Origin of the sequence: Sphingomonas sp. NY01 (assembly GCF_038809135.1) — a bacterium.
Taxonomy (GTDB): domain Bacteria; phylum Pseudomonadota; class Alphaproteobacteria; order Sphingomonadales; family Sphingomonadaceae; genus Sphingomonas; species Sphingomonas carotinifaciens.
This window is the reverse complement of record NZ_CP101722.1, coordinates 2,093,881-2,137,500: the sequence shown is the minus strand read 5'-3', so window position 1 is coordinate 2,137,500 and position 43,620 is coordinate 2,093,881. Positions and strand designations below refer to the sequence as shown.

The following is a 43,620-nucleotide window of genomic DNA, read 5'->3' as shown; positions in this document are numbered from 1 at the left end:
ATAAGCTGCGGTGAGGTGTGAGCAACCTTTGACCCGCAGATTTCCGAATGGGGAAACCCACCTATCCGTTTAATCAGCTGAGCCGCTCGGCGGTGCGCTTCATGCGTGTCGTCGTGGGGCCTAGGTGGTTAGGCGGTTCAGGTATCTTGAGACTGAATTCATAGGTTTCGAGAAGCGAACCCGGTGAACTGAAACATCTCAGTAGCCGGAGGAAAAGACATCAACCGAGATTCCGTTAGTAGTGGCGAGCGAAGGCGGACCAGGCCAGTGCCTGAATTTCAACTAGCAGAAGCGTTTGGAAAGACGCGCCATAGCGGGTGACAGCCCCGTATGCGAAAGTGAGAATTCAGGACTCGAGTAGGGCGGGACACGTGAAATCCTGTCTGAACATGGGGGGACCACCCTCCAAGCCTAAATACTCGTACATGACCGATAGCGAACTAGTACCGTGAGGGAAAGGTGAAAAGCACCCCGATGAGGGGAGTGAAACAGTACCTGAAACGGATTGCCTACAAGCAGTTGGAGGGCCCTTTGAGGCCTGACAGCGTACCTCTTGCATAATGGGTCTGTGACTTAATGTTTCAAGCAAGCTTAAGCCGATAGGTGTAGGCGCAGCGAAAGCGAGTCTGAATAGGGCGCTTTAGTTTGAAGTATTAGACCCGAAACCCGGCGATCTAGGCATGACCAGGATGAAGGTGCGGTAACACGCACTGGAGGTCCGAACCGATTAACGTTGAAAAGTTACCGGATGAGTTGTGTTTAGGGGTGAAAGGCCAATCAAGCCGGGAAATAGCTGGTTCTCCGCGAAAACTATTGAGGTAGTGCCTCGAGCGGACACCATAGGGGGTAGAGCACTGGATGGTTGCGGGGGTCGCGAGATCTACCAACACTAACCAAACTCCGAATACCTATGAGTGATACTCGGGAGACAGACGGCGGGTGCTAAGGTCCGTCGTCAAAAGGGAAACAGCCCTGACCTACAGCTAAGGTCCCCAAGTCACGTCTAAGTGGGAAAGCATGTGGAAATCCCAAAACAACCAGGAGGTTGGCTTAGAAGCAGCCATCCTTTAAAGAAAGCGTAACAGCTCACTGGTCTAAACAAGGGTTTCTGCGGCGAAGATGTAACGGGGCTCAAGACGTGCACCGAAGCTTAGGGTGTGTACTTTTGTACACGCGGTAGCGGAGCGTTCCGTAGGCCTGTGAAGCGATCTGGTAATGGGTCGTGGAGGTATCGGAAGTGCGAATGCAGACATGAGTAGCGATAAAGAGGGTGAGATGCCCTCTCGCCGAAAGACCAAGGGTTCCTGCGCAAGGCTAATCCGCGCAGGGTGAGCCGGCCCCTAAGACGAGCCCGAAGGGGGTAGTCGATGGGAACCACGTTAATATTCGTGGGCCTGGTGGTGTGTGACGGATGGTGTGTGTTGTACGGCCTTAACGGATTGGCCGTGCTTCGAAACTGTCCCGGGAAATAGCCCCACCGTATAGACCGTACCCGAAACCGACACAGGTGGTCAGGTAGAGTATACCAAGGCGCTTGAGAGAAGTGTCCTGAAGGAACTCGGCAAATTGCCTCCGTACCTTCGGAAGAAGGAGGCCCCACATGAGCGCAAGCTTTTGTGGGGGCACAGGCCAGGGGGTAGCGACTGTTTAGCAAAAACACAGGGCTCTGCTAAGTCGGCTTCAAGACGACGTATAGGGCCTGACGCCTGCCCGGTGCCTGAAGGTTAAGTGGAGGAGTGCAAGCTCTGAAATGAAGCCCAGGTAAACGGCGGCCGTAACTATAACGGTCCTAAGGTAGCGAAATTCCTTGTCGGGTAAGTTCCGACCTGCACGAATGGCGTAACGACTTCCCCACTGTCTCCAGGACATGCTCAGCGAAATTGAATTCTCCGTGAAGATGCGGAGTACCCGCGGTTAGACGGAAAGACCCCGTGCACCTTTACTGCAGCTTCAGAGTGGCAGTGGACAAGAACTGTGTAGCATAGGTGGGAGGCTTTGAAGCATCGGCGCCAGCTGATGTGGAGCCATAGGTGAAATACCACCCTGTTGTTGTCTACTGTCTAACCTCGTACCGTGAAACCGGTACAGGGACCCTCTGTGGCGGGTAGTTTGACTGGGGCGGTCGCCTCCTAAAGAGTAACGGAGGCGCGCGAAGGTTGGCTCAGGCCGGTTGGAAACCGGCTGTTAGAGTGCAATGGCATAAGCCAGCCTGACTGCGAGACTGACAAGTCGAGCAGAGACGAAAGTCGGTCATAGTGATCCGGTGGTCCCTCGTGGAAGGGCCATCGCTCAACGGATAAAAGGTACGCCGGGGATAACAGGCTGATAACCCCCAAGAGCTCATATCGACGGGGTTGTTTGGCACCTCGATGTCGGCTCATCACATCCTGGGGCTGGAGCAGGTCCCAAGGGTTTGGCTGTTCGCCAATTAAAGTGGTACGTGAGCTGGGTTCAGAACGTCGCGAGACAGTTTGGTCCCTATCTGCCGTGGGCGTCGAAATTTGAGAGGAGTTGACCCTAGTACGAGAGGACCGGGTTGAACGTACCTCTGGTGTACCTGTCGTCGTGCCAACGGCGCAGCAGGGTAGCTATGTACGGACGGGATAACCGCTGAAAGCATCTAAGCGGGAAGCCTCCCTCGAGATAAGATTTCATCAAGAGCGGTCGAAGACCACGACCTCGATAGGCCGGATGTGGAAGTGCGGTAACGCATGGAGCTAACCGGTCCTAATTGCTCTGGTCGCGCTTGAGAGCTCCACACCCCCACCATCAGCCCTGGGCTAGATGAACGGGTGGATGGAAATAACTCTCAGCCAGATAAAACCTCCAAGGTGCATCGATTTTAACCCAACACAACCGCATGCTCGCAGGCTCCATTGCCTGGTGGCCATAGCGTCGGTGTCCCACCCGATCCCATCCCGAACTCGGCCGTGAAACCCGACCGCGCCAATGGTACTATCGCTCAAGCGATGGAAGAGTAGGTCGTCGCCAGGCATTGAAGCCCGCGAACATGCACACAAAGAACCCATTCACATCCCTCTTGCGCCGCACACAGCGCAAGAACAAAACCTCACCACCGCGGGGTGGAGCAGCCCGGTAGCTCGTCAGGCTCATAACCTGAAGGTCACAGGTTCAAATCCTGTCCCCGCAACCAAAAATTACACGTAATTATTCAATTATATCAGCTAGTTAGTTACGCCGGATGGACTCCGACGCGTTTGCAGCGTTCATCCTGCAAACCCAAAATCAATGACTTAGCCGACAGGTTCGTATCAACACGATACCAAACCGTCGGGACTTCATGGGTTGCCCTGACACCAGCATGCGACGTCGTGGCACCCTCTAAGACCTCGAAACCGGCGTTTGTGGCCCGCGTGGTTGCCATTTGGGGTATCGGTGCTGCTGGACGCGACTATCGGCGTCAATCGATCGGGTCGTCGGGGCCCGAGGCAACATCGGCCGTTGCGAGCGCTGAGGCGCGTCAGTTGATCCAAAAAGGGGCTCAGCCTCTGCAATGACGCGGAACAGCAAATCGTTCTACAGCTGCTTGCGACCGAGATGAACGGGTGTCCGCTTTCGGAAACCGGATAGAGTGAGGTGAATGACCGATTTTGGGTCTGCTCAGACCTCAGTGCGTTCGGCCAGTTCCAAAGCATCCTCGACGTCGACACCCAAGTAGCGAACAGTGCTGTCGATCTTGGCATGGCCGAGAAGAATCTGAACGGCTCGGAGGTTGCCGGTCGCCTTATAGATGATCGATGCTTTCGTACGCCGAAGCGAGTGGGTTCCGTAATCTTGAGCCGGGAGGCCGATGCCGATTACCCACTCGTGTACGAGGCGGGCATATTGCCGGGTGCTCATGTGGGCCATGTAGTCGTTACGGCTCGGGAAGACGAAGTCGTTCAGTGTTCCGCCACGAAGTTCCAGCCATGCCCGCATCGTCTTACGTGCCGTGTCCATCAGCTCGAACTGGACCGGCCGTCTGGTCTTCTGCTGAACCACGACAGCGCGGTCACGGACGCGCCCGCCAGAAACTACATCGCCGATCCGTACCCTAACCACGTCACAGCCGCGCAGCTTGCTGTCAATGGCGAAGTCGAACAGCGCTCGGTCACGCAGTCGTCTATGCTGGTCGAGCCAAAAACGAATGGCCCAGACCTGTTGCTGTTTTAGCGCGCGCTTCGCACCGATTAGCCGGCCTTCGTTCCAAGGTCGAAGTTCGCGGAAGGCAGGATCCATCGACGAGTGACCCATTGATCATCTCCACCGGGCCAAACTGCCAAGCGAGCATACGAAGGCGCGGTAAACCGACGGTTTAGAGATGTGGTTAATTGACCCGCGGTCGCCCTGAACGAGTGACCGGTTTCCGTTTCCGCTTCGCGATCGGTAAATAACCGAACCTGGGTCTAGCAAGCTTGGGCGTGATCCTCTGAATTGATCTTGCTTTTGCCGCACTTGGGATGATTGAAGGCGATAACTGCCCAACGTCCTTGAATCTCGGCCCGTCCAGAAATGATCCCGTTCTTTCGGGATTGGCCGGCGCCGATGTTTTCCGATCCGGCGACTCTCGCGAACGGGCAAGTCGGAGCCACAGCATGCTGCAGGCGTTAGGCCGCGTGGTCGATTCACGTCCACCTATCATCGGTGCGTAGGAACCCTGCTGCCGCGGCCTAACGTGCCTTGAGGGACGCCCCGGTCACTCGGATCGATTGGCGCGCCTTCACCTGGAACGTGCGAACCGCGCCCTCCAACCGGATCTTGGCCGTGCCGGTGTGCGTCGGCGTGATTGTCGCCGCGACCAGCTTTCCACCGGACCAGGACAGCGAAACCGTATACCCGCCGCGGGCGCGCAAGCCCGTGACTGTACCCGAGGGCCAGGCATCCGGCAGTGCAGGCAGCAATGTGATCTCGTCGTGGGTACTGCTCACCAACATCTCGATGATGGCCGCTGCGCCCCCGAAGTTGCCGTCGATTTGAAACGGCGGATGGGCGTCGAACATGTTCGGATAGGTGCGCTTAGGGCCAAGTAGAAATCTGAGGATGTGATGGGCGCGATTGCCGTCTCCCAGTCGTGCCCAGAGCGCGATCCGCCAAGCGGTCGCCCAACCGGTCGCCTCGTCGCCGCGAATATCGAGTGATCGACGCGCTGCGTCGGCCAGCGCCGGTGTTGTGATACTTCCGATTTGCTGGCTTGGGTAGACGCCGTAAAGATGGCTGACATGCCGGTGATGGAGGTCATTCGCGCCTGCGTCCCAGTCGGCTTGCCATTCCTGCAGCTGACCCTGCTCGCCGATCTTGTAAGGCGCCAGCCGCTCCCGTGTCACGAGGAACTGGCGCGCGAGCTCGGCGTCCGTGCCGAGGATCGCAGCTGCCTTGACCGCCTGGTCAAACAGGTCGCGCAGTATCGCCATGTCCATCGTCGGACCCGCGCATATCGAAGAGCCATGTCCGTGGTTGTTCTCGGGTGACATGGAAGGGTTCGTGACCAGGAAGCCTGTCCCCGGATCCTGCTGCAACGTGTCGACGAAGAATAATGCGGCATCGCGGATCAGCGGATAGACCGACGCGAGATAGGCCGCGTCGCGACCGTAATCGTAATGGTCCCACAGATGCGTGCACAGCCATGCGCCGCCGGTTGGCCACATGCCGAAAGCAGGTCCGTCGATCGGCGCGGTCGCCCGCCACAGATCCGTGTTGTGATGGCAGACCCAGCCGCGTGCGCCGTACATGACACGTGCCGTACGCGTGCCCGTGACAGCGAGGTCGCGTACCATAGCGATGAGCGGCTCGACGCATTCGGCGAGATTGGTCGGCTCTGCCGGCCAGTAATTCATCTCCGTGTTGATGTTGATCGTGTATTTGCCGCCCCATGGCGGGTTCGTGGTGTCGTTCCAGACGCCCTGGAGATTGGCGGGTTGGCTGCCGGGGCGTGAGCAGGCGGTAAGCATATAGCGCGCATAATTGAAGTAGAGTGCGGCCAGCGACGGATCGGCACCTGCTTCCCCGTTGCGGATGCGGTGGTCAGTCGGCTGGTCGGCGCCGGGTCCGCAACCTAGGTCGATCGAGACACGGCGATACAGCTCGCGGTGCGCCGCCATCGTATCCTGCGCGATGCGGTGATAACCCCGCTGGGTAGCGGCGTCGATCTGCCCGCAAGTGATCGCGGTCGGATCGCCACTGACATCGTCGAAGCGCCGGTAGCTCGTCGCCATCGCCACCAGCACGACCAGTTCGCTCGCTCCCCGTACCGACAGGCGACCATCGTCGTGACGCACCTGTCCCCCGGTTGCGACGGCTCGGACCCGCGCCTCGTATCGCAAAGCTCCGGCGATCTCGTGCGCCGCCTCGTTGCGACCGCTAAGGACGATTTCGCCGTCGCTGCGCCCGGCGATCACCTGCGACTGCTTCACGGGCGTTGTTAGCGATAGGTCGACATCAATCGTGCGGCCTTGTCCGGCGGTGAGCCGGATCGCAATGACCTGATCGGAGGGAGAGGCGATCACCTCGCGCCGATATGCGATGCCGCCAACCGTCCAGCGCGTGCTGGCGACCGCAGAGTCGAGATCGAGCTCGCGGCGATAGCCGGTGACGGGCGTCGATGGCTCGGCAGGCGTAACTTCGCTCGTCAGCCCCTTGGGTGCGGGTGCGGGTGCGGTGGCGGCCGGCGCCCCCGCGCGATCGATGACCAGGGTACCGATCGTGCCATAAGGCATCTGCCGAATGGGCCGCGCCATCAGCTTCTCACCGACCAGCGCCTGCGCCTCGGCGAAGCGACCTGCGAACACCAGCCGCCGCACCTCGGGCAGCGCGGCGAGCGCATCCGGGTTGGCGGGATCGTACGGGCCGCCGGCCCAGAACGTGTCCTCGTTGAGCTGGACGTACTCATGGTCAGTCCCACCATGAACCATCGCGCTGATCCGACCATTACCAACCGGCAGCGCCTCGACCCAGCTAGCGGCCGGCTGCGCATACCATAGCACAGTCGATGCTACGTTCTGGATATCCGCCGCATTCGGCCGTGCAGCGCTGGCGACTGGCATGGCAACGCTCGCGCTGGCCGACAGACCCGCGACCGCCTCGCGGCGGTTGATACCCTCTCCGGCGTCTCGCGGCACAGCACTGCCTCCATCCTACTCTCAGCCAACCATCTTAGGGCAGCGTGAGGGCGTTCGCTATTGGGAAGGTCACCGACCAGGCTTGATGACGATCTTTGGGCTCGTCTTGCCAGTGAGCCGACGCTTCGCCCTTCGAACGAGCCAATGGCTCATACTAGCGATCGCGTGAAGTCAGCGCCGGCCCCCGCCTCTCAAGTCACCTTATCGAGGGTGATTGGCAGATCGCGAACACGGGTGCCGGTGGCATCATAGATCGCGTTGGCAACCGCTGCGGCGACGCCGGTTATGCCGATCTCGCCGATTCCGTGTGCGCCCATCGGGGCATGGGGATCGGGAATGTCGGTCCAGATCACGTCGATTTCGGGCACGTCGAGGTGAACCGGCAAGTGATATTCGGCAAGGCTGGGATTCATGATCCGACCGTTGCGCTCGTCGAACTGTGTCTCCTCCATCAGCGCCATGCCCAGTCCCATGATGATGCCACCGCGGAACTGGCTGCGGGCTGTCTTCGGGTTGAGGATGCGGCCGCAATCGAACGAGCCCAGGAACCGGCTGACGCGCGTCTCGCCGGTGACGGCGTTGACGCGCACTTCGCAGAACAGCGCGCTGTGCGAGTGCATCGACCAATGCATCAGCTCGAGAGGGGCCGACCCCGCCTTGGTCGCTGATATGCTGTCCCGCTGCGACCGGCCGAGGATCGAGGCATAGCTCTCGTGGCGGCCCGGATCGGTGAGGCTGGCAAGACCACCATCGAGACAGCCAACCTCTTCCGACGACAAGCCAGCGAGCGGGGAATCGTTGCCGGCCAGCTTGATAAGGTCGCCGACCAGCGCGCCGTGAGCGGCGATTACCGCGGCGCCGATCGCGGCGGTCTGCTGCGAGCCTCCGGCCATGATCGCACCGGGGATGGCGCTGTCGCCATAGCCCACTTCGACTTGGTCCATCGGCAGGCCCAACCGTTCGGCCGCAACGATCGCGGTGGTTGTGGACGTGCCCATCCCCATTTCGGCTGCCGCGACCTCGACCAGCGCCTTCACCTCGGCGCCGTCGCGGGTCAGCGTGATGCGCGCCTCCGCGCCGGGCATGCGATAATAGGGGTAGGTGCCGGTCGCGCAGCCGACGCCGATGCGCCATTCACCGTCACGCCGCGTGCCGCGCGGAGGCCGCGCGTGCCAGCCGAAGCGTTCAGCCCCGTCGCGCCATGCCTGGGCGATGTGGCGCGAGGAGAAGGGCAGACCGGAGGTGGGATCCTTCTCAGGTTCGTTGCGCAGGCGCAGCTCCACGGGGTCGATCCCCAGTTCCACCGCCAGTTCATCGATTGCAGATTCGAGCGCGAAGGTGCCGACGGCCTCGCCGGGCGCGCGCATGAAGGTGTTGGCGAGCATGTTCATTCGCGCCACCTCTACCTTCAGCAGGATGTTGGGCGCGGCATAGGCGGCCTGGGTGCCGAGGATGAACGGCTCGGGCATGCTGTTGTGCGGCGTCATCACCGAAAGGCCGGTATGGATCAGCGCCATGAACCGCCCGTCCGCGCCGGCGCCGATCGCTACGCGCTGCTCGGTCAGCGTCCGGCCGCCGACCACGCGATAGACGCCCTCGCGCGACAGTGCGATCCGAACCGGACGGCCAGAAAGCTTCGCGGCCGCGGCGCCGATGACCTGATGGTCCCATAATCCCTTGCTGCCGAAACCACCGCCCACGTAGGGCGAGGTGATTCGCACCTTTTCGGTCGCAAGGCCGAACGTGTCCGCCATCGTTTGCGCCTGTTGCGTCACCATCTGGCTGGCGTCGTGGATCACCAGCTCATCGCCGACCCAGGCAATGGTGGCGGCGTGAGGCTCGATCGAATTGTGGTTGTGGCGCGGCGTGCGATAGACGCGGTCGACTTTGTGCGGGGCCGCGGCGAACGCCTTCTCGGCGTCGCCGACCTCCTTCAGCAACGGCTGCCCCATGAACAGCCCCTGCTCGATGCCATTCGCTTTTGCAGCCGCGAGCGTCGTCGTCGAGGGCTCGGCCGCATAGGCGATCTCGAGCAAGGAGGCAGCGTGATCAGCCTGTTCCTGCGTTTCGGCGAGGACACAGGCGACTGGCTGTCCGTTCCAGTGGATGCGATCGTCTTGAAGGATCGGCAGGTCAGCCGGGCCGACCGCGGAAGGCGAGGAGCCGAACACCGGGGGCGTCGCCATCCGCGGCGCGTTGAGATGGGTCATCACCAACACGACGCCGGGCGCGGCCTCCGCCGCCGCAGTGTCGATCGCGGTGATGCGCCCACGTGCAATGGTGGCGTAGACGAGCGCAGCATAGGTCATGTCGGCGAAGCGATGCTCTGCGGCGAACCCGGCTTCGCCCCGGACCTTCAACGCGCCGTCGAGCCGCGAGACGGGCTTGCCAATCAACCCGTGCTTGCGCGCGATTAGCGGATCGGGGACGCCGCCCGGGATCCAACTGTCGGGCGCGAGCGGCACCAGCTTCGTCATGGCGCCTTGTACCAGTCCTTGCGCAGCCGTCTTGGCGCTGTCCAGAATGCTCATGCCGCGTCTCCCGTCGTCAGCTCTTCCAGGACCGCCGCCAGTGTTCGGCTCGCGAGCGTTGGCTTGAAGGCATTGTCACGCAGCGGGCGAGCTTCGGCGAACTCCGCCGCAGCCGCTTCGAGAAAGAGCTGATGCGTCGCCGGTCGGCCGCGAAGTGCCGCCTCCGCCTTCGTCGCGCGCCACGGTTTGTGCGCGACCCCGCCGAATGCGATGCGGACATCCTTGATGCGATCACCCTCCATTTTTAGTGCCGCCGCGACAGATACCAACGCGAAGGCGTAGCTCGCACGGTCGCGGACCTTCCGGTAGGTTGACCGTGTGCCGGATGGCAGCGGCGGTAGCGCGACCGCGGTCACGAGCTCGCCGGGATCGAGGCTGGTGTCGCGATCTGGCTGGTCGTCGGGTAGGCGGTGAAAATCAGCGAAGGGGATCGCGCGCGCGCCTGCGGGGCCGTTGACGTGCACCGTCGCGTCAAGCGCGGCGAGTGCTACGCACATGTCGGAGGGGTGTGTCGCGAAGCAGGCGTCCGAGGCGCCGAGGACGGCGTGAATGCGGTTGAAGCCCTCGCGCGCGTCGCACCCCGAACCGGGCTGGCGCTTGTTGCAGCGCGACCCCTCGGTGTCGTAGAAATAGGTACACCGCGTGCGTTGCAGCAGATTGCCGCCCACGGTCGCCATGTTCCGAATTTGGGCCGAGGCGCCGGCCAGGATTGCGCGCGACAGCAGGGGATAGCGCATGCGCACCGCGCGGTGTTCGGCGAGTGCCGTGTTGCGTACGGCGGCGCCGATCAGCAGTCCGCCATCCTCGGTCTCTTGGATTGTGGCGGGGAGGCCGCTGACGTCCACCAGTCGCTCGGGTCGAGCGACCGTCTCACGCATCAAATCGACAAGGTTGGTGCCGCCGCCGAGATAGGCGGTGCCGGTGATCGCGCCTTGACGTAGCGCGTCGGCGGTGTCGGTCGCGCGGGTATAGTCGAAGGGGGTCATGCGGACACCTCTGCCGCGAAGGTTGCTCGGATCGCGTCGACGATGCCGTTGTGCGCGCCGCAGCGGCACAGGTTACCGCTCATCCGCTCCTGGATCTCCTCGCGCGTCCAACGCGCCTCGGATGAAAGATCGGCGCTAACGTGACTTGGTACACCGCGCTCCAGCTCGCTGGCCATGCCGATCGCCGAGCAGATTTGCCCCGGGGTGCAATAGCCGCACTGGAAGCCGTCATGTTCGACGAAAGCGGCCTGCAACGGGTGAAGCGCGTCGCCGTCGGCCAGCCCCTCAATGGTCGTGATCGCTCGTCCGTCATATTGTACTGCGAGCGCAAGGCAGGACAGGATGCGCTCCCCGTCGACCAGCACCGTGCATGCCCCGCACGCGCCCTGATTGCAGCCCTTCTTCGTTCCGCTCAGATGCAGGCCTTCGCGCAAGTGGTCGAGAAGGGAAACGCGGGGGTCGGTAGGGACATACACCTCTTTCCCATTCACGATGAGCGACATGGCAGGTCCTTTCGCGTTTGGCTTGTACCAGATGAATAGCAGGCGAACCAAGCACACGCCATCACGGCGCCAAGCCATCCGCTCTGTGCGGTCGTAACCTCTTTTACGAACCGCGTCGGTTTAAGATCGGCCGAGTAAGCGACAATCTGGGTCAGGCGTTATGTGACGCGGTGAATGAGCGGCGGCTTTGGGATGCGCGGAATCGACCGTTGATGTTTGTATCTGGTCCTATTCGCAACTGATCGCTCGCTGAGCTCAAGATGTGTGAAACGCACATAGTCGTGTGTCTCCACAGCATGTGAGGATAGTAGGCGGAGTGACACGAGACGCGGTATCGACTGGGTCATTCGTAGGCTTTGCACGTTTTGAGATGGTTAGGAGACGCGGATGCCTGATTGGTCGGCGATGTTCACGCCAGAGCTATCCCTCTTCGAGGTCATTGCCCGCGGCACTATCATGTATCTCTTCCTATTTGCAGTGATGCGTTTTCTGCTGAAGCGGGAAGGCGGGCAGGTCAACATCGCTGACATTCTGGTGGTAGTTGCCGTAGTTGACGGTGCACAACCCGCTTTCAGCGGCGACGCGCAGTCCATCACCGAGAGCGCGGTGTTCGTCCTGACGATATTATTTTGGAGCTGGCTGCTGAATTGGGCGAGCTTCCGCTTTGAACGCCTGAAGTTTCTTACCGCGGCACCGCCCCTGACCCTTTTCGAGAATGGCAAGCTAAATCGGCAAAACATGCGAAAGGCGCTGATGAGCCAAGAGGAGCTGATGCAGCAAGTCAGGGAGGAGGGCGGTCTCGACGATCTCAAGCAAATTGATCGGATCACCATGGAAGGGGACGGTGAGGTCACAGTGATCAAGAAGGAAGACGCCTGATCGGGCAATCGCCAAATACGCTAGGGCACCGCTCTTCCTCGGCTTCGTCCGTCGCGCTTTGCTGACTGTCGGATAGAAAACTGATTTGCCCTAAAGTGCCTGCGCTCGCCGCTGAAATGAACGAATGGCGGAAGTTAGGAAGCGGGATAGGCGACCTGCGCATCCACTTGTGGGTCTTGTTCAGTGGTGCAGACGAGCAAGATCGCTAGCGAACATGATGATTGCGATCGGCAGAACCGCTGCAAGCAACAGCGCTATAAGATCGATAATCGCCATAAAACCCTGCGGGTGGATGTCCGGGCATCGCAATGCGCGGCGGTGGCCCCGGATCTTCACGCGAAGAGTGCGGACCTCAGCCAGCGCAGCGACCGTTCCAAGATAGAGGGCGGCAACGACCCAAAAGGTGGCGAGCGCTAGGGCAGCCATTTCCCAGCCCGCCGCTCTGCCAATATTAAGCGCCGATGCTGAATAGCCAAACGAGATCGCCACGGCAGTTTTGACAAGTGTGTTCGCTCGATCATGGGCAGCTTTCTCGCGAAGCCCCAGCCCATTGGCCGAGCGCCAGATCGTTGGCAACATCTCTCTCCTACTCCAGCTAGCTGCCCGGTTGTAAGCGGCAATGCAGATAAAACAAAAGTGATTTGGCTGACGTCTTATCAGCTTGGTTCACATGCTCAGCAGGATATTCGCCTGCGGCGCGCCTTATCGACTAGGGTAGACCCTGATTTGGATCTAGGAGGGGAAGCTGAACAAATGGCTGAATTTAAGGATCTCGCTGGAGGCCCTGAGTGACCGCAACTGGGTCGTTCGCCCCACAGGGCTGTGCCGCTCCTCCGTCATTGGGCCGTGTCAGACACTCGCGCAAAGCGCATTGGGGGCATGCCGACGTGCCGGGCGAAGGCTGTGCTGAACGTGCTGGCCGATCCATAGCCGACCTCGGCGGCGACCTGACCGATCGCGAGGTCGCGTGTCCGCAACAGGCGCTTCGCCAACGCCATCCGCCAGGTGAGCAGATACTCGATCGGCGGTATGCCGATCGTGCTGGTGAAGCGTGCGAAAAAGGCGGAGCGGGACATGGCCGCTTCGGCCGCCAAGTCCGAGACCGTCCACGGATGCGCGGGGCGCGCATGCATGGCTCGCAACGCCGCAACCAGTCGTTCGTCGGACAAGCCCTGGGCGAGGCTCGGCAGTGCGCCGGGACCGGAGCCGCAGCGCAACGCCTCAATCAGGAGAACCTCGAGCAGGCGCTCCAGTACCAAATCGCGCCCGGGCCTTGCCTTACGGGTCTCGTCCCCGACCAGGTCCATCAATGTGGTCAGCCGCGGCTCGCCGCGTGCCACCACCATCGCGGGCAGCAGCGACACGAGCAGAGCGGCGTCCGGTGACGCGAAACTGCAGATGCCCACCTGCATGCGCAAATTGACAGGCTGATCCACCTGTCCGATGCGGAACCGGCCCTCGCCGATCTCTGTCGGGGTCATTACGGCGCCGTCCGGCGGTGGGTCCATGCTCTCGATGCTGTCTATGGCCCGATCGCCAGTAGCCGGCAGCAGCACGAAGTCGCCGGCCCGGACAACGATCGAGGCTTGGCCGGCGTTCACCACCCGGCATTCGCCTTCCAGCACGGCGAAATAGACGGGCTTGCCCTCGACGTCGCGGCGGATGCGCCAGCGCCCGGCATATTCGACGAGTTTCGAGAAGTTCGCGGAGGGCCGCAGCAAGGTGACGATCTCGGCAAGCGGATCAATGGTCATATCAGGACGATCGCCAATGAAGTCGGGATTGTCGACCATAGCCAGTCTTGATCCGAAAAACCATCTTTGGCGCTCCCATACTCGTCAATGGAGCAAGATATGCCCAGCGTTCTCATCACCGGCTGTTCCTCGGGCTTCGGTCTCGAAACCGCGAAACTGTTTCTCGACCGCGGCTGGAGCGTCATCGCGACGATGCGCACGCCTGACCCCGGCCTTCTGCCGTCGTCCGACCGGCTCACCATCCTGCCGCTCGACGTCACGGACCGCGACAGCATCGCCAGCGCGGTCGCGCAGGCGGGGCCGGTGGACGTGCTCGTTAACAATGCCGGTTTCGGCGCTGCGGTCCCGATCGAGCTCATCGAGTTTGAGACGGCGCGCAAACTCTTCGAGACCAATACGCTTGGCACGCTTGCGATGATGCAGGCGGTCCTTCCGGCTTTCCGCGCGCGGCGATCCGGCGTGATCATCAACGTGACCTCGACCGTCACGCTCAAGCCGCTGCCGCTGGTCAGCACCTATCGCGCCAGCAAGGCCGCGGTGAACGCGCTCACCGAAAGCCTGGCGGTCGAGATGCAGCCGTTCGGCCTTCGCGTCCACATCGTGCTGCCCGGCCGTTCCCCGACGACGCAGTTCGGCGCGAATGCGAGGCCGCACCTGCGCGGTCTCGACGATCCCGACTACAAGCCGTTGATCGAGGGGATGATGAAACAATTCCAGGAGGATACAGGGCCGGTCACTCATGCCCGAGACGTTGCAGCTGCCGTGTTTGAGGCCGCGACCAACCCGTCCGCACCGCTCAAGATACCCGCCGGCGCGGATGCGATCACCTGGATGGCGGACGCCGCCTGACGCGTTAATCCGGCGGCCGGCGGGGTACCGAACCCGCCGGCCGCCGGGCTCGCGGCCCGAAGATCAGGCGGAAGCGAGCCGGACTGCCGTCTCGCGATAGTCGTGCAGGGGCCGACCGAGCAGGCTAGCCAGGCGCTCGCGGTCGCCTGCCTCCGGGATCATCCCGTCGCTGACGTAGCGCTCGGCCATCAGCCGCATCTCATAGGCCATCCAGCCCGGCATGAAAGTCGCCATGTTCTGTTCGAAGCCGCTGGGATCGTCACCGCCATAGACGACGGGGCGCCCGAGGACGTCGGACCATATCGCTGCCACGTCCTCGCCGGTCAGCGTCTGAGGACCGACCACGTTGATCGTCTCGATCGGAAGCTTGTCGGGTGCGCGGTCGCGCCGGATCAGCTCGATCGCGGCGACCTCGGCGATGTCGCGCGTATCGACCATGGCCACGCCCTTGCCGCCGATCGGCATCGGATAGACACCGTGCTGAAGGATCACGTCCTTCACCATTGCCTCGTTGTCGATGAAATAGGTCGGGCGCAGAATGGTGGCGCCGAAACCCATAGCCCCAAGCATGCGCTCGGCACCCGATTTCACCGCAAAGTGAGGCACGTTGACGGCGCGGTCGGCGTCGAACACCGACAGATAGACGACGCGGTCGACCCCAGCCTCTCGCGCGACGTTGAGCGTGATGATCGCTTGGGTGAATTCGTCACCCGTCACCGCATTGAGCAGAAACAGCGTCCTTACGCCGACAAAGGCCGCGCGCAGGGCGTCGATATCGAGAAGATCGCCCTTGGCAACATCGACGCCGGTCGGAAACGCCGCCTTGGCAGGGTCACGGGTGAGGACGCGGACAGAGGCGTCGCGAACGACGAGCTGTTCGACGACATGGCGGCCGACACGTCCGGTGGCGCCGATTACGAGGATGGTCATGAGGCTTCTCCTTGGGTCTTGCTGACCCGAGCAAGATGCGTGATCCATCTTCAGGCAAATAGACGCGCAATCTGGACGCGCCGTCTCATGGGTGGAACGACATGGACCTGCTCGCGCTTGCCGATTTCACGCTCGTCGCCCGCCATGGCGGCTTCGGCAAAGCCGCGCGCGCCGCACGCAGGCCCAAGGCGACGCTGTCGCGCCGCGTGGCGGAGCTGGAGGCCGCACTCGGCCTTCGCCTGTTCGAGCGCGGCCAGCGCGACCTCAAGTTGACGGAGGAGGGGCGGGCGCTGGCCGGCAGGGCAGGCGCTCTGCTCGCGGAGCTTGAGGAGACGACAATCGAGATCGCATCGGGCAGCGCAGCGGTGCGTGGACGCCTCAGGATCAGCGCGCCGCTTCTCTTCTCGCAGACCGCGATGGGCCGGCTGGCGGCCGGGTTCGCGCAGCGCCATCCCGACGTCCGACTGGAGGTCACAACCGACGACCGTGCGGTCGACATGGTGGAGGAAGGCTATGATCTGGTCATCCGCGTGAACCCTGCAGCGGACGATGCGCTGGTCGGCCGGCCCTTCCTCCACGATCGACTGGTCGTCGTTGCTGCTCCTGACCTGTCGCCGCCGGCCGGCGGCATTGTTCCTGCCGTGGTGCGCGACCGCGACAACGAGAGCAGCTGGACGATCGACATTGCCGATGGGCAACGCGCAATCGCGATCGATCCGGTGCTCCGATTGTCTTCGCTCGTGATGATACGAGATGCGGTGCGTCTTGGTGCCGGCGTAGCGCGCTTGCCCCTCTCGCTGGTCAGCCGGGACATCGCAGGGGGACGTCTGATTGCGTGGGGTGATGTCGCGGCCTCGCGCGTCGCGCTATGGGCGCTCTACCCCTCGCGACGCCTGCTCAACGCCAGGGTGTCGGCATTTTTGGAGTATTTACGGCAATCCTTTCCGAACGGGACGGCCGAGGAACTGGCAGCCTATCTGGATGATCGGTGCTGACCGTTAGGGGCTCCCGATTACGACCCCTAACGTGAACGAACGGCGGCTTTCGGGCAGCGTCTGCCTCGCTGCGAATGTCGGCTTCTGGGTCCACGGGTCGACGCCGAGACTAGGTCGGGCTAGCGTCAGCCACATGCTCGGAACACTCTGCCGCTCCGCTGACCTCACCCTCAACAATGACGGAGCGCAACTGTTCGCACAAGCTTTGGACGAAGCTGCGTGCGGTTGCCTAGAGACTGCCCTGTCAGCGCTGCCGGCAAGGAGGCCAGGTGTGAGGATTGAAGAAGGGCGGCAGTTGCAGTCCTTCCTCAATCGCGCGGAACCCATCGGCGCGATCGCGGCATCCGCGCTCGGAGATCAGGCTCGCCCCGTTCGTGCGATCCTGTTCGATAAGACCGCGGAGCGGAACTGGGCGCTCGGCTGGCACCAGGACCGTACAATCGTGGTCAAAGAGCGAGTGAATACCGACGGGTACGGGCCGTGGACCGTCAAGTCCGGGCTGATCCAGGTGGAGCCGCCTTTCGAGATCCTCGAGCGCATGGTGACGCTGCGCGTGCACTTGGATCCGGTCGACGAGACCAACGCGCCGCTTCGCATCGTGCCCGGCTCGCACAGGCTGGGCCGACTGCCCGAAGCCGAGATCGAGCGCGTCGTGGCCACCTTCGGCGAGCGGCTATGTCTCGCCGAGCGCGGGGACGTCTGGTTGTACGCCACGTCGATCATCCACGCTTCGCTCGCCGCCAATCCGCCGCGCCGGCGCCGCGTCCTCCAGGTCGACTTCTCAGCCGATGCCTCGCCAGGTCCACTCGCCTGGCGAGGCCTGTAGGGGTTGAAGCGCCCCCGCATACAGACGGTGCTGTTCGTGTGTAGTCAGAATCGGCTGCGCAGCCCTACGGCCGAGCAGGTGTTCTCGCGCCGGCAGGACCTGGAGGTGGACTCCGCCGGCACCAACCACGATGCGGAAAATCCGCTTACGGCCGAACTGGTCGCGTGGGCAGATGTGATCTTCGTCATGGAGAAGGCGGACCGCAGCAAGTTGCAGCGGCGCTTCCGGGCGGTTCTTGGGGGCAGGCGCGTGGTTTGCCTCGACATACCGGACGACTGCGCCTTCATGCAGCCCGAACTGATCCAGTTGCTCGAAACCAAGGTGAGCCGTCACCTGCCTGCATTGCCGCCGACGCAAGAGCCAGACGCTTGATCGACCGGCTCGACATTGCGAATGAGCCGCCTCCATCCTCACCTTAACGAATGACCGATGTGAGCGGACGGGAAGGGCAGGCTGAACGGCCGAAAGTGGGTCTTTTTCAGCGATAGGGCACGGCGTTTGCCCGCCCATAAGCACACGATCCTGACATCGCTACGCGCATTCAATACCCGACGCTCGTTCAGGAAGCTGCCCCAGGTATAGGTGATGGTAACGTATTGATCATGCCCGCTTCTTTCGAGTGGGCTCTCGCTACCTATATGGCCGCGATGAATATCGCGTTTCTCTTCATCGCAGAGGCTTATCAAGCTTATCATGGGGCAGCTGTCGCCTTTGAGCTGCTCCAGCGGCCGGGGGTAAGCGTTACCTTCTACTACAACGACCCGGAGGTTCCCCATCACCTCGAGCGCATCAGGCGCGTCTATGGAGTGCCGCCTGTGGCCTATGTCCGCCTTGCCCGGAGCATCAAGAGCAAGGCGGTGCAATCTATGCGCGTGTTTGGTCTGGATAAAGAAGCAGTCCTTCGGTCAAACGAAGCCCAACTTGCGCTCCATGACGCGGTGGTGTCGCTTGAGGATACTGCGGAGATCCTGTTTGGCGACAAACCAGCGCCCGAACGCCCCGCCCGCATCTTGATCGTTCATGGCGCTGGCGACCGATACGTGCCGTCTATGCCCCGCCGGGCTCGGTTCGACTTGATCATAGTCCAGGGCGAGAAAATGAAGCAGCGCTTCCTCGACATGGGTATCGCCCGCGTCGGCCGGATTACCGCGCCGGGCTACCCAAAGCTGGACACCAGCCGGCGTCTGGTAGCAGCCGCACAGCCCTTGTTTGCAAATGACCGGCCAATTGTTCTTTATAATCCTCACAAGGTGCGCGGGCTTCAGTCGTGGAGCAGCTTCATCAAACCCATGCTGCGCGATTTCGCCGCGCAACAGAACTACAATCTGATTGTGGCGCCTCACGTTAAGATGTTTCGGAGGCGCTCGGAATATGCTCGCAATCGCTGGCGTAGCCGAAGCACGGCAACGATCCTGATAGACCCAGAGTCGGACCGCTCGGTAGACAACAGCTACACCACTGCCGCGGATATTTACGTCGGCGACGTTAGCAGTCAGGTTTATGAGTTTCTCGCGCAGCCGAGGCCGTGCGTGTTTTTGAATCCTCGAAAGGTCAATTGGGACAAAGATCCACACTTCAAATTCTGGCATCTTGGTGAAGTTATTGAACGACCCGATGACTTGATGGCGGCTATAAAAAGAGCCACTGAACGACACCCCGCCTATTTGCAAAAACAGCGCGAACTTACCAGAAGCTCGTTAGGAGATACATCAGCGGGAGCTGCATCCCGTGCCGCGTCCGACATTCTTGCATTCCTTGACAAAGGAGCGGCCGCGAGAGCGGCGGGCCGTTCTTGGTCCGCTTCCCCTTATTGACCGCGGAAAGCAGACGTTCCGCTCGGCCTCCCAAATCAAGCCAATCAGACAGCTTTGCGGAACACCCACAAGCCTCGAACACCGACATGAATGAGCGACCGAAGTCGGGAGGCAGGCAGGGCGCCCGCAACGACTGCATCTGGGTCAGAATAGATTGGTGTTCGTCGAGAAGATGAAGGCCGAAAGTGTGCGTGCAACCGTCACATCTATTTATGGTTGCACGAGATTTGCCAGACGGTCGCCAAAGCGCAGCCAACTTCCATCGATTTGCAACCTGTCAAAGAGCTCGGCGGGCGCGACTTCCAGCAGCGCGGCAAACTCGCCGCTCGCATCACTCATGTCGTATCTCGTCCGTAGTTCGGCGACAAAGCGATTGTGATAGTTTGCCAGCCAGATCAGCTTGCGCCGCTCCTTGCCCGTGACCGACCGGAGTTCGGTCTCGATCAACTCCCGATGTCTCTCCAGAAACGAAAACCGGCCGATCTCGCCATCGTCGAACTCCCCAGCGTCAGCAGCTGCTAGATAATCGAGAAAGTACGAGCCATCCTCGCCGACGGCAATGTAGCGCCGGGCCATCTCGAGATCGTTCCCGTCAAACTGTTCCTCCTGCCAAAGAGAGGGATCGTTGAGGAAGGCCTCAACCGCCGCCTCGTCGATCGTGATGCGGGGATAGACCGCCTCGCTCTGCTCGATCTCGTAGGCCCGTACCATCGCAGGTCCGAATACCGGCCCACTACCGTCGAGGCCGACATGGACTTGGCCGATCGTGAGGCCGCCGCGGATCAAAATGCCGCGATTTAAGCACTCGATCTGGGCGTGCATGAGATTTAGCATTTCGTAGAGGAACGGGCCATCCCGCGACTGAGTCTCGGTGGTTCTGACGCGCACTACGGCGTCGGATACAGACTCTGAGAAAGACTGACTATAGAGTCGCAGCTCCTCCAGTCGGTTTGAGATCGGCTCTTCGTGCCCGTCGCCGCGCGTGTAGTTTCGCAGTAGGTTCAAGACCTCAAGAATCTGCCCGGCGTCGCGGGAAGCCAGCAGGTGCCGGAAACCAAGAATGTCGATGAACGTAACGATCGCTCGCTCGTATCCCGAGGGTCCGGTCGGAACGATGTTGGTAGGTGTGGTGGCCATGACGTCGATGTTCTCCAGGCCCTTTGGATCGCTGCCGAGGCGAGATTGGTTTGCAGTCAGAGTTTGGCTGCAGCGACCAGCCCAAGAGTGTTCATGCGACCACCTTTTTAATTAGGCCGGCCGCCAAGGCACCACAACCGTCTAGTCGGATGGGGGGGCGGCATGTCGTTTTAGTCAGGTGTCGCATACAAGAACGTAGGCTTTTTGCGAGGTCAGGCCGCGAGACACACAAGGCCTAACGTCGCCGTGCTACCCAAATGAACGAACGACGGGTTCCGGATACCAGCGAAGAGGCGCTGAACGACCGCAAATGGGTCCTCTGACACGGGCTGCGGCCGTCTAATGAGTCGCCTGTTCAGCACGTCGTTCAGCCAGCCGACCAACATATTCCCGCAGCAGCGCAACACGGCGCGGGCGAAAGCTCATTCCGTCGGGCTCGATCGCGGCGATGCGGTCGGAGCGGAACATACGGAAATCCTCGCGCAGGCAGCACCAGGCGAGCACGGTGATGCAGGTGTCATTGTAGACCAGCGCGAGCGGCCAGATCACGCGTCGGCTCTGCCGACCGTCTCCATCAGTATAGCTGAGGCAGAGCGCTTGTTCACGCCAGCACGCCTCGCGCAAGGGCGCGAGATCGATCATGTCCTGGTAGCGCGGTTCGGGTCGGAAGACGTGCGCGATCGCATGCAGCAGTTGCCGCTCTCGCGTATCGGGCAAGATTGCCGCCACCTTGGCTAGTACCGAACCTGCAGCGCGCGCCAGAACCGGATCGCCGAGCGCACTCACCTCTGCGAGGCCCAACGCCAAAGCCTCGATCTCAACCTCGTCGAGCGTCTGCGGCGGCAATGCCGGATCCTCGACCAGCCGGTAGCCATAGCCGCGCTCGCCCTCGATCTGCGCACCGGCGGCACGCAGGGCGTCGATGTCGCGGTAAAGCGAGCGGGGCGACACGCCTGTCTCCTCCGCCAGCCGTGCGGCAGTGATCGGCGTGACGGTCCCCCGGTTTCTCATCCGGATTTGATGCGAGCTTCCGGACTGCATCCGCCGGGGTTAACCCCGGCGGATGCAGCATATTCGGCTGGCGTCAGCCAGCCAAGCGCCGTGTGAGGACGGCTCTCGTTATAGTCCCGCCGCCAGGCCTCGATCTTGGTTCTTGCGTCCGCCAGTGACAGGAACCAGTGGCTGTTCAGGCACTCGTCACGCAGGCGGCCGTTGAACGACTCCACAAAAGCGTTGTCGGTCGGTTTGCCCGGCCGCGAGAAGTCGAGCGTGACGCCGTTCTCGTACGCCCATCGGTCCAGTGCTTTCGAGATGAACTCCGGACCATTGTCGACCCGGATGGTCTTGGGCGCACCACGTGTCGCCGAAATCCGCGTCATTGTCGCCACGACCTGTTCACCCTTGATGCCCTGGTCGACATCGATCGCCAGCGCTTCACGGGTGAAGGCATCGACCACCGTCAGCGCCCGCAGCCGTCGGCCATCGAACAAGGCATCCGAGACGAAGTCCATCGACCACATCTCGTTAGGCGCCGACGCTGCGGGCTGGCGTTCGCGGTTCGCAGCGCTGACGTTGCGCCGAGGACGTTTGAGCCGGAGGCTCAGCCCATCTTCCCGGTAGAGCCGATAGACGCGCTTATGGTTCACCAGCCAGCCTTCCCTGCGTAGCAGGATGTAGATCCGGAAATAGCCGTAGCGCACCCGTGCCGCCGCCAGATCGTGGATGCGCAACCGCAGCGGCGCCTGGTCAGGCTTGTGCGACACGTACCGCACCGACGAGCGGTCGACGCCGAGCGCGAGGCAGCTACGCCGCTCGCTGACGCCATGGGACGCCTGGACGTGCGCGACGATCTCGCGCCGTCGCCCAGGCGTCAGAGCTTTTTTGCGAGCACGTCCTGCAGGATATGCTTGTCCAAGCTCAGATCCGCGACGAGTTGCTTGAGCTTACGATTCTCGTCCTCGAGCTGCTTGACCCGCCGCAGCTCGCCGACGCCCAGCCCGCCATACACCTTCTTCCAGCGGTAGAACGTCTGCTCCGACACGCCCATCCGGCGAATGACCTCGGCCACCGGCGTGCCCATCTCCGCCTGCTTCAGCGCAAACGCAATCTGCTCTTCCGTGTACCTCGACTTCTTCATGTTCCAGCTCCTTGCCCGCAGGCTTCAAAGGGCCGGAAAACTCTCACTCAACATGGATGAAAAAACAGGGGGGACGTCACAGGCATCGTGCGCATCGTGTGCAGCAGGCGGAGCAGACGATCGGATCGGGCCATGAGCTACTGACGCAAACTGGCAGGAGCGGGTGGCTATACAATTGTCAGCCGCCGACCACCAGCGGTGCCGTTCCCCAGGAGACCCTCATGACTCTCGCCGTCACTCCCCACCTGAACTTCGCAGGCCAGGCCCGCGCCGCGCTCGACTTTTACGCCCAGGCGTTCGGCGGCGAACTCATCGTCATGACCTATGGTGCCATGGGGCAAGCCGACCACGCCAACTCGCCTGATGAGGTAATTTGGGGGCAGGTCGCCAGCGACGACGGCTTCAGGATCATGGCCTATGACGTTCAAGCCGGCCGCGACTACGACGCCGGTACGAACGCCTTCTTCGTGTCGGTGCGCGGCACCTCGTCCGAGGAGGTCCGGGCTCGGTGGGACGCGCTGGCGGAGGGCGCTACTATCCTCCAGCCGATTGGTCCGGCACCCTGGTCGGAGGCGTACGGCATGTTGACTGATAGGTTCGGTGTCACCTGGATCGTCGACGTCGCACCCGGCGCAGCGTGATCGGGGTCGCTTCGCAGGGTGGTGCCAGGTAAGCGCAGCCCATGCCGCGCAACCGCTACTATCAAGGCCCGCCGAGCGACCACTTCGACGGCGTCCGCTTCTTCAATCCCGGTCAGCCCTCCACCGATCGCGGTCTCAAGGACATGCTGCGGTGGAAGCTGGCGGGAGGCGCAACGCGATGGCCGACTGTAGTGCCGGTCACGCCGGCCAAGCCGGAGCCGCGGGTCGCGGGGCTGCGCATCACCATGGTGGGTCACGCGACCCTCCTGATCCAGGTGGAAGGTATCAACATTTTGACCGACCCCGTCTGGTCCGATCGTGTCAGCCCCTTCTCTTTCGCGGGCCCCAAGCGAGTGACGGCGCCTGGCATCGCCTTTGACGATCTGCCGCCGATCGACGTGGTTCTGCTCAGCCACTGCCATTACGATCACCTCGACGTCGCCACGCTGCGGCGCCTGCAAGCGGTTTACTCCCCGCTGATGGCGATGCCGCTCGGCAACGACGCGATCGTCCGCGCTGCGGTGCCGGAGGCGCGGTGCATCGTTGGCGATTGGTGGGATCGACTGCCGTTGGCGGACACGATCACGAGCACGCTGACGCCCGCCAACCATTGGGCGAACCGTTGGCCGACCGACGTGCGGATGGCACTATGGTCGGGGCACTACCTCAACACTCCCGTCGGCTCGATCTGGTTCGTCGGCGATACCGGCTACGGCGATGGCGCGATCTTCCAAGACGTGCGCGCTAAGCTCGGCGCTCCCGCCGTCGCGCTGATCCCGATCGGTGCCTACGAGCCGCGCTGGTTCATGGCGGCACAGCACGTCGATCCCGCCGAGGCGGTCAGGATCTTCAAGGATGTCGGCGCGCACCAGGCTCTCGGAATCCACTGGGGCACCTTTCAGCTGACCGACGAAGCGCGTGATGCTCCGCGCCTTGCGCTCACTTCCGCGCTAGCGACTGCCGGTTTGTCGTCAAAACGCTTCGCAGCCGCGCAACCTGGCAACACCTACGACATCGAGCTGCGGCACCCTTGAATAGGATGAACGGGCGTCCGCTTTGCGGTCCCGAATTGACGCTGCTGGATGGCCATTTCTGGGTCGAAGAGGCGACACAAAGCTAGAATTTCGTTCGCAGCGTCACTCCATAGGTGCGCGGATCACCCAGAGTGCCGGTGATCGCGCCGGTATTGGCCGCGCCGCGCGAAAGAAAATAAGTCGAGTCGGTGATGTTGCGGCCCCAGAACTGGATGTCGAACAGGCCGTCCAGCGTGCGGATGCCGAAACGGATATTAATCAGGTCATAGGACGGGATGGCGGAATAGCGGCTGAGGCTCGCGCTGGTGTTGGTCGCCGAGCGATAGCTGTAGTCGGATCCTAGATACATTTCGGTATCGTGCGCCCCAGTCAGGCCTAGTGGCGCCCGCACCTCGCCGCCCGTGGAGGCCGCCCATTTGGACACGCCCGGCAGCGGCCGCCCGCTCAGGTTGCAGATCGCCTGGCCGGTGATCTCGATCGGGCAGGGCGCATTGGCGTAGGAGATGTAGCGCGCATCGTCGTAGGTGCCCGAGGCGTAAAGGCTGAGCCAGCGCGTCGGCGCGGCGCGCAAGTCCGCCTCGAACCCACGGGTGCGGACCTTGGCCGCGTTGGTGAAGAAGCTGACGCCGTTGCGCTCGATATCGACGATGGTGGTCTGGTAATCCTTCACGTCGGTCCAGAAGGCGGCGATGTTGGCTGTCACGCGCCCGCCCGACCAGGTCGTCTTCGCGCCGGCCTCGTAGCTGTCGATCGTCTCCGGGCGGATGACGGGGTTGGCGGCGAACTGACCGGTCGTGGTGATGTTAGCCAAATTCAGGCCGCCGAACTTGTTACCGCGCGCATAGGTGACATAGGTCAGAAGCGGTTCGGCGACCTTCCACGACAGCGTCGCCTGGCCCGACAGGCGACCTGCCTTCGTCTCCGCCTGGTAATAATTGGCGATGCCGTAGCGCGAGCGGATCGTCTGCGCCGCCGCCTGCTGCGCCGGCGTCAGCGCGACGAGCGAGGCGCCGGTCGCGCCCTGGTCGAAATACCCGGATTTCGTCTCGTAGGTGTAGCGCAGGCCGGTGGTCAGATCGACGCCGGGCACAACGTGCCACACCGTCTGCGCGAAGGCGGCATAGCTGTCGGTGACCGGGCGCGAGTGGCTGACGACGTTGTAGCCATTCAGTGCCGCGGCGCCGACGGTCGCATTGGTCGTCGGCGGCAGGAACCAGTCGGCTGCGCGGATGCCATAGAGGTTCACCGCCTCCGCCTCGATCGACTGGTAGAGATAGTAGAGGCCAGCGACGTAATCCACGCGGCGGTCGCCGTTGGAGGCGACGCGCAGTTCCTGGCTGACCTGTTTCTGCTCGTTGCTCTGGTGGAAATCGGCGCCGGCATCCAGGCTGGTGCTGTCCCCGTCGTTATGCGGGTACCAGTTCCACGCGCGATAGGCGGTGACCGAGGTCAGCGTCGCCGCGCCCAGATCCAGATCGGTCGTCACGTTGAGGCCGTGCTGGTTCATCCGATAGCGCGGATCGGCGTCGACGTCGGTCGTCCGCAGTCGCGGATCGGCGGGAACCGGCGTGTAGCCCAGGCGGGCGGCGCGGTCGTAATAGTTGTTTACGAAGTTCGTGCCGTTGGCATAACTGCGGATCGCGCCCAGCAGAATGCTGCTGGCGGTGAAGGAACTCTGCCAACCCCAGTCGCCGATGATGCGCAGCGTCAGCCGGTCGGTAGGCTTGTAGAGCAGCTGCCCGCGTAGATTCAGGTCGTGGAAGCTCTGGCCATAGCGCCCGTCGAAGCGGTTGAGCGTGAAGCCGTCGCGATCGGTCTTCGACACGAACAGCCGCGCCGCTAGCGTATCGGTCAGCGGGCCGGAGATGTAGGCGTGCAACTGGCGGAAATCGTAATTGCCGATGCTGACGTCGCCGCCGCCCTCGAAATCGAAGGTCGGCTGTTTGGTTGTCACCACCACCGCGCCCGCCGAGGTGTTCTTGCCGAACAACGTGCCCTGCGGCCCGCGCAGCACCTCGATCCGCTCCAGGTCGGCTAGGTCGAACACGGTCTGGCCGGGGCGCGCCAGATAGACGCCGTCGAGATAGACGCCGACCGCCGGCTCCAGCCCGTCATTATAGACGGCGACGTTGTTGCCCAGCCCGCGGATGTTGATGCTGGTATTGCGCGGATTGGTGTTGGTGACGACAAGGCTGGGGGTCAGCTGCTGCAGGTCGCGAAGATTGTAGGTGCGTGTCGATTCGATCTGCGCGGCGCCGAACGCGTTGATCGCGATCGGCACGTCCTGGCTCTTCTCGGTGCGGCGACGGGCGGTGACGAGGATATCCTCGCCGGCACCGGCCTCCGCGCTGCCCCCCGCCGTCTCGGCGGGTGTGCTGCCCGAGCCCTGATCGGCGATGATTGACGCCTCCTGCGCGACGGCCGGCATGGCGGCGAATGCTGCACCGAGAAGGAGGACGGCGCGGCCTGCGCGGCGAATGCGATGCGGCATGAACGGTCTTTCGGATCGGTGGCTCGGGATGCGGCGACGCCGCGTCCGTATGGCTAGAAAGCTGCGCTACCGAAACGAACGAACTAATTCCCATCGATCTGGTAGAGAATCTTTATTGTCGTTCCCTGACCTAGGGTTATGCAGGCGTGTACGTTGCACGCGCGACATCGACGGGAGCAGATATGAGCCGCATTCGATTTCTGGCAGCCGCCGCTATTCCGGCCCTGATTGTGTTCGTCTACGCCACTGCGACGGCTGCGCCCGCCCCGGCCCAGGCACCGGCGCCGCAGGGCGCGCCCAATTTCCTCGTCATCGTCGCCGACGATCTCGGCTGGTCGGACCTGGGTGCGTTCGGCGGTGAGATCGCGACCCCGAACCTCGATGCGCTGGCGCTGTCGGGCGTCCGCTTCACCGGCTTCCACACCGCGCCGACCTGCTCGCCAACCCGGTCGATGCTGATGAGCGGGGTCGACAATCACGAGGCTGGACTGGGAACGATGGCCGAGCTGCTGAGCGATGCCACGCGCGGCCGGCCCGGTTACGAGGGCTATCTCAACGACCGAGTCGCCTCGATCGCGGAGCTGTTGCACGCGGGCGGCTATGCGACGGTAATGGCGGGCAAGTGGCACCTGGGCCTGACCCCCGATCGCGAGCCGGCGGCACGCGGGTTTGAGCACAGCTTCGCGCTGCTACAGGGACTGTCCAACCATTTCGGCGCCGACCAGAACGAGGGCTGGGCCAAGGCGGGGCTCGCCCCCAGCTATCGCGAAGACGGCAAGCCGGCCGCGTTGCCGGTCGGGAGCTTCTCCGCCGATTATTTCGCCGACCGGCTGATCGGCTATCTCGACGCCGCGGCGAAGGCGGGGGACCGACGGCCCTTCTTCGCCTATCTGCCCTTCACTGCGCCGCACTGGCCGCTCCAGGCGCCGGACGAGACAATTGCGCGGTACAAGGGCCGCTACGACCAGGGTTACGAGGCGCTGCGCGCCGCGCGACTGGCGCGGCAGAAGCAGCTGGGCCTGGTGCCGGCCGACGCGGTCGCGCACGTCACCGAGCAGGTCCGCCCCTGGGCGTCGCTGAGCGCCGGGGAGCGGGCGATTGAGGCGCGCAAGATGGAGGTCTATGCGGCGATGGTCGACCGGATGGACCAGAATGTCGGCCGGGTGATCGCTGCCTTGAAAGCGCAGGGCCGCTACGACGACACCATCATCCTGTTCTTCTCCGACAACGGGCCGGAGGGCAACGCGATCGAGGCGCCGAGCCCGCGGTTCAAGGTCGCCAGGCCGGGCGACACGCCGCCACCTGGCGGTCCGGACGCGCCGCAGGCGCCCGATCCCGCGCTCGGCATCGACAACAGCTTGGCCAATATCGGCAAGCCGACCAGCTATGTCGGCTATGGCCCCGGCTGGGCGCAGGCCAATTCGGTGCCGTCCTGGCTGGTCAAGGGCTATACGACCGAGGGCGGCATCCGCGTCAGTGCCTTCGCCGCGGGCAAGGGCGTGAGCGGCGGCGGCGGACGCATCGCCACCGCCAATCTCGACGTGCGCGACGTGGCACCGACGCTGCTCGACTATGCCGGGTTGAAACAGCCCGCGCAGTTCGCCGGCCACGCGATCCTGCCGCACGAGGGGCGTAGCCTGCGTCCGGTCCTGTCCGGCGGCGCTGCCGCGGTGCGCAGCCCGACGGATACGCTCGGTTACGAACTCTTCTTCCGTCGTGCGCTGCGCAAGGGCGATTGGAAGGTGGTGTATTTGCCGGCCGGCACCAATCGCTACACGCGCAAGGGCGTTAGCACCGGCCGCTGGCAGCTGTTCGACCTTGCGGCCGATCCCGGCGAGACGCGCGATCTCGCGACGGAACAGCCGGCGCGGCTTGCCGAACTGGTCGCGGCCTATGACGGCTATGCCAGGGCCAAGGGGGTGGTGCCGCTGCCGGCTGCCGATCCGGCACCGGCAACGCCGCCGGGCGCGCGGCCGTGAGAGGTCGGGCCGCGCTATTGCTGGCACTCGTCGCCGCGACCACTGTCGGCGCCCGTACACCGCCCCGATCTTTGTCTCCGTCCGCCCGCTGCCTGACGGTTGATACGCGCCGGTTCGTGGCGGCAGGAACCGTCCTGCTGGGCGAGGATGGTCCGGGTCGTTCGGGCGAGGCGACTAGGGTCGATGCCTTCTGGATCGATGCGCACGAAGTGACCAATCGCCAGTTCGCCGACTTCGTCGCGGCGACCGGGCATGTCACGCGCGCTGAGCGAGACGGCGCCTCGGCGCTGTTCGTGTCGCCCACCGAGCCTGTATCCCTCAACGATGCGTCGCGCTGGTGGCGGTTCGTCAAGGGCGCGGACTGGCGGCATCCGGAGGGGCCCGGCAGCGACTTGGCTGGCAAGGCGGATGTCCCAGTCGTCCATGTCGATCGCGATGATGCGGCTGCCTATGCCCGTTGGGCCGGAGGCACGCTGCCCAGCAGCGCGCAGTGGGAACACGCCGCCCGCGGCGCCCAGCACGCGGGGCGCGACCCACTGAGTTGGGCGTTCAAGAACGGCAAGCCGCGCGCCAATGTATGGGAAGGCGTATTCCCGATCCGCGACACCGGCGATGACGGCTATGCCGGTATCGCGCCGGTGGGTTGCTTCGAGCCGAACGACTTGGGCATCTACGACATGGTCGGCAATGTCTGGGAATGGGTCGCAGGCAACGCCGCGATGGGGCTGGTGAAGGGCGGCAGCTTTCTTTGCGCGATGAACTATTGCGCCAATTTCCGCCCCGCTGCCTACCAGGCGCAGGAACGTGACTTGCCGACATCGCACATCGGATTTCGAGTGGTCTACACCAAGCCTACTGATGAAGTTCGATCCTAGATACTATGTACCTGCGAAATGCTATATGAGGAGACGGATCACGCAATCTTCGCCTTCCGCTTTACCTGAACCCTAGGTTGTGTAACGTTTTCGGTGATCGAAAAGTGAATTTTTTTCACTAAACGTGCGGCGGCTTTCGGCACGTTCCAAAAGTGGCGGGAATGACCAGCAATGGGTCGTTCGTTAGTCTGGCAAGCTTAGGATCGTGATGTCGGTGGTATGCAGCAGGCCGACAACGTGTCAGCGTCTTCTCCGCTTCTTGCGTTTTGCTTGACCGATATTCCACTGCGTTCGCCCGAACCCGTAAACGGCAAGGCTACCGAGCAGTGCTAGCGCAAGGCCGGAGACACTCATCGCCAGTTTCCATAGGATACCGCCGGTCTTGGCAGCATGGACCGGATAGAGCTTCTCGCGGATAGAGGCCGCAGCGTCACGCGTCGCCGGATGGGCGCGGCCGACAATCGCGAGCGTGGACGGATCAGCATAGACGAATGTTCGCCCGTTGGGTGTCCATTCGAACGATTGGCGAAGTCGCAGCACGAGGGGCGCGCCTGCCTTTCGAGGCCATTGCAGCCGGCGAAGTTCGGCACCCGGAAACATGCTGGCGGCCCTGACGAGCAACGGCGTCAGATCCGCGCGAGCATTTCGCTCTTGGACCGAGGCGACGCTCGGCGGTCGCGGACGTGATTCCGCCAGGAGCGGGCCACCGAGTACAGGAAAGACCATCAGCGCCCCCGTCACCAGCGATACGATCAGCAGCGGTGCGGTTACGACACCCATGTCGCGATGGTGATGGACGATCGCGCCGGGCTTCATCGTTGTCGGCCAGAGCCGAAACTGAAAGCGACTGCGCGTCCGCCACCACAGGATGATCCCCGTCACGACGAAAAACAGACCGATCAGACCGGCGACACCCGTCACAGCTTCGCCGACATCGCCGATCAATAACCGGTGGTGCAGGTCAAACATCCATAGCTCGGGCCGCTGCCACGAGGAGGACCAGCGCGCGACCGTCTCACCAGCCTGGCTCAGATAGGCGCCGCCACCGTCCGCGAAGATGACCTGATGGACGCCCAGGCCATCGCCGGCAAAGGTGATGCGGTCGACCGGTCGTGATCCCTCCGCTAGCGTCGTCGCAATCCGCGCCAGGGTCGCGAGATCGGGACGGACGGGATCGCCGGCATGGGCTACGAACGTCAGGTCGTCTCGCCATACCAGCAGCGTTCCCGTCAGCCCCAGCATGGCCAGCAACAGGCCGCCGATCGCGCCGATCCAGCGGTGAAGCAGCGATAGCGTGCGCATCACAAGCCGGCTTGCCAGCTCAGCGTGAAATTGCGGCCCCGCCCGGTGTAGAAGCGGGCATTGTCGGTTGGCCCCTGCGTATCGCTGTAATAGGTGACGTAGTCGGTATTGCCCAGGTTCTGGACACTCAGCATCACCCGGCCGACCGGCAGCTCGTAGGCGCCATAGGCATCGAACAAACGGTAGCCGACGAAATCGTTGGCGATCGGCTGCCCCTGAAACCGGCGTGATAAATACCAGCGCCCCTGCGCACGCGCGCTGAAGCGACCGCTGCTATAGTCGAGGTTGAGGTTCAGACGGTCGGGCGAGATGTTGGCGCCGTCGAGATCGGCGTCGAGCGCACCGTCCGCGTTGGTGTCCGTCCGGCCAGTGACGTGGCTGTAGCCGGTCCCGATCTTCAGGCCGGGCAATGGCATACGAACATCGAGGTTTAGCTCCAGCCCCTCGATGTCGACCGGCTGACGGTTGACGTTGAAGATGCCGTCGTCATTGCGGACCAGCACCTGTCCCGCCTCGCTCGACGACCAGTAATAGGTGGCGCTGGCGACAAGCGGGCCTTGCGTCACCTCGACGCCCACCTCGCGGTTGTTTGAGATGACCGGCGTCAGGTCGAGGAACCCGTCGATCCGCACGTTCGGCTGGCTGATCCCGCGCAACACACGGCCGATGTCGGCGATTGTATAGCCCTCCGCATAGCTGCCATAGGTACGGATGCCCTTCATCGGCTCCAACACGACGCCACCGTTCCACAAGGCGCGGTCGAACGCCGGCTTGCCGCCGGTGACGAAGCGCGAGCCGGATGTCGCCAGCGTCGTATAGTCGGGTACGTCGAGCCGCACATTTTCGTACCGCACGCCGCCCGCCAGCCGGACGATGCCGTTGAACAACCTGAGGTTGGCCTGACCGAACGGGGCAAGGCTGCGGAAATCGGTCTGCGGCACCCATACCCGATCGGTCTGCACCAGTGTCTGCGCAGTGCGGTCCAACAGTGCGTCGAACCCTGCGGTAAGCGTCAGCGCCTCCAAACCGGTAACCGCGCGCTCGTAGCTCACCTTGCCGCCCAGTTTGCGCGACACGTTGCGCGATTGCTCGAACAGTGTGCCGACCGGTGCGATCCGCGCATCCTGGAAGGTTGCGAGGATGCCGCCCGCGAAGGTGTCGCTCGTGCGGTTGTAGAAGCCCTGCAACGTGAACGCGCCGCCTGCGAGATCGCCGTCCGTCAGTGATGCCGACACCATCTGCGCGACACCGGTGGAAGGCTGTCCCGGCGTTTCGCCGCGGCGGGTCGTCGCGGGGATGCCGCGTGCACGGCTGCCCTCTACCGGCACATAATGGTTGTTGCCTTGCAGCCGGAAGCGGTTGGCGATGACCTCGAACCGGGCGGTATCCGACACATCGACGCCGACGCGACCGAAGAAGGACAGCGTATCGGTGTCCTGTATCTCGCTTTGGTTGCCATCATAGCCGATGCGCCTGCCGCGGCCGTCCAGAAATGCTCCGCGTCGTTCGAAAGCGATGCCGCCGGTGGCGTCGAACCGTCCGCTGCGAAAATTGACGACGCCGGCGACCTTGCCGCCAAGTGAAGCACCCGCGAAGTCGTCGCCGCTGTTGCCCTGAAGAAGCGCTCGACCGCTCCAGCCGTTTTCCCGGGGCGCGCGCACCGTGACCTGGTTGACGACCCCGCCCGTTGCGCCGATCCCCTGAAGCGCGTTGGAACCGTAGATGACCTCAATACGGTCGATGAAGAAGGGGTCGATCATATAGCCGTCGCGCGCACCATCGCGGATCGGCGTGGTCTGCGGGATGCCGTTGATGGCATAGAGCGGTGAGCGACCGCGCAACGTCTCGCCGACGCCGGTGATCTTCTCGCGCGTGGGCGAGAAGGCGGGCAGCAGCGCCGACACCGCGTCGACCACCGATCCAGACACCGTGACCTGACGTGACAGCGTCTCGCGATCGATTAAATCCACCGTCAGCGGCAGGGCACTGGCGGGCAGGTTTGTCCGCGCGGCCGTCACGACGATGTCTTCCCGGCGGCTGTCCAATGGTTCGCCACCATCCCGTGTCTCCTGTGCGCTTGCGCCGGTGACCCAGATGACGCTTACTGCAAGAGCGCCGAGTACGAGCTTCATACCAATTCCCCTTTCGGAGGCAGATACAAACCCCGCTCAACAACTGCAACCGTGTCGCAATAGCGATTGGTATGAACCGGTGTGTAGCGCCGTAAGAACCGGCCCATATGGACACCGTTGCGCACGTTGCACGCGCTTGCGGCATAGATGGTGTCGTAACCCCGCGTCATGGCTGTGCATCCAGCACATAGCTGCGCAGCACAGGGTTGAGCTCGGTCTGATATCCCCGGTCTTGGGCATGGTTCTTGAATGAGGCGACCACGTCAACATCAATGCGAGCATGACCGGCTTTTTGATCGGGCGGTGTAACCCGGGCGAACCTGTAGCCAAGCCTCAGCCAAAGCTTCCAAGGTTTCCGCCGTTTCTACGCGGTCCTCGGCAAAGCAGCGCGCTTGTCGAGTGCGGCCTGCAATCCGGGGTTAAACGCCTCCTTGCTCATCGTGGCGTTTTCCCTGCTTTGACGCCTTCTCGTCGCCGAGAAGCATGTCTGATTCTCGTTACCGCCATCAGGGCAGTTCATCGGTCGCAACGTTCTCGCAACGTGAAGATGAACAAGCGTCTGAAGTTGGGGGACGTAGGGGAAGGGTGCGAATGTCTGGTTTTGGGTCACCTCTTCACTCGTGCTTTCAGCACAGTTGCCAGCGATCAATGAGCGCCGTCACCAGGACGATACACCCGCTCAACATGACCGGCGAGCTCGTCGGGGTGGAAGTAGACAGGCCGAAGGCGACCGCTGGCGTATCGGTCGACTTGGTCGGCAAAGTGAGGTGAGGCCGGATTACCGCTCTGCCCGCCCGCCATCACGGCCTTCGCCCTAACGCGCGGGCCGAACTCGACCACCGCAACGAAGCTGTTGCCGCTGGTGCCGTAGTAGCGCTTCGTTCCCGGCCACGTCTTCGCGCCGAACGAGGCGAGGCTGCCCCATTGCGCCGAGGTGAAGGGCACCGCCGTCGACGGCTTCGCGTCGTCGAAGTGCGGCCGGATGGCGTCGTCGAGCCGCTGGAAGCGGTTGATCGCGTTCCATGGTGTGTTCCAGCTGCCGAAATCGCGTTTCAGTTGAGCGACCGCCGTTCCCAGCGCGGCGAGCTTGGCGGCGGCATCGACGCGGGTGCCGATGTAGTCGGGCACGTTGATCCGCTCCGCCTGTGCCAAGCTGCCGACCTCGCGCCAGAGCTGGTCGCCCCAGTAGACAGCCAAGCTGGTCGCGACGGAGCCGCTGCTCCAGCGATGATCCCACCGGGCGATCGTGGCGATCGGTGCGGCCAGTGCGCGCCGGCGCGGGTCGTTCGCCGGCAGGGCGCGCCAGGCGGCGACCAGGCCGGGCAGTAGTCGCGCAAAGGCAGGCAGATAAGGATCGTAGGCGGCGACGCGCAGCCGCTCGAGCGTCCAGCCGCGCTTGCCGGTCAGTAGCAGGTCGGCATGTTCGCCACGGGCGTTGCCGCCGACCTGATCCATGTAGCGCGGATAATCGGCTGCCTTGGGACTTTCAGGTCCGGCTGCGCTCCAAGGCCAGTCGTTGGTGTTGTGGACCCAGCCGACCCGCGGATTGGTGACGCTAGGCAAGCTGGCAAGCGTGTGCAGCCCTCGCCAGTCGGTCGCGGGATCACTGCCGTCGACAGGGCGGGTATAGTCGTATCGATCATCGCGCACCGGCATGAACTGCGGCATCAGGAACGCGATCTTGCCCTTGTCGTCGGCGAACAGCGTGTCGTTCGAGGAATTCGCCTTTCGCTCGGCCACCGCGACATACGAAGCGAGGTCGGTGGCCTTGGTGCGCAGCCAGCTCTGCTCCAGCGCCGGGACGGGCCGCCACATCAGCGCGGTTGCGATCCATCGACCGTTCTTTGCCGCGACGATCGGTCCGTGATGCGTTCGCCAGGTCGTGAACCGCCGCTCGCCCAGGTTGCCGTCGGGCCGGCGGAAGTGGATCATCACCGTGCGCGCCGCGACCGGGCGCGTCTCGCCACCGTAGCGGTAGGCCCAGCCGTCGCCGCGACGCACCACTGCCTCTGCGAACTGGTCGACATTGTCGACGGTGGAGGAGGTGTGCATCCAGCCGGCGTGAGCGTTGAACCCCTGGTAGACGAAGAACTGCCCCCAGGTGCTCGCGCCATAGGCGTTCAGGCCCTCGTTGCTGGTCATCTGCGCTTCCGAGCGGAAGTAGAAGCTGGTGTGCGGATTGATGAGGAGGAGCGCCCGGCCGTTGGCGGTTAGCTTCGGCGCGATGGCGATGCCGTTCGACCCCGACGGTTCACGCGGGACCGCCCCCAGCTCTTCCGGCGTCGGTGGGGTCGGGTGGCCGTAGAAGGTCTGGAGGTCGGCGAGCGAGATGCGCTCGATATCGCCGCCGATGCTGCCTTCGGTGAAGCTCAGCGCCATCCACGGCTCGAACCGGGTCAGCACCCTTGGCTTCACCCGCGGGTGCGTCGCGAGGTAGAAGTCCAGCCCGTCAGCCCAGGCGTCCATCAGCGTGCGCAGCCAGGCGGGACTGGCGGCGTATTGGGCCTGAAGTTCGGCCGGATCGACGAACAGCCGCTGGCGCAGATCGGCCCAGATGGCCTGCTCGCCCTCTGCCTCGGCGGTGCGGCCGAGCGCGGCCAAATAATTGGCCTCGATCCGGGCGAAGTTGTCCTCTGCCTGCGCATAGCTCATGCCGAACACCGCGTCGGCGTCGCTACGGCCGCGCACGTGGGGGATGCCCCAATCGTCGCGCGTGATCGTCACCCGTGCCGCCTCGGTCTGCCACCGTGCCATGTCGGGATCGCGCGCGGCGGCAGTCGTCGCTAAAAAGGCTGCGAAGATCAGTGGATTGCGTGTGCGCAGAAGGAGGGAAACCATGGCGCCAGCCTAGAACGGGGAGTGAGGCATGGCCAAGCGTTGGTTGACGATGGGCGATCACCTCGGCGTGGTTAAGCCAGGCCTGCTCACCGACCTGATCGCCGTTGCGCGCAATCAGACTTTACACGTTGCCGCTAATCGCTCTGTGCGGCTGGCGAGCAAGGATGGCACCACCGTTAGCATGTAGCAAGGCGCTGTCGCTCTAGCCTTCTCGAGCTGGCGGAGCGAAGATGAACGGATGACCGGCTCTGGGAAGTAGGCGCGAGGCGTCGAACGGCCGCAACTGGATCGGCCTCTGCGAGCATTGATCTAACTTGGTCTCAGCGGCGATCGGCATCATCCACGTTCACCGTCGACCGGATGAATCCCGCGACATCCGCCAGGACCGGTCCACGACCGCGAAACGGGCGGGCGAGCGCGAGCAGGATGCTGACATGGCCCAGTTTGGGATATGCCCGTTGCTTCACGGCAACGCCGCCCGCGCGCAGCCTGTCGGCCAGCGCTTCGCTGTTTCGGGGACGCACGACGGTATCCTCGGCCCCGTATAGCAGAAGTGCGGGTGGATCACCGGTTCCGGCCCATGTCACCGGCTGTGTCTCCGCCGGGTTGGATACCTGCCCGAAGGCGGCACGGCTCGCATCCACGTCGAACGGTGCAAAGTCATAGGGTCCAGCAAGCCCGACGAACCCCCGCACGACCGACCGCGTCTCTCCCAGCCAGCGCGGATCGACCGCCAGCATCGCGGCGATATACGCGCCCGCTGAATGGCCCATCCGCACGACCGAGCGGCCATCGCCGCAATATCGGTCGGCGTTCGCGCGCACCCAGCGTACGGCGGCGGCACCGTCCTCGACGAACCCCGGATACCGGACGTCGGGCACCAGCCGGTAATCCGGGACGACGGTCACGAACCCCTGCGCCGCCAGCGCGCGGCCGACGAACGTATAGCCCGCCCGCGTTCCGCTGTTCCAGCTGCCGCCATAGAAGAACACCACGACCGGTCGCGGCTGCCCGCAATCGCCACGCGGTGCGTAGACGTCCAGTCGCTGTCGTGGCGCCGACCCATAGGCCAGCCCCTTGGCGACCAGGGTACCGCCCCGATCCTTCGGCACCAGCCTGTCGAAGGCGCCAAGCGGCGAACAGGAGGTGGCAAGCGCCCCGAGCAAGGCGCCGATCACCGAACCCACGCCGCGCCGCCTCATGCTATTCCTGCCCCGGATCATATCGTGCGTCCTCCCGTTTTTCCCCGCAGCGTAGCCGGCGTCGCCGGGTGGGGCACGCCACGCGCACCTTTCAAACGCCGCCCGTGCGCCGCATAGCGGGTGATGGCCGACCCTATCCTCTACAGCTTTCGTCGTTGCCCCTATGCAATGCGTGCGCGACTGGCACTGGTCGTCAGTGGCGTGCGCTATGAACTCCGCGAGGTTCGCCTCTCGGCCAAGCCCGATGCGATGCTCGCGATTTCGCCCAAGGGTACCGTGCCGGTCCTGCGAACCGCCGAGGGCGCGGTGATCGACCAAAGTCTCGGGGTCATGCGGTGGGCGTTGTCGCTGCGTGACCCGGACGACTGGCTGGCGCGCGACGATCTGGCCCTGATCGCCAGCAACGACGGCAGCTTCAAGCATCACCTCGACCGTTATAAATATCCCGATCGCCATGGTTCGAACGCGGCCGAGCATCGCGATCTCGGCCTTTTGTTCCTACGAGAACTCGATGCCCGCCTAGCCTCCACGGGACAGCTCGCCGGGATACGAATGGGTATCGTTGATGCAGCGATCATGCCGTTCGTTCGGCAATTCGCCGCAGTCGATCGGGAATGGTTCGACACGCTGACGCTGCCCCATTTGCAGGCGTGGCTTGCGGCGCACCTCGCCTCCGATCTGTTCCAGCGGATCATGTACCGGGTCGCGCCATGGTGTCCGGGCGAGCGGATTGTCATCGTGGAGGGCGGGGCGCAGGTCGATCCGCCCGCAAACGCCGGGGTATGGTCCGACTTCCCCGCATTCCTCTGATCCCCCATAAGGTTAGCGGGGCAGCTACGCGGAGCGGTTGGGAAGCGCCGGACGCCGAGATGAATGAGCGCCCGGGTTTGGGAAGCGGCAGGACGCTCGGAACGACCGCTACTGGGTCAGAGCCGCAGCTGGACTCCGCTCACCCCCAGGTGCGCACAATGCCGGTATCCAAATGTACAAAGCCGTCATGCGGATAATAACCGACGCCACCGCCTCGCAGCGACAGGGCGGCGGCATGGAGGCGGTTCAGTGGCACGCCCGGAATTGCGATATCAGTCGCCTTGCCGAGCATGTGCTGGCTGTTGCTGGCGACGCCGCGAGATCGCGCGTGCCGCATGGCGTTGGTCTTGGGGCAGCGATAGCCGGAGATCAGCTTAATTGGCTTGTTTGGCGCCACATCGAGGCGGTCGCGGACGCACACCAGCAAGTCGAGAAGTTTGGGATCCATGGATCGCGTCGCCCCCGTGCGCCAATCCCGCATGGCATGGTTGAGCTCGGCGAGACCCTCGGCGCGATAGTGGCCGTTGGCAAAGAAGCAGGCGTCGAAGCGCTCGCCGTTGTTCACGTTGACCAGCGCAAGGCGACGCTCCGGCGTGCGGGCGGATAACCGTTGCGGGAGGGCGGCCATTACCAGTGCGGTGGTTCCGCCTCCGAGGAAACTGCGACGTGAAAACAAAGTATTGGGCATATTCAGTTCCGGTTTAGGCGAGTGCGCTCCTTACAGCATGATGTTGCGGAAGCCGCGTGTACCGCCTGTTATTTGTCGCGTAACTTCAACCACTCGCCCGATTGCCGTTGGGGAACGCTTCGCTCAGTCCGACTGGAAGTGCTAGATTCGTCCGTGCCGTGGTGCCCGCGATCTTCGCCACGGCCTCGCAACCCGACCCAAGTGGTGCGAGACTGGCTCAAGCAGATTGATCGGAGCATCATGGAAGGGGACGGCGAGGTCACAGTGATCAAGAAGGAGGACGCCTGATCACGCGATCGCCAGATACGCTAGGGCACCGCTTACCTCGGCTTCGTCCGTCGCGCTTGCTGACTGTCGGACAGAAAATTGATTTGCCCTAAAGTGCCTGCGCTCGCCGGTGAAATGAACGAATGGCGGAAGTTCGGAAGCGAGATAGGCGACCTGCGCAACCACTTGTGGGTCGTGCTAATCGTCGATAGTCGAGGCAGTATTCGACTGACTGGGCTGAGCCGAGCTAGGTCCAAGGGGAGGTGACGTGGAGGACGCTTCCGTGACGTACCTGTCCCATACGGCTTCCCTCCGTTTCAACGAAAGGATCGCACCATCAAACCGTGGGATCAAACACCTAAGCGCACAGCAAGCTTGACCGTCATGTTTGAGGGGTGGCTTTGATAACGGGATGATTTCAGGCTGCGGAGGTGATGGCCGAGATTGAACGGGGCTTCAGCATCATCGTCTGCCTGATGCTCTCGGGATCGGCCAAGGTGCGCGACGGCCGCCCGATCAGATACCCCTGTATCGCAGAGCATCCCTCGCGCGCGACGATCGAAAGCTGCGAAGGCTCTTCGATGCCTTCCGCCAGGACCCGCATTTGCAGCGTGGCACCAAGGCTGGCCACCGATCGCAGGATCGATACGGCCTGCTCGTCATGCTCGATCTCGGCAACGAATGATGCATCGAGCTTGATGCAGTCGAACGGCACCGATCGCAGAACATCAAGCGAGGAGTAACCAACGCCGAAATCGTCCAGCGCTATGGCTATTCCCATGGCTTTCAGCGCGCGGAGTTGTTCGAGCGCGAAGCGGCGATCATGGATGATCGCACTTTCTGTCAGTTCCAAGGTCAGGCGTCCGGCTGATAATCCGCTGTCAGTCAGCGCGGCACGAACGGTATCGATGAGGCGCGGATCACTCAGATGTTTCGGTGACAGGTTCACCGACACATTATGCTGGTCCGGCCACAACGCCGCTTCGAAGCAGGCTCGACGCAAGATCCAGATGCTGAGCGGCACGATCTCGCCGCTTTCTTCGGCCAGCGGGATAAAGGCCGCAGGCGAAATCATGCCCCTGGCCGGATGGTGCCAGCGCACCAGCGCTTCGTAGCCCGTAATCTCCCCGGTCGCGACCGCAGCCTGTACCTGGAAATGAAGCTCGAACGCTTCGGTTTCTATCGCGGTCCGAAGGTCGGCGACAAGCTCGCGCCGGATACGCGCGGCATCGTCCATTTCCGCGTCGTAGAAGCACGGTTCTGCTGAATGGGCGGACTTTGCCCGGTACATCGCCAGATCAGCTTTCGCGAGCAAGGCATCGGCATCGAAACCGTCATGCACCGCCAGAGCGACGCCGATGTTGGCACCGATCGCAGCGGTGAACCGATCGAACACGAACGGCGCAACAAAGGCGGTGCGTAGGCGGTCAAGGAAATCAGTAAGTTCTTGTGGTTCGTCATAGGATATGATCGCGGCAAACTCGTCGCCGCCCAACCGCCCGACACATTCCTCAGGCTTCAAAAGGGCTGTCAACCGGGCGGCCAGCGCCATCAGAAGCTGGTCGCCGGCCTGGTGCCCGTAGGTGTCGTTGACCACCTTGAAGCGGGAAAGGTCCATCATGACGACGGCCATGCACGCATAGCCGCCCTTCACCAGGAAACGACGCTCCAACTCCTCAATGAAGCTCATTCTATTTGGTAGATCGGTTAGTCCGTCGTGCAACGCCATGCGACGCAAGCGGCGGTAGGACTCGCTTTGCGTATGACCGTCGATCAGGGCACTTATCGCTGCGCAGCCGACGATGATGAGTGATGCAACGGCCGTGGCAATGGCAAGGCCAACCATTGTCAGGTCAGACAGACCATCGCCCAGCTTCAGCACGGTGATGCTCATTGCCGCCATGCCTGTGAAATGCAGCGCGGCGACGGCGAGGCTCAACAGCAATACCGCATGCATTCGCCGCCATGGCCGGCGCGTGGTCAGCAGATGGAAGGCGATCCCGCCAAGTGCGACTGACAGCAGCACCGATGCCACGACATAGCCCCAGGCCCAGGTCACGATGCCGTCGACCCGGTAAGCGGACATGCCAAGGTAATGCATAAGTGAGATAGCGATCCCGACAATGCCACCCCCGGCCAGGCCGCCCCATCGCTTGCAAGTGGCGGCAGTGGCCAGACCGGGCACCGCCAGCCCGATAGCGGCGAGCAGCGACAAGAGCGTCAGCAGGGGATCAAGCACGACCGGCGCGTGAGCACGAAAAGCCATCATCGCAACGAAGTGCGTGGCCCAGACCATGGTCCCCGTGGCGACGGCCGCCATTAGCACCCAGCCGAGCCGGCTTTTACCGCTTGCCGATTTGATGCGGCCGAACAGCTGGATGGTTGCCGATGACCCGACGAGACAGACCAGCAAGGCCAAGGCGACGAGCCGTGCATCGTGTTCCTGGGCGATGCACAAGGCTATGCGCATCATGCGGCGTGCCCCCACAAGTCCAGACGGCTTTCCAGCGACATGGCAGCTTGGCGGGCAAGACCCAGAAGATAGGCTTTTTGATCGTCGGAGGCCGGCGCTCGATGGGCCGTATCAACCACGCAAAGGGCGCCGACATCGATACCATTCAGCAGGCGTAGTCGCGCACCGATATAATAGCGGACGTGCGGTTCCCCGAGGACGCCAGGCAAGGTGGCGAAGCGCGGATCGCGCTGCGGGTCACAGCATTCCAGGACGTTCGCGCAACCGAGCGTATAGCTGCAGAAACCTTCATCACGCGGCATGCAGCCTGTTGGAAAACCGTGGCCAGCCGTGACAATCTGTTTGTCACCATGGATCAGCGACATCGCCGCCATCGGAGCGGCAAAGGCGGAAGCAGCGGCGTTGACGAAGCGGTCGAAAACCGGCCCCGGCGACGGGTCCGGGCCGGTCAATTCGCGAACCGCCAGGGAACGGCGGTGTTCACGAAACAAGGATTTGAGCATCGACTTCCCGTATCGTCATAGAAAATCACTCCATGACCGAGCGTGTGCTAACAGCTGACTAATGCCGCGGAATAAGGGCATAAATCGCGATATAGCGGCGGGGGAAACGGTTCATGCGCGTCCGTGCGCGCTTGCGGTCCGAAGCTGTCAATCAGGCAATGGCGCCGACGGAGTGGCAACGAGGCGAAAAACAGGTCGTAAGTCGATGCTAGTCGCTATTGCGTCCCCAAAGGCCCGAACTGCACGCCGCCTTTGTGGCGCTCGGAGTGGTCGTTAATCTGTCATGGCGCGATGAGACCGCGACCGAGACGTTCTGGGTACTCCTTCGCGGACTAGCCGAGCTGGAGTGCTCAGGCTGGATCAGGCCCGGCGTGAGTGAGGATCAGATGGCTCTGGTAGTCAGCGGACTTGCCGGTGCCAAGTGACCTAGGCGTGCCCCCCCCCCCGCGGCAGGCTTTCCGACTACTCGATCGTTTTCGAGACAACTGGTTCGTCGCCGTGCGGGGTCGCTATCATGCGCATTGAACGTGAACGGATGTCTGAAGTTGGCAAGCGCAAGAAGGGGCGTGAGCGTCTGTAACTGGGTCCGGACGGCCATTAGTGCGGCGGCCACGACGCCCTGCCAGCGCTCAGGATCGGCGGTCGCCAGCAGATGTTCACCGGCCTGCCAGCGATCGAGCCGCAGCACGCGGGCGGCCATGCGCTCCGGGAGTAATCCGCTGGCCGGGAGGCTGCGTGCCGCCATGCCGGGCACGATCATCATGGCGAGGATCGTGCTGGCGACCCCATATCCGACCAGCCATCGGACGTGTCGGGTCTGCTCGTCCGCCGTGCGCGCGGTTCGTGAGAGGCGACCGATTTCCACGGTCGCCGCTTCCAGGCCATCGCGTGCGTTGCGAATCGTCTTGGCATCCGCCTTGCGGTCTTCGCTGGCCGCCTCCACGATCTGCTCGGCGATGGTGGCGACGGTGAGTGTCATCGCCGGCCGCCTGGCAAGGGTGTTGATCGCGTCGCGATGCTGGTCGAGCCGGGCAGCGATCTGGCCCAGCGTCTCGGTATAGTCGGGCGCGCGCTCCTTCTCGGCCGCCAGCCCCTGAACGGCGCGGGTCAGCAGCGCCAGCCGTTCGCTCATCGCGTCGAACGCTTCCGCGGCGCTGCGGGTGGGGGTGTCGTCGTCATCCATCGTATCGTCTCCTCATCGTTCGATTCCCCGGTCGCGCTCGCGGCCGAAGCCGATGCTGGCGGCGAGGTCGTGCGCGAGCCGGCCGCCTGCCTCGATCTCCAGTCCGAGGTCGCGGCGGTCGCGTCCGCGCAGCGCCGATTCCAGTTGCGGGTCGCGTTCGAGTTGCTTCGCCATCCGGCCCATCGCGCCGCGATGCTTGCGGTAGCCCTCATGGTCGCCGCGCTCGTTCGCTGTATCGGCCGCGCGTTCATGGCCGCGCCAGTCGGCGACGAAGCGATCGGCGCGACGGTCGGGATCGGCCCTGATTTCCCGTTCGAGTTGCAGTGCCTGTAGCGCGCGTTGCGGCTTGCCACCCGCCGCTTCTGCGACCAGCGAACCGTCGCGACCAAACGCTTCCTCCATGTCCCTCGCCGCGCCCAGGGCGGTGGCGTTCATCGCCTCGCGGGCCTTGTCGAGTTCGGCGATCTGGTGCGGCAGGACGGGCAGGTCCTTGTCGTGCATCGACCAGATGGCGGCAACCGCACGGGCATGACGCCCGACCGCTTGGTGACGGTCCTGGTCGCGGCTGTCCCGCGCCTGCCGTGCCGGCTCGACGGCTGGTGCGTTCGGACGGAAGTCGGCGAAGATGCTGTCAGACCGTTCGCGCTCGGCAGGCCGGGTGCGATCCGGCTGCGACGTCCGTTCGCTGCCAAGGGCGCGGCCCAGTTCGAGTCCGTCGAAGATGCCCCGCGCCTTTTCGACCACGG

General features: G+C 63.3%; 33 protein-coding genes, 1 tRNA gene and 2 rRNA genes (2 of these 36 cut by a window edge). 15 read left to right on the top strand and 21 right to left on the bottom strand.

Going from position 1 to position 43,620, the window contains the following annotated elements:
• From NPJ82_RS10390 to NPJ82_RS10380, 3 genes are all read left to right on the top strand, one after another.
• Window positions 1-2,752: ribosomal RNA gene (locus tag NPJ82_RS10390) — 23S ribosomal RNA — on the top strand (it extends 71 nt beyond the left edge of the window).
• A gap of 127 nt (window positions 2,753-2,879) precedes the next feature.
• Window positions 2,880-2,994: ribosomal RNA gene (gene rrf / locus NPJ82_RS10385) — 5S ribosomal RNA — on the top strand.
• Window positions 2,995-3,077: 83 nt separating this feature from the next.
• Window positions 3,078-3,154: transfer RNA gene (locus tag NPJ82_RS10380), tRNA-Met, on the top strand.
• Between the two features lie 467 nt (window positions 3,155-3,621).
• On the opposite strand, the gene NPJ82_RS10375 is transcribed toward NPJ82_RS10380, so the two are convergent.
• From NPJ82_RS10375 to NPJ82_RS10355, 5 genes are all read right to left on the bottom strand, one after another.
• Entirely contained in the window at window positions 3,622-4,239 is a 618-nt protein-coding gene (locus NPJ82_RS10375; RefSeq protein ID WP_342657310.1) for a tyrosine-type recombinase/integrase, read from the bottom strand.
• Between the two features lie 431 nt (window positions 4,240-4,670).
• On the bottom strand, window positions 4,671-7,115 hold the full coding sequence (locus tag NPJ82_RS10370; RefSeq protein ID WP_342657309.1) for a glycoside hydrolase family 95 protein: 2,445 nt from the start codon (window positions 7,113-7,115) through the stop codon (window positions 4,671-4,673).
• A 191-nt stretch (window positions 7,116-7,306) separates the two neighbouring features.
• On the bottom strand, window positions 7,307-9,646 hold the full coding sequence (locus NPJ82_RS10365; protein ID WP_342657308.1) for a xanthine dehydrogenase family protein molybdopterin-binding subunit: 2,340 nt from the start codon (window positions 9,644-9,646) through the stop codon (window positions 7,307-7,309).
• The gene (locus NPJ82_RS10360; protein ID WP_267349783.1) at window positions 9,643-10,632 is read right to left on the bottom strand and encodes a xanthine dehydrogenase family protein subunit M; all 990 of its coding nucleotides are present in this window, start codon (window positions 10,630-10,632) and stop codon (window positions 9,643-9,645) included. The genes NPJ82_RS10365 and NPJ82_RS10360 overlap by 4 nt, the downstream gene beginning before the upstream one ends.
• Window positions 10,629-11,135, bottom strand: a complete 507-nt coding sequence (locus NPJ82_RS10355; protein WP_267349781.1) for a 2Fe-2S iron-sulfur cluster-binding protein — start codon at window positions 11,133-11,135, stop codon at window positions 10,629-10,631. Before NPJ82_RS10355 ends, NPJ82_RS10360 begins: the two co-directional genes overlap by 4 nt.
• Before the next feature lie 387 nt (window positions 11,136-11,522).
• Between NPJ82_RS10355 and NPJ82_RS10350 the strand changes: the two genes are divergently transcribed.
• Window positions 11,523-12,014: a YetF domain-containing protein gene (locus NPJ82_RS10350; protein WP_342657307.1), complete on the top strand. Its 492-nt coding sequence runs from the start codon at window positions 11,523-11,525 to the stop codon at window positions 12,012-12,014.
• A 180-nt stretch (window positions 12,015-12,194) separates the two neighbouring features.
• Here the strand turns inward: NPJ82_RS10350 and NPJ82_RS10345 are convergent, their stop codons facing one another.
• Complete coding sequence (locus NPJ82_RS10345) at window positions 12,195-12,593, bottom strand: hypothetical protein (RefSeq protein WP_342657306.1); 399 nt, start codon at window positions 12,591-12,593, stop codon at window positions 12,195-12,197.
• A 257-nt stretch (window positions 12,594-12,850) separates the two neighbouring features.
• Window positions 12,851-13,807 (bottom strand): AraC family transcriptional regulator, encoded by a 957-nt coding sequence (locus tag NPJ82_RS10340; RefSeq protein ID WP_342657305.1) that lies wholly within the window; start codon window positions 13,805-13,807, stop codon window positions 12,851-12,853.
• Between the two features lie 60 nt (window positions 13,808-13,867).
• Between NPJ82_RS10340 and NPJ82_RS10335 the strand changes: the two genes are divergently transcribed.
• Window positions 13,868-14,617, top strand: a complete 750-nt coding sequence (locus tag NPJ82_RS10335; RefSeq protein WP_342657304.1) for an SDR family oxidoreductase — start codon at window positions 13,868-13,870, stop codon at window positions 14,615-14,617.
• Window positions 14,618-14,680: 63 nt separating this feature from the next.
• Here NPJ82_RS10335 and NPJ82_RS10330 read toward each other — a convergent pair whose 3' ends face one another.
• Entirely contained in the window at window positions 14,681-15,547 is an 867-nt protein-coding gene (locus NPJ82_RS10330) for an NmrA family NAD(P)-binding protein (protein ID WP_342657303.1), read from the bottom strand.
• Between the two features lie 101 nt (window positions 15,548-15,648).
• Here NPJ82_RS10330 and NPJ82_RS10325 point away from each other — a divergent pair, with 101 nt between their 5' ends.
• The 4 genes from NPJ82_RS10325 to NPJ82_RS10310 all read left to right on the top strand — a co-directional run bounded on the left by NPJ82_RS10325 (window position 15,649) and on the right by NPJ82_RS10310 (window position 19,182).
• Window positions 15,649-16,542 carry a LysR substrate-binding domain-containing protein gene (locus NPJ82_RS10325; protein WP_342657302.1) on the top strand — a complete coding sequence of 298 codons (894 nt, stop codon included), beginning with the start codon at window positions 15,649-15,651 and terminating at the stop codon, window positions 16,540-16,542.
• A gap of 133 nt (window positions 16,543-16,675) precedes the next feature.
• Window positions 16,676-17,368: a phytanoyl-CoA dioxygenase family protein gene (locus NPJ82_RS10320; protein ID WP_342657301.1), complete on the top strand. Its 693-nt coding sequence runs from the start codon at window positions 16,676-16,678 to the stop codon at window positions 17,366-17,368.
• A gap of 3 nt (window positions 17,369-17,371) precedes the next feature.
• Window positions 17,372-17,740 carry a low molecular weight protein tyrosine phosphatase family protein gene (locus NPJ82_RS10315; protein WP_342657300.1) on the top strand — a complete coding sequence of 123 codons (369 nt, stop codon included), beginning with the start codon at window positions 17,372-17,374 and terminating at the stop codon, window positions 17,738-17,740.
• A 266-nt stretch (window positions 17,741-18,006) separates the two neighbouring features.
• Complete coding sequence (locus tag NPJ82_RS10310) at window positions 18,007-19,182, top strand: CDP-glycerol glycerophosphotransferase family protein (protein WP_342657299.1); 1,176 nt, start codon at window positions 18,007-18,009, stop codon at window positions 19,180-19,182.
• 210 nt (window positions 19,183-19,392) lie between these two features.
• Here the strand turns inward: NPJ82_RS10310 and NPJ82_RS10305 are convergent, their stop codons facing one another.
• The 3 genes from NPJ82_RS10305 to NPJ82_RS10295 form a co-directional block, all read right to left on the bottom strand.
• A complete protein-coding gene (locus NPJ82_RS10305; RefSeq protein ID WP_342657298.1) occupies window positions 19,393-20,319 on the bottom strand; it encodes a hypothetical protein in 927 nt (308 codons plus the stop codon).
• A 339-nt stretch (window positions 20,320-20,658) separates the two neighbouring features.
• Window positions 20,659-21,330: a YafY family protein gene (locus tag NPJ82_RS10300; RefSeq protein ID WP_342657297.1), complete on the bottom strand. Its 672-nt coding sequence runs from the start codon at window positions 21,328-21,330 to the stop codon at window positions 20,659-20,661.
• Window positions 21,327-22,456 (bottom strand): IS3 family transposase gene (locus NPJ82_RS10295; RefSeq protein WP_164727745.1). Its coding sequence is split into 2 segments (ribosomal slippage): window positions 21,327-22,204 and window positions 22,204-22,456, totalling 1,131 coding nucleotides; the frame shifts between segments, so codons are not numbered across the junction. The genes NPJ82_RS10300 and NPJ82_RS10295 overlap by 4 nt, the downstream gene beginning before the upstream one ends.
• Window positions 22,457-22,677: 221 nt before the next feature.
• On the opposite strand from NPJ82_RS10295, the gene NPJ82_RS10290 reads away from it, so the two are divergent.
• Entirely contained in the window at window positions 22,678-23,097 is a 420-nt protein-coding gene (locus NPJ82_RS10290; RefSeq protein WP_342657203.1) for a VOC family protein, read from the top strand.
• A 41-nt stretch (window positions 23,098-23,138) separates the two neighbouring features.
• Window positions 23,139-24,131: an MBL fold metallo-hydrolase gene (locus NPJ82_RS10285; RefSeq protein WP_342657296.1), complete on the top strand. Its 993-nt coding sequence runs from the start codon at window positions 23,139-23,141 to the stop codon at window positions 24,129-24,131.
• A gap of 82 nt (window positions 24,132-24,213) precedes the next feature.
• Here NPJ82_RS10285 and NPJ82_RS10280 read toward each other — a convergent pair whose 3' ends face one another.
• A complete protein-coding gene (locus NPJ82_RS10280; protein ID WP_342657295.1) occupies window positions 24,214-26,622 on the bottom strand; it encodes a TonB-dependent receptor in 2,409 nt (802 codons plus the stop codon).
• A 182-nt stretch (window positions 26,623-26,804) separates the two neighbouring features.
• Here NPJ82_RS10280 and NPJ82_RS10275 point away from each other — a divergent pair, with 182 nt between their 5' ends.
• Together NPJ82_RS10275 and NPJ82_RS10270 are read left to right on the top strand one after the other, a co-directional pair.
• A complete protein-coding gene (locus tag NPJ82_RS10275; protein WP_342657294.1) occupies window positions 26,805-28,601 on the top strand; it encodes an arylsulfatase in 1,797 nt (598 codons plus the stop codon).
• A 116-nt stretch (window positions 28,602-28,717) separates the two neighbouring features.
• Complete coding sequence (locus NPJ82_RS10270; RefSeq protein ID WP_342657293.1) at window positions 28,718-29,476, top strand: SUMF1/EgtB/PvdO family nonheme iron enzyme; 759 nt, start codon at window positions 28,718-28,720, stop codon at window positions 29,474-29,476.
• Window positions 29,477-29,716: 240 nt separating this feature from the next.
• Here NPJ82_RS10270 and NPJ82_RS10265 read toward each other — a convergent pair whose 3' ends face one another.
• From NPJ82_RS10265 to NPJ82_RS10255, 3 genes are all read right to left on the bottom strand, one after another.
• On the bottom strand, window positions 29,717-30,778 hold the full coding sequence (locus NPJ82_RS10265; protein WP_342657292.1) for a PepSY-associated TM helix domain-containing protein: 1,062 nt from the start codon (window positions 30,776-30,778) through the stop codon (window positions 29,717-29,719).
• The gene (locus NPJ82_RS10260) at window positions 30,778-32,910 is read right to left on the bottom strand and encodes a TonB-dependent receptor (protein WP_342657291.1); all 2,133 of its coding nucleotides are present in this window, start codon (window positions 32,908-32,910) and stop codon (window positions 30,778-30,780) included. The genes NPJ82_RS10265 and NPJ82_RS10260 overlap by 1 nt, the downstream gene beginning before the upstream one ends.
• A gap of 645 nt (window positions 32,911-33,555) precedes the next feature.
• Window positions 33,556-35,748, bottom strand: coding sequence for a penicillin acylase family protein (locus NPJ82_RS10255; protein ID WP_342657290.1), 2,193 nt, complete (start codon window positions 35,746-35,748; stop codon window positions 33,556-33,558).
• Window positions 35,749-35,776: 28 nt separating this feature from the next.
• Between NPJ82_RS10255 and NPJ82_RS10250 the strand changes: the two genes are divergently transcribed.
• Window positions 35,777-35,935, top strand: a complete 159-nt coding sequence (locus tag NPJ82_RS10250; RefSeq protein WP_342657289.1) for a hypothetical protein — start codon at window positions 35,777-35,779, stop codon at window positions 35,933-35,935.
• A 133-nt stretch (window positions 35,936-36,068) separates the two neighbouring features.
• Here the strand turns inward: NPJ82_RS10250 and NPJ82_RS10245 are convergent, their stop codons facing one another.
• Window positions 36,069-36,950 (bottom strand): alpha/beta hydrolase, encoded by an 882-nt coding sequence (locus tag NPJ82_RS10245; protein ID WP_342657288.1) that lies wholly within the window; start codon window positions 36,948-36,950, stop codon window positions 36,069-36,071.
• 123 nt (window positions 36,951-37,073) lie between these two features.
• On the opposite strand from NPJ82_RS10245, the gene NPJ82_RS10240 reads away from it, so the two are divergent.
• Complete coding sequence (locus NPJ82_RS10240) at window positions 37,074-37,760, top strand: glutathione S-transferase (RefSeq protein ID WP_342657287.1); 687 nt, start codon at window positions 37,074-37,076, stop codon at window positions 37,758-37,760.
• Between the two features lie 139 nt (window positions 37,761-37,899).
• Here NPJ82_RS10240 and NPJ82_RS10235 read toward each other — a convergent pair whose 3' ends face one another.
• The 5 genes from NPJ82_RS10235 to traA all read right to left on the bottom strand — a co-directional run.
• The gene (locus NPJ82_RS10235) at window positions 37,900-38,388 is read right to left on the bottom strand and encodes a DUF882 domain-containing protein (protein ID WP_342658997.1); all 489 of its coding nucleotides are present in this window, start codon (window positions 38,386-38,388) and stop codon (window positions 37,900-37,902) included.
• A 745-nt stretch (window positions 38,389-39,133) separates the two neighbouring features.
• Window positions 39,134-41,188 carry an EAL domain-containing protein gene (locus tag NPJ82_RS10230; RefSeq protein ID WP_342657286.1) on the bottom strand — a complete coding sequence of 685 codons (2,055 nt, stop codon included), beginning with the start codon at window positions 41,186-41,188 and terminating at the stop codon, window positions 39,134-39,136.
• A complete protein-coding gene (locus tag NPJ82_RS10225) occupies window positions 41,185-41,691 on the bottom strand; it encodes a GAF domain-containing protein (protein WP_342657285.1) in 507 nt (168 codons plus the stop codon). Before NPJ82_RS10225 ends, NPJ82_RS10230 begins: the two co-directional genes overlap by 4 nt.
• A gap of 382 nt (window positions 41,692-42,073) precedes the next feature.
• On the bottom strand, window positions 42,074-42,874 hold the full coding sequence (locus NPJ82_RS10220; RefSeq protein WP_342657284.1) for a DUF6118 family protein: 801 nt from the start codon (window positions 42,872-42,874) through the stop codon (window positions 42,074-42,076).
• 12 nt (window positions 42,875-42,886) lie between these two features.
• Window positions 42,887-43,620, bottom strand: the 3' end of a protein-coding gene (gene traA / locus NPJ82_RS10215; RefSeq protein ID WP_342657283.1) for a Ti-type conjugative transfer relaxase TraA. The gene runs 2,263 nt beyond the window's last position; only the last 734 of its 2,997 coding nucleotides appear in the window; its start codon lies off the right edge, out of view; the stop codon is at window positions 42,887-42,889.

What these genes read in the sequence shown, in the direction of transcription:
- NPJ82_RS10375 (WP_342657310.1), bottom strand. Translation starts at nt 4,239, where the DNA reads ATGGATCCTGCCTTCCGCGAACTTCGACCTTGGAACGAAGGCCGGCTA.
- NPJ82_RS10365 (WP_342657308.1), bottom strand. Translation starts at nt 9,646, where the DNA reads ATGAGCATTCTGGACAGCGCCAAGACGGCTGCGCAAGGACTGGTACAA.
- NPJ82_RS10360 (WP_267349783.1), bottom strand. Translation starts at nt 10,632, where the DNA reads ATGACCCCCTTCGACTATACCCGCGCGACCGACACCGCCGACGCGCTA.
- NPJ82_RS10355 (WP_267349781.1), bottom strand. Translation starts at nt 11,135, where the DNA reads ATGTCGCTCATCGTGAATGGGAAAGAGGTGTATGTCCCTACCGACCCC.
- NPJ82_RS10350 (WP_342657307.1), top strand. Translation starts at nt 11,523, where the DNA reads ATGCCTGATTGGTCGGCGATGTTCACGCCAGAGCTATCCCTCTTCGAG.
- NPJ82_RS10345 (WP_342657306.1), bottom strand. Translation starts at nt 12,593, where the DNA reads ATGTTGCCAACGATCTGGCGCTCGGCCAATGGGCTGGGGCTTCGCGAG.
- NPJ82_RS10340 (WP_342657305.1), bottom strand. Translation starts at nt 13,807, where the DNA reads ATGGTCGACAATCCCGACTTCATTGGCGATCGTCCTGATATGACCATT.
- NPJ82_RS10335 (WP_342657304.1), top strand. Translation starts at nt 13,868, where the DNA reads ATGCCCAGCGTTCTCATCACCGGCTGTTCCTCGGGCTTCGGTCTCGAA.
- NPJ82_RS10330 (WP_342657303.1), bottom strand. Translation starts at nt 15,547, where the DNA reads ATGACCATCCTCGTAATCGGCGCCACCGGACGTGTCGGCCGCCATGTC.
- NPJ82_RS10325 (WP_342657302.1), top strand. Translation starts at nt 15,649, where the DNA reads ATGGACCTGCTCGCGCTTGCCGATTTCACGCTCGTCGCCCGCCATGGC.
- NPJ82_RS10320 (WP_342657301.1), top strand. Translation starts at nt 16,676, where the DNA reads ATGCTCGGAACACTCTGCCGCTCCGCTGACCTCACCCTCAACAATGAC.
- NPJ82_RS10310 (WP_342657299.1), top strand. Translation starts at nt 18,007, where the DNA reads ATGGCCGCGATGAATATCGCGTTTCTCTTCATCGCAGAGGCTTATCAA.
- NPJ82_RS10305 (WP_342657298.1), bottom strand. Translation starts at nt 20,319, where the DNA reads ATGGCCACCACACCTACCAACATCGTTCCGACCGGACCCTCGGGATAC.
- NPJ82_RS10300 (WP_342657297.1), bottom strand. Translation starts at nt 21,330, where the DNA reads ATGAGAAACCGGGGGACCGTCACGCCGATCACTGCCGCACGGCTGGCG.
- NPJ82_RS10290 (WP_342657203.1), top strand. Translation starts at nt 22,678, where the DNA reads ATGACTCTCGCCGTCACTCCCCACCTGAACTTCGCAGGCCAGGCCCGC.
- NPJ82_RS10285 (WP_342657296.1), top strand. Translation starts at nt 23,139, where the DNA reads ATGCCGCGCAACCGCTACTATCAAGGCCCGCCGAGCGACCACTTCGAC.
- NPJ82_RS10280 (WP_342657295.1), bottom strand. Translation starts at nt 26,622, where the DNA reads ATGCCGCATCGCATTCGCCGCGCAGGCCGCGCCGTCCTCCTTCTCGGT.
- NPJ82_RS10275 (WP_342657294.1), top strand. Translation starts at nt 26,805, where the DNA reads ATGAGCCGCATTCGATTTCTGGCAGCCGCCGCTATTCCGGCCCTGATT.
- NPJ82_RS10265 (WP_342657292.1), bottom strand. Translation starts at nt 30,778, where the DNA reads ATGCGCACGCTATCGCTGCTTCACCGCTGGATCGGCGCGATCGGCGGC.
- NPJ82_RS10260 (WP_342657291.1), bottom strand. Translation starts at nt 32,910, where the DNA reads ATGAAGCTCGTACTCGGCGCTCTTGCAGTAAGCGTCATCTGGGTCACC.
- NPJ82_RS10255 (WP_342657290.1), bottom strand. Translation starts at nt 35,748, where the DNA reads ATGGTTTCCCTCCTTCTGCGCACACGCAATCCACTGATCTTCGCAGCC.
- NPJ82_RS10250 (WP_342657289.1), top strand. Translation starts at nt 35,777, where the DNA reads ATGGCCAAGCGTTGGTTGACGATGGGCGATCACCTCGGCGTGGTTAAG.
- NPJ82_RS10245 (WP_342657288.1), bottom strand. Translation starts at nt 36,950, where the DNA reads ATGAGGCGGCGCGGCGTGGGTTCGGTGATCGGCGCCTTGCTCGGGGCG.
- NPJ82_RS10240 (WP_342657287.1), top strand. Translation starts at nt 37,074, where the DNA reads ATGGCCGACCCTATCCTCTACAGCTTTCGTCGTTGCCCCTATGCAATG.
- NPJ82_RS10235 (WP_342658997.1), bottom strand. Translation starts at nt 38,388, where the DNA reads ATGGCCGCCCTCCCGCAACGGTTATCCGCCCGCACGCCGGAGCGTCGC.
- NPJ82_RS10230 (WP_342657286.1), bottom strand. Translation starts at nt 41,188, where the DNA reads ATGATGCGCATAGCCTTGTGCATCGCCCAGGAACACGATGCACGGCTC.
- NPJ82_RS10225 (WP_342657285.1), bottom strand. Translation starts at nt 41,691, where the DNA reads ATGCTCAAATCCTTGTTTCGTGAACACCGCCGTTCCCTGGCGGTTCGC.
- NPJ82_RS10220 (WP_342657284.1), bottom strand. Translation starts at nt 42,874, where the DNA reads ATGGATGACGACGACACCCCCACCCGCAGCGCCGCGGAAGCGTTCGAC.